We start from the raw sequence: 57671 nt of genomic DNA on the forward strand, positions 1-57671 counted from the left end.
AATCAAGGAGGTGAATTCTACATCAGAAATCTTATTGATTTCAAGAACTTACTTCCTTCTCATTTGAGGCTTCAGCGTTTCGCGAACCCTGTCGTCTCAAGCGAGGAGGCGTATTCTACGCATCCCCAGCGGGGAGTCAACGCCTTTCTGCAAAAAGTTTCAAAAAGGTTAAAAACGCAAACAGGCGCACCTTTTCTCAAAAGGGGCGCCTGTTTGTCAGTGCTCGTCTACCGGTATTAGCCCAGGTAGAACAGGTGGTGCTTCTTCTTGCCCAGTTTTACCAGGAAGTACTTGCCGAAGCGCGCCGCTTCCTTGGTGAACAGTGCCACCGCATTCATGTTCTGATCCAGACCGCAGGCCTGGTCGTTGATCACGACGGCATTACGCTGCAGGGCATCTTTCACCTGCTTACCGGATGTTGCCAGGCCCGCATCGGCAAAGAGCGTGGTCAGCGGCAGCTCTGCCAGCTCAGTTGGTACCTGAGTCGCCGGCAGACCATCCTGTTCCAGCTGAGCGTAATCTTCCAGGCTCAACTCGGACAGGTCGCCGGAGAACAGTGCTTCGGTAATACGGCGCGCCGCCTGCAGAGCTTCGTCACCATGCACCAGTGCGGTCATCTGTTCTGCCAGGATGCGCTGCGCTTCGGGACGCCCCGCACGCTCACGATCCGCCGCTTCGATCGCGTCGATCTCGCTGACCGGCAGGAAGGTGAAGAACTTCATGAAGCGGTATACATCCGCATCAGGGGTCTGCAGCCAGAACTGATAGAAGGCATAGGGGGATGTCTTCTTAGCATCCAGCCATACCGCACCACCCTCGGTCTTGCCGAACTTGGTACCGTCAGACTTGGTGATCAGCGGCAGGGTCAGGGCATGAGTAGCGGCGCCGTTGACGCGACGAGTCAGCTCGATACCACCGACAATGTTGCCCCACTGATCGGAACCACCGATCTGCATGGTGCAGCCAAACTTGCTGTTCAACTGCTGGAAGTCATAGGACTGCAGGATCTGGTAAGTAAACTCGGTAAAGGAGAGACCCGAACCTTCGCGCTCGATACGCTGCTTGACCGACTCCTTGGCAATCATCTTGTTGACGGTAAAGTGCTTGCCGATGTCGCGCAGGAAGCTCAGCACATCCACACCGGCGGTCCAGTCATAGTTGTTGGCCAGGATGGCGCCCTCTTCACCGTCGAAGTTGATGAAGCGGCTGATCTGTGACTTGAGACACTCACTCCACTGCTGCACCACTTCTTCGGAGTTCAGCTGACGTTCCTGATCCTTGAAGCTGGGATCGCCAATAAGACCGGTGGCACCGCCGACCAGGGCGATCGGGCGATGGCCAGCATCCTGGAAACGCTTCAGCATCAATAGAGGCACCAGGTGACCCAGGTGCAGACTGTCAGCAGTCGGATCGAAGCCACAATAAAGTGTCACCGGTCCCTGAGTCAGATGCTCAGCCAGTTCCTCTTCATTGGTCATCTGTGCGATGAGACCACGGGCCTTCAGATCATCGATCAAGCTGTTTGCGTTCATACCGCCGAAATCTCTCTATTGAATTAAAGTAAGCAGACGCAGCATTCTAAACCTTCACTGAAGACTGAACAAACATGCCCCCGATCATACCCCGTGATTGATGCCCCTCTGTCCACGGGAATTTTCGTTATACTGCGTTGTCGACTGATCCCTCACTTGCTGCCATAGGTATCTCCGTGACACCGTTAATGCACCATCTTCGCCGCCTGCCCCGATTTCACCTCGTCACCGCCGCGGCGACACTCACCGCCCTGGCCGCCATAGTGCTGCTCTGGCCCACTGAGCCGACTTCCTCCATAGAGCCTGATCGCGCAGCCCTCGCCACACCGGCGCCCGTGACCGCAGCTCCCATGGACATCCCTGAGGTTCAGGCTGAGCTTACAGACTCCGCGTCGCCCCAGCCTCAGCCAGTCGCGCCGACTCCACCTCCCCAACCAGTCCCGGCCAGAGTCGAAAACTGGGTCGAATACCCAGTCAAGAGTGGTGATAACCTGACGACCCTGTTCAAGCGCGCCGGACTGGGCCCCCGAGAGGTGTACCGGATATCCCAGGCGGTCAGTGGCAGCGATGCACTGAAGCGGCTGCGCCCGGGGCAGACCCTGGCTTTCCTGATCGAAGACGGCCTGCTGCGTAAACTCCGCCATGCCCAGGATCAACTCAACACCACGCTGATCGAGCTGACCGATACCGGCTATCAGGTACAGCAGCTGGAACGCACCCCTGAAGCGCGCACCGCCTATGCCGAGGGCAACATCAATCGTTCACTGTTTCTGGATGCGGCCGAAGCCGGGCTGTCGAACAAGACCATCATGCAGCTGGCCGAAATCTTCGGCTGGGATATCGACTTCGCGCTGGATATCCGCGACGGCGATCACTTCCGCGTACTCTACGAACAGGATTACCTCGACGACGAACCTCTGGATCAAAGCCGCATCCTGGCCGCTGAGTTCATCAACCAGGGCAAGACCTTCTCGGCTGTACGCTTTACCGACAGCGAGGGCAACAGCCAGTATTTCGCTCCGGATGGGCGCAGCATGCGCAAGGCCTTTCTGCGCTCGCCGGTGGACTTCAGCCGCATCAGCTCCCGCTTCAAGCCCGAGCGCTACCACCCGGTACTGGGCAAGAAGAGGCCCCACCGGGGCGTCGACTACGCCGCCGCAACCGGCACACCGATCAAGGCGGCCGGCGACGGCAAGATCATCTGGCGCGGCACCAAAGGTGGCTATGGCCGCACCATCATTCTGCAGCACGGCGGCAACATCACCACACTGTATGCGCACATGAGTCGCTACCAGAAAGGCCTCAGTAACGGTTCCCGGGTCAAGCAGGGGCAGGTCATCGGTTACGTCGGTGCTTCGGGGCTGGCAACCGGGCCGCATCTGCATTACGAGTTTCGCAGCAACGGCGTACACCGAAACCCGCTGACCGTCGCCCTGCCGGCGGCCAAACCGGTCGCTGACAAGGAGCGTGCCGCCTTCAAGACTGAATCCGAGCGTCTGCTGGCCGCCCTCAACCAACATGCGAGCCAACAGCTTGCCCTGAGTGACCCGGAGCGCGCCCAATGATCCCTGATTACTTCATTGGCCTGATGTCCGGCACCAGCCTGGACAGCATTGACGCCGTCATCGTCAGCTTCACGCCGGAGTTCCAACTGCATGCCAGCCACACCCATCTCCTGCCGGCGGACCTGCGCCAGCAGATTCTGACACTGAACCACAGCGGCCCGGATGAGATCGATCAGCTCGGCGCTCTGGATATTGCACTGGGCCGACTGTTTGCCGATGCCGTCAAAGAACTTCTGGCCAGCAGCGGTTTCAGCGCCAGCCAGATTCGCGCCATCGGCAGCCACGGCCAGACCATTCGCCACCGCCCCGAACTTCATTTCAGTCTGCAGATTGGCGACCCGGCCAACATCGCCGAACGAACCGGCATCACCACCGTGGCCGATTTCCGCCGTCGCGATCTGGCCGCCGGCGGCCAGGGAGCGCCACTGGTTCCCGCCTTTCATCAAGCCCTGTTTGGCCAGGTCGGGCAGGATCGGGTGGTGGTCAATCTGGGCGGCATGGCCAATATCACCCTGCTGCCAGGTAACGATGATCAAGCAGTGCTCGGCTACGACACCGGGCCGGGCAATGTACTGATGGATGCCTGGATCCGTCAGCACCAGGGGCGGGACTACGACAGGGACGGGGCCTGGGCGGCCAGCGGACAGGTACAGCCGGCCTTGCTGGAAGCAATGCTGAGCCACCCCTACTTTCAACGCCTGCCGCCGAAAAGCACCGGACGCGAAGCGTTCGACCTCCCCTGGCTGCAGCAAATACTGAACGCACCGGTTGTCCAGCCAGCCCCTGAGGACACTCAGGCCACCTTGCTGGAACTGACCGCTGCCTCACTGGCTCGGGCGATTGCCGGGCACAAACTGCGCCAGCCACAACTCTTCCTTTGTGGTGGAGGCAGCCACAACCGTGCCTTGCAACGACGCCTGCAGCATCATCTGCCAGAGGCCAGGATCAGCAGTACCGACGCGCTGGGGCTGGCGCCCGACTGGGTGGAAGCTGCCGCCTTCGCCTGGTTCGCCATGCGTACTCTGGAAGGACAGACCTCAAGCCTGGCAGCGGTTACCGGCGCCCGGGGCGACCGTATTCTGGGTGCCATCTACCCGGCCTGATCCAACGACACAGAAACGAAAACGCCGGCATGATGCCGGCGCTTTTTCTGCACGATCCCGAGACAGTCTCAGATCGAGAAAGAGGAACCACAGCCACAGGTCGTGGTGGCATTGGGGTTGTTGATCACGAACTGGGAGCCCTGCAGACCTTCCTTGTAGTCGACCTCAGACCCCGCCAGATACTGGTAGCTCATCGGATCAACCACCAGCATCACGCCGTCACGCTCAACCGCCGCATCATCGTCCGCCATGTTTTCATCGAACGTGAAACCGTAAGAGAAGCCCGCGCAGCCACCACCGGTGATGTACACCCGCAGTTTCAGCTTGTCGTTCTGCTCTTCTTCCAGCAGTGATTTGACCTTATTGGCTGCCGCATCGGTAAATACCAGATCGGCCGCTTGTGCAGTATCGCTCATAGTCACACTAAACCCTCTTTGATACAGCGCATTCTGCCTAAACCGACTAAATCAGTCAAGTATTGGCAGATCAGGGCATCAGTGCAACCTGTTGCAGACCGGCGGTTTCCGGCAGATCAAACATGATATTCATCACCTGTACCGCCTGACCGGACGCACCTTTCACCAGGTTATCGATGGCAGACAGCACCACGACGGTGTCCTCGCCCTGCGGTTGATGCACGCTAATACGGCACATGTTGGAACCCTTAACGCTGCGGGTTTCCGGATGCGAACCGGCCGGCATCACATCGACGAACGGCTCGTCACGGTAGAACTCCTCGAACAGACTCTGCAGATCCGGACCGACCGGATCCTTGAGTACCGAGTACAGGGAGGCATGGATACCACGGATCATCGGCATCAGGTGTGGCGCGAAGGTCAGGCCGACAGGACGACCGGCCATGCCGCTCAGGCCCTGCTTGATTTCCGGCAGATGACGATGCCCCGGCACACCGTAGGCCTTGACGCTCTCGCTGGACTCCGCCTGCAGCATGGCCACATTGGCGCCACGACCGGCACCGGTGACACCGGACTTGCAGTCGGCAATCAGGCGGCGATGGTCGATCAGGCCATTTTCAAGCAGCGGACGGAAGCCCAGCTGGACGGCGGTCGGGTAGCAGCCGGCGCAGCCAATCAGCTGGCCTTCTCGAATGGCTTCACGGTTGACTTCCGGCAGACCATAGACCGCCTTCTGCACCAGATCCGGACAGGTATGTTCCAGGTTGTACCATTTTTCCCAGAGCTCGATATCCTTGATACGGAAATCGGCCCCGAGATCGATGATGCGCACGCCACGGTCAACCAGCTCCGGCGCCATGCTCATGGCAACGCCGTGCGGGGTAGCAAAGAACACCACGTCGCAGGCCGACAGGCGATCGACGTCGGGCACAGTGAATGCGAGGTCATAGTGGCCACGCAGGTTGGGGAACATGTCCGCGACCTGGATCCCTTCCTCGGAACGGGAGGTAATCACCTCTACCTTAGCCTGGGGATGGTTTGCCAGAAGACGCAACAACTCTACACCGGTGTAGCCGGTGCCGCCGACGATACCTACCTTAACCACATCAACCTCTCATCAGTGCGTAAAAACTGTTAGGGTATAATACTTAGCTGCTCAGCAGATGACCATGATCCCCTGAACTCGCCATCATGCCACATCGACCGCTTTCTCTGGAACATTTTCGCCAACGCCTGGCCCATGCCGATGCCCTGCCACAGCTGGTCATACTGGGTGTACTCGCCGGACTGGCCGCGGGTGGCCTGATCAGCCTGTTTCGCTCGGCCGATACATTGCTGCAGGCCTGGTTGCTGCCGGGCGGCGCTGAGCGCTTCGAAGAACTGGACGATCTCCAGCGCTTGCTGCTGCCGCTTGGCGGCAGCCTGTTGCTGATACTGCTGTTCGCTGCCGTGCCGGCCCATGCCCGCACGGTCGGCATCGTGCACATGCTCGAGCGCCTGACCAACTACGAAGGCCGCCTGCCGATCTTCAACCTGTTTATTCAGGGGCTGGCCGCACTGATCGCCCTGGCCAGCGGCCATTCCGTAGGACGTGAAGGACCCGCCGTGCACCTGGGGGCCGGCGCGGGCAGCCTGCTGGGACAGAGACTCTACCTGCCCAACAACTCCATGCGAGTACTGGTGGGCTGCGGTGCCGCCGCCGGTATTGCCGCCACCTTCAACACGCCGCTGGCAGCGGTGATCTTCTCCATGGAGGTGGTGCTGCTGGAATATACCCTGATCGGTTTTCTGCCGGTCATGGTGGCCGCCCTGGTCGGCGACATCGTGTCCCGCGCATTAGTGGGCGAAGCGTTGGTCTTTACCGCCCCCAGCCTGTCGATCGCGGAACTGACCCAGCTCCCCCTGATCGCCGTGCTCGGCCTGGCCTGCGGCCTGCTGGCCACCGGCTTCCACCTGCTGCAGATGCAGGTATTCAAGCTCAAGCACTGGCCCTTCCCGGTCCGTTTTTTGCTCGCCGGGTTACTGACCGGCCTAGTAGCACTGCAGTGGCCGGAAGTGATGGGCGGCGGCTATGACACCATCGAATCCCTGTTCAACACCCCCGAGCCGATCCTGTTTCTGGCCGGCCTGCTGCTGGCCAAGTGCCTGCTGACCCCGGTGGTGATCGGCCTCGGCATCCCGGCCGGCCTGATCGGCCCCACTCTGTTCATTGGTGTCGTCGCCGGCGCCCTGGTCGGCGCCATCGGTTCACTGCTTATCGGCACACCCCACAGCGGCCTCTACGCCATGCTGGGCATGGGTGCAATGATGGCCGCCCTGCTCAATGCGCCGCTGGCGGCACTGCTGGCCATGCTGGAGCTGACCCAGAATACCGGTATCATTCTGCCCGGCATGCTGGCCATTCTGGTCGCCAACCTGACCACCCGCTTCGGTTTTGGGCTACCCTCGATCTTTCATGCGTCCCTGCAACGACAGGGAATGGATCTGCGCCAGGCGCCGCTGGCCCAGATTCTGTCCCGAGCGGCCGTAGGCAGCCTGATGCAGCGCGATTTCAGTGCCACGCCAGCACAGCTCAGCGTGGCCGAGGCGCAAAGCCTGCTTGAGTCGGCACCGCACTGGCTGCTGGTCAGCACGGAATCACGCTCGGTGCTCATGCCACCGGCGGATCTGCGCCAGCACCTGGAAACCCTGAGCGAAGATACCGATGACAGCACTCCCATCGACCTGCTCAGCATTCCGGCCCAGCGCGCCGATATTGAACCTTTGCTCTACCGCGCCACTCTGAAGGAGGCACTCGACCGCATGCAGTTAAAACAGCTAAGTCATCTGCTGGTGGTCAGCAATCGGGAAGAACCCCTGGGCCTGATCAGCCGCCAGCAGATAGAAGAGTATTACAACCGGAAACAGACCCTGTCATGACCCGACTGCACGGCCTTTACGGCCTGACCGATGCCAAGCTGATGCCCAGCGACAATGCCATGCTGGAACAGGTGGAAGCAGCCCTGCGCGGCGGCATGCGCCTGCTGCAATACCGCGACAAGTCCAGCGACGCTGAAAAACGACTGCGCCAGGCCCGCGCCCTGCGTGATCTCTGCCGCCAGTTTGACTGCCCCCTACTGATCAATGATGACGTTGTACTGGCACACGCCTGTGGCGCCGATGGTGTCCACCTAGGCCAGGAGGATGGCAGCGTAGCCGCGGCACGGACGTACCTGGGCACCCGCGCGCTGATCGGCCAGACCTGCCACGACAGCCTGGAGCTGGCCCACCGGGCCATACAGCAGGGAGCCGACCATGTCGCCTTTGGTGCCTTTTTCCCGTCCCAGACCAAGCCCGGCGCCACATCCGCCCCGCTGAGTCTGCTGCAAGCAGCAAAGGAACAGCTGAATGTTCCGGTGGTAGCGATTGGCGGAATCAGTGTGGATAATGCGCCCCAGGTGATCGAAGCCGGCGCCGATCTGGTGGCCGTGGTACACGCGCTCTTCGCAGCCCAGGAGATTCAGCAGCAGGCCGAGCGCTTCAGCCAACAGTTTCAACATTCGTAACCAACCCTTTTTCAAGCCAAAGGAAGTGTCCAATGTCACGTTCAGAATCCCTGTTCCAGGCCGCACAGGCCCACATCCCGGGCGGCGTCAACTCACCGGTACGTGCCTTCAAGGGCGTCGGTGGCACGCCTGTGTTCTTCAAGCGTGGTGAAGGTCCCTTCCTGTTCGATGAAGATGACCGTCAGTACATCGACTACGTCGGTTCCTGGGGCCCGATGCTGCTGGGTCACGCCTATCCGCCGGTGATCAATGCCGTACGCGCGGCACTGGACAACGGTCTGGGCTTTGGTGCACCGACCGCCATCGAGACCGAGATGGCCGACCTGGTCTGTGAACTGGTGCCGTCGATGGAAATGGTGCGCATGGTCAGCTCCGGCACCGAAGCCACCATGAGCGCCATCCGCCTGGCCCGAGGTTTCACCGGCCGCGACAAGATCGTCAAGTTCGAGGGCTGCTACCACGGCCACTCCGACTCCCTGCTGGTCAAGGCCGGTTCAGGCGCCCTGACGCTGGGCGAGCCCAACTCACCTGGGGTTCCGGCCGCACTGGCGGAGCACACCATCACGCTGACCTACAACGACATCGACAATGTGCGTGAAGCCTTTGCCGAAATCGGTGACCAGATCGCCTGCATCATTGTCGAACCGGTAGCCGGCAACATGAACTGCATCCTGCCGAAGGAAGGTTTCCTCGAAGGTCTGCGTGAAGTCTGCGACCAGTATGGCAGCGTGCTGATTTTCGATGAGGTGATGACCGGTTTCCGTGTCGCCCTGGGTGGCGCCCAGGAGTACTTCAACATCAAACCGGACCTGACCACGCTGGGCAAGGTGATCGGCGGCGGCCTGCCGGTCGGTGCCTTCGGCGGCAAGCGTGAGATCATGGAACATATCGCACCGCTGGGTCCGGTGTATCAGGCTGGCACCCTGTCCGGCAACCCGCTGGCAATGTCTGCGGGTCTGGCGATGCTGACCGCCTTGAAGGAAGAAGGCATCCACGAAGCGCTGAGCGCCAAGGCCGAATACCTGACCCTGGGACTGGAAGCGATGGCCGCCCGCCATGGCATCCCGTTCACCACCAGTTGCGTCGGAGGCATGTTCGGCCTGTTCTTCACCGATCAGGAAGAGGTCACCAGCTTCACCGAAGCGACGGCCTGCGATGCCGAGCTGTTCGGCAAGTTCTTCCACGGCATGCTGGATGAGGGCATCTACCTGGCCCCGTCTGCCTTCGAGGCCGGCTTCGTCTCCAACGCCCATACCGAAGCGGAACTTGACGCGACCCTGGCGGCTGCGGATCGCGTCTTCGCCAAGCTCGCGAGCTGATCGACCATGTTGGCTAACAGTCTGCTGTTGTTGGCCGCCCTGGCCGGTGCCGTCCTGCTGTTTCGCCGCAGTGAGGCACTGGCCGAAGCGCCTCGATCGCAGCTTCAGGTCGGCAGCCTGAGCCTGGTGTTCGTGGCGCTGTCTGCGATGGGGCAGCTGCTGCTGACGCCAACCAGCCAGGATATCGCGACCCTGCAGCGCCTGCTGGACAATCTGGCGGTATACGCCGGACTGCCACTGCTGGCAACCGCAACCCTGGCACTGGCGATGGGCTGGTACTGGTCAAAGGCAGGCTGGGGGCGCTGGCTGCTGGCACTCTTTGCCCTGTTCGAGCTGTGCCGACGCATGGGGTTGGGTGAGGACTACACGCTCTGGCTCAGTCTGGCTCTGGCCGCCGCCCTGCTGGTCGCCGCCTGGCGCCTGCAGGGCCTGCTGTCACAGCTGACCTGCGCCCTGGCGGCACCGCTGCTGCTGATCAGCCTCAGCGCGCCGGCGCTGATGACTGCCGAACTGTCCGACACGGTACGCCTGTTGGCTAAGGCGGTCGGCCTGCTGCTGCTCAGCGGGTCACTGCTGCAACAGACCTCAAGGGAAACAGCGGCTCAGTAAGCCGCTGCCTTCTGGCGGGCCTCTCGAGCGCCCGCCGCATTCCCCGCTTCCTGGCGAATATCCGCAATCAGCGTCCACAGCCGGCGCAAGGGGCTACGCTGCCCTGAGGCTACACTCACGCCTTTCAACGCCACCTGTTCAGCCTGCAGAAACTGTCCCTGGCGACGCTGCACGTCGGCCAGCTGGATATAGACCTCGGGGTCACGCGGTGCAATGCGCAACGCCCGCTCCAGACGGCTCTGCGCCGTGCGCAGGTTGCCGTTACTGCTGTCCTGTCGTGCCGTTTCCAGCAGTGCAACCACCGCCGGGCTTTGCGGCTGACTGACAACCTGTTCGACCGGCTGTTGCACCTGAACCGGCTTATCCAGCGTTTCACGCTGCGCCCGGATCACCGGGGTCTGACCGATCGGCGTCACCGTCACACCCGGCGCCGGCTCCGCCGGCACCACCGTACCCGGCTCACTGCTCTGGGGGGTGCTGCGGCTGCGATCCTCGACCGGCGCCTTGTAAACATAGGGGTTGGGACCAGCACAGCCGGTCACCACCAGCGCCATGCCCAGCATCAGATAAACCTTTTTCATAGCGTCCTTCTAAATTCAGTTAAACCAGTTACGGAACCAGTCCAGCGAACGCCTGACCGGGCCATCCAGGCCACAGTCGACCTTTTTCTCCGGCGCCGTACCGGTCAGGAAGGGCAACTGGCGTGACCCTTCACAGCGTTCGTCGGAGCGCAGCCCCGTGGCCTCATCGACCCAGACATATTCAATCCCAGCCGGCCGAGTGGCGATAAAGGGCTCGGGCCGTTCGCGGCGCATGAACTCGGTCCACACCCGCAGCGCGCCACCGGAACCGGTAAACGGCAGCTGCGAATTGTCATCACGCCCCAGCCAGACCACGGCCAGCCGATCGCCGGTAAAACCGGCGAACCAGCTGTCACGCTGATCGTTCGAGGTACCGGTCTTGCCGGCCAGATTCAGATTCTGCGGCAGTACACCGTAGGCGCTGCGCGCCGTACCCTCGCGCCCCACTTCCTGCAGCGCATACTGTAACAGATGCACCACCTCAGGTTTGACCTGCTGCTTCAGGGTAAAGGGATAACGTGACAGTTCCTCGCCCTCGGCATCGGTTACCCGCCGGATAACCCGCAACGGCATGCGGAAGCCGTTGGCCGCGATGGTCTGGTAGATGCTGGCCAGCTCCAGCGGCGACAGTGCCTGGGCACCCAGCAACAGCGATGGATAGGCCTTGAGTTCACGCTCGGCACCTAGACGCTCAAGCATGTCGATCACCCGCTCCAGCCCCACCTCCATACCCAGACGGGCAGTGGACTGATTGTAGGACAGCGCCAGCGAGCGGTGCAGCGGCACCAGGCCGTGGCTGCGCCGGTCGAAGTTCTGCGGTTGCCACAGCGACCCATCCGGCAATTTGACGCTGAACGGTTCGTCTTCCAGCAGGGAGTTCAGGGTGTAGCCCTTTTCCAGAGCGGCCAGATAGACCGCCGGCTTGACCAGTGAGCCGATGGGGCGCAGCGCATCCAGCGCCCGGTTGAAGCCCTGATAGCGGGTTTCACGCCCGCCGATCAGCGCCAGCACCTCGCCGGTCTGCGGGTCGGTCACGACCATGCTGGCTTCCAGCCCCCGGGCCTTGCTGCCATAGCGTTTTTCCAGTCCCTTGACGCTGGTATCCAGTGCCGCCTCGGCACGGGTCTGCACCAGCGGATCCAGCGCGGTGAACACTCTCAGTCCTTCAGTACTCAGATCTTCGTCACGGTACTCCTCGCGCAGCTTACGCTTGACCAAATCCAGGTAAGCCGGGAAGGCGCCCTTGTGCAGACTGCGCTGCTTGACCACGCCCAGCGTACGCTGGCGGGCGGCATCATACTCAGCCTGGTCGATCTGACCCTGATCGCGCAACATTTTCAGTACCAGGTTGCGTCGTTCCAGCGCACGCTCGGGATGTCGGCGCGGATCATACCAGGACGGTCCCTTGACCATGCCGGCCAGCAGCGCCACCTGGTGCAACTCCAGTTCCTGCACCGGACGGGCGAAATAATACTGACTGGCCAGACCAAAACCATGAATGGCGCGGTTGCCGGACTGCCCCAGATAAACCTCGTTGAGGTAGGCCTCCAGAATCTCGTCCTTGTCGTAATGCAGCTCGAGCAGCATTGCCATCGGCAGCTCCATCAGCTTGCGGCTCAGGGTACGGTCGGAGGTCAGGTAGAAATTCTTGATCAGCTGCTGCGTCAGGGTACTGCCGCCCTGCACGAAACGCCCGGCACGGATGTTGACCCACATGGCACGGGCAATGCCCTTGAAGGAGACGCCCCAGTGCTCATAGAAGCGCCGGTCTTCCACCGCCACCAGTGCCTGTGCCAAATGAGGAGGCGCCTCATCGAGCTTGATCAGATCGCGGTCCTCATTGGACTTGGGGTAGATGCCACCAACCAGCATCGGCTCCAGCCGCACCAGCGGCAGGCGGCGCCCCTCGGCATCACGGATGTCGCTCAGGGTGTTACCGGAAAAGGTCAACAGCATGTTGCGCGCCGGTTCGGCACCATCGGGGAAATTGAACCCTCGTGTGCGGATACGGGCACGACTGCTGGCCCACTCAACGGCACCGGGCTGATCAGCACTGCGCACGAAGCGGTAGTGCAGCCCCTTCAGCTCCTGCTTGAGTTCATCCCGGCTCAGGCTCTGACCGGGGTACAACTCCAGCGGGCGGGCATAGACCTTGGCCGGCACGGCCCAGCGTTTGCCCTCGAACTTGCTGCGCACCTGGGCATCCAGGTAGATCAGACCAACTGCGGCCACAACAGCCAGCACCAGCCCCAGCTTGAGCAGCCAGCGGAACAATCGAGCCATCAGGGAAGGTTGTTTGGATCGGCGCTTCCTGCGCCCTTTGGCGGGGGGAGTTCTCTTTTTACTCATCGGGTCAGTATAATCTCATGCCATCGCTGACAACAGCTGGAGCCTCATGTTACCCAAACTGATCGAATCATTGCGCGATCCCGCCCGCTATCCACACGCGGTGGACAAGGTCGAGGTGATCGAAACCCACATATCCTGGTTACTGCTCACCGGGGAGTACGCCTACAAGATCAAGAAGCCGGTCAACTTCGGGTTTCTGGACTTTACCACGCTGGAACAGCGTCGCCACTGCTGCGAAGAAGAGGTGCGGCTGAACCAGCGACTGGCACCGGACATCTATATCGGGCTGGTCACCATCGGCGGCAGCGACGAAGCTCCAGAGCTGGGGGCGGACGAGGGCATCATCGAATATGCGGTGCAAATGTACCAGTTCGATCCTGAACTGAGGCTTGATCGCCTGCTGCAGCGCCACCTGTTCGAAACCCACTGGATCGACCTGCTGGCCGAACAGATCGCCGCCTTCCACCAGCGTATCCCCATCGTCGCTCAGGACAGCCCCTGGGGCGAGCCGGAAACCCTGTGGGAGGTGGTGGCCGACAACTACCGCCATATTCCGCCGGACCACCTCGACGTTGAAGACTGGGCACTGCTGCAGCAGCTGTCGGCACGCACGGCGGAAAACTTCCGTGCGCTCGAGGGATTGATGCGCCAGCGCAAGCGCCAGGGGCATGTACGCGAGTGCCACGGCGACCTGCACCTGGCCAACATCAACCTGTTCCACGACGAGCTGCGCCTGTTCGACTGCATCGAGTTCAACCTGGAGTTCCGCTGGATCGATACCATCTCCGACCTGGCGTTCCTGCTGATGGACCTGGAGGCCAACCAGCAGTTCCGCTGGGCCAACCGTTGCCTCAACCTCTACCTGGAGCTGACCGGCGACTACGCGGCGCTGCCGCTGCTGAACTTCTACAAATCCTACCGTTCCATGGTCCGTGCCAAGGTGGCGATGCTCGGCACTCAGCCTGACGTACCGACCTGTCGTCATTACCTCAAGCTGACCGAACACTACTGCCGCAAACGCTCACCGGCCATATTCGTGATGCACGGTGTCAGCGGCAGTGGCAAGAGCTATCTCAGCGAGCGTCTGGCCGAAGCGGTCGGCGTCATCCGTATCCGCTCAGACGTGGAGCGCAAGCGCCTCTACCGGGAGCTGAGTCTGCAGGGGCTGTCACTGGACCTGTACGGCGCGGAGATGAACAGCCGCACCTTCCAGCACCTGCTCGAAACCACGACCCTGATGGTCAAGGCCGGCTACTCGGTGGTGGTCGACGCCACCTTCATCCAACAGCGCACCCGCAACGCCTACGTGGAACTGGCCGGCGCGCTTGATCTGCCGGTCCGTATCATCAGCTGCCACTGCGAGCAGAACCTGATTGAGGCCCGCCTCAAACGACGTCAGGAAACCGGCCTGGATCCGTCCGATGCCGATGTGGACGTGATGCGTGAACAGATGAGCGTGATGCAGCCGCTGAGCAGCGAGGAACAGCTGATTACCCTGCCGGTGGACACCCGCGATGACGAGGCGATCGAACAGCTGATGGCCCAGCTGCGTGCCCAGCGCCTGATCGGAGACTGAGATGAGCGAAATCTATCTGTGCCGGATCGATGAACTGGACCCGGTGGAAGGACGCGGGTTCGAGTTGGACGACGGCACCGCCCTGTTGCTGTTTCGCCGTGGCGAACGCGTACTGGCGTGGAAAAACAGCTGCCCGCACCGCGGTATCCGCCTGGAATGGCAGCCGAACCAGTTCCTGGACTATGAAAAGCAGTTCATCCAGTGTGCCACCCACGGCGCCCTGTTCGGCATCGAGGATGGCGTTTGTGTGGCCGGCCCCTGTCCGGGCGAAGAACTGGAACCCCTGACCTGCTCGGTCAGGGAGGGCGAGGTCTACCTCAGCCGCGACTGATCCGCTGTTTCAGGCGCTCCAGCGCCAGCTCGATACGGTCCAGCCCGGTGGTGTAGGAGAAACGGATATAGCGTTCCGGGTGGTTGCAGCCGAAGTCGGCCCCCGGCGTCACCGCCAGATGATCCTCCTCCAGCAGCGACCAGCAGTAAGCATAGCTGTCATCGGTCAGGTGGGAGGCATCGGCGTAGACGTAAAAGGCGCCCTCCGGCATCAGCGGAATGCCGAATCCCAATTCACGCAACCCGGCGACCAGACGGTCCCTACGTTCGGCAAAGGCGGCCCGGCGCTGTTCGAAAATGGCCAGCGTCTGCGGCTCGAACGCGGCCAGAGCCGCATGCTGCGACAGCGTGGCCGGTGAGATAAACAGGTTCTGGGCGATCTTCTCCATCTCGGCGACTGCCGCCTCTTCCGCCACCAGCCAGCCCAGGCGCCAACCGGTCATGCCAAAGTATTTGGAAAAACTATTCAGCACCACGGAACTTGGCGCCACGCTGAGCACCGTCTCGGCATCGAAGCCATAGGTCAGGCCGTGGTAGATCTCATCCACGATCAGCGCACCACCCAGACGTTCCACTGTCGTAGCGATGGCGGCCAACTGATCGGTCGGCACCACTGAGCCGGTCGGATTGGACGGTGACGCCAGCAACACACCGGCCGTGTCCGCCTGCCAGTGCTGCTCGATCAGCTCCGGCGTGAGCTGGTAGTTGGTCTCCGGTCCTACCGGCACCAGCTGGCCACGAGCTTCCAGCAGGCGCAGGAATTGGCGGTTGCATGGATAGCCCGGATCGGCCAGCAGGAAACGGCTGCCCGGCGCTGCCAGCAGGGCAAAGGCCAGCAGCAACGCGCCAGAGGCACCGGCGGTCACCAGCACCTGTTGCGGCGTGATACTGACGCCGTAGCGCTGCTGGTAGAAGGCGGCGATAGACTCACGCAACTGGGGAATACCGCCAGCCGGGGTATAGCGGGTATGTCCAGCGACAAGCGCTGCCTGCGCTGCCGCGACGATCGGCTCGGCAGTCGGAAAGTCGGGTTCGCCGGCCTCCATATGCACCACATCATGCCCGGCCGCATCCAGCTCGGCCGCACGCTTGAGCAGATCCATCACCTTGAACGAGTCGATCTCGCGCGCCCGTTCGGTCCAGCCTTTATTCATCGCTTTTCTCTCCGTTCAACACCCGCCGCAGTATATCGACATTCATCGTAGCTGTATGCCGCTGAACTTCTGTCTGATATCAACGGGATGGCAAAAACCCTAAAGGGGTCTAGCCTAAAGACTGGGCTTCTGGTACTTTCACCGGCTTTTAAAGCACCATAGTGTTCCCATATCAGGGGCGCCGGGCCGGAGCAATAGCGCTCTGATGGAGTCTGAGCCCCCAATGACGTGAGGCTGCGCCAATGCCGAAAACAAACGATACTCAGTTCATGCATTTCGAGCCCTATCCGCTGGATACCGGTGAGGAGTACATGAGTGATGCGCAGAAAGATCACTTCCGCAAGATCCTGCTTGGCTGGAAACGCGAGCTTATGGAAGAGGTCGACAGCACCATCACCCACCTGAAAGAAGAAGCCTCCAACTTCGCTGACCCGAGCGACCGTGCCAGTCAGGAAGAGGAGTTCAGCCTGGAGTTGCGCACCCGCGACCGTGAGCGCAAGTTGATCCGCAAGATTGATGAAGCACTCGACAGCATCGACGACGATGACTACGGTTTCTGCGAGGCCTGCGGCGTCGAGATCGGTATCCGCCGCCTGGAAGCCCGCCCGACCGCGACCCTCTGCATCGACTGCAAGACCCTTGCCGAAATCAAGGAAAAGCAGATCGGCCGCTGATTCCCGACCCTGAGGTGCCTCCGGCGCCTCAGGCAGCTGGTTTGAGAGCTAACCGTGCCCTGTACCGGACGTTTCGCCCCCTCCCCTACCGGCCCGCTTCATTTCGGCTCCCTGCTGGCCGCCCTGGCCAGTTACCTGGATATCCGTGCTCGCAACGGCCGCTGGCTGGTGCGCATCGAGGATATCGACCCACCCCGCGAACAGCCAGGTGCCGCTGACGCCATTCTGCAGACTTTGGATGCCTTTGGTCTGCACTGGGACGGCGAGGTGGTCTACCAGAGCCAGCGTTACACATTCTATGAAGAGGCCCTGCAACAGCTGATCCGCCTCGACACGGCTTACCGCTGCCGCTGCAGCCGCAAGCAACTGCGCACCCGTGGCGTGTTGGGATATGACGGCCACTGCCTGCAACATCCGCCGGAGATCACCACGGATGTCGCCTGGCGGCTGAAACACACGCAAGCGGAGCAGCAATTCGAGGACCGCATTCAGGGCCTGCGTCACTATCACTGGGCCGGACATGAAGGGGATTGCGTAATCTACCGCCGCGACGGTCTCTTTGCCTATCAGTTGGCGGTCGTTGTCGATGATGCCGAGCAGGGCATCACCGAAGTGCTGCGTGGCAGCGACCTGATCGATGAGACCCCGCATCAGATGGAGCTGCAGGACCAGCTCGGCTACCGGCGCCCGCGTTACGCCCATATCCCGGTGATTACCAACCGCGAAGGCCAGAAACTGAGCAAGCAAAACCTGGCCCCGGCGATTGATGCCCGGCAGCGCCAGACACTGCTGCTGCAGGCACTGAAACTGCTCGGTCAGCAACCCGCGAACGAGCTGGCCGATGCCAGCCTGGAGGAGCTGCTACTCTGGGGCTGCCAACACTGGCGACTGGAGGCCGTACCCGCCGTATTGCAACTGGCGCCCGATGGCACCCCCTTGGGCGCCCCCGTGCTGGATAATATCCAGCCTGACGGCAGCGCACCGCGATGATCCGCCAGCGCCTGTTGCTGCTGCTGACCTTCGCCGCCCTGTTACTGGTGCCGGAACTGATCGACTGGTGGCTGTTCAGCGACCACCACTGGCTCACCCCTTTCCTGATCTGGGCGCTGCTGATCCTGATCACAGCGGCCGCCGAATGGCGTCAACGACATCATGAACTTTGACCTCTCCACCCTGCTGCTGTTTGGCTGCGGCTATCTGCTGCTGCTGTTCGGTGCCGCTTGGCTCACTGAACGCAAACACCTGCCTGAACGTCTGGTGCGCCACCCGCTGGTGCATGTACTGGCCCTCGGCGTGTTCGCCAGCGCCTGGACCTTCTACGGTATCTTCGGCGTGGCTTACCACTCGGGCAATCTCTACCTGGTGTCCTACCTGGGCGGCTCAGCCGCGTTTCTGTTGGCTCCGCTGATCCTGGTCCCGATTCTGCGTATCACCCGGCGCCACCAGCTCAGCTCCCTCGCCGATCTCTTCGCGTTCCGCTTTCGCAGCGGCCGCGTCGGTACCCTGACCACCCTGTTGATGCTGTTTACCAGCCTGCCGCTGATCTCGATCCAGATCCAGGCACTGGCTGATTCTTTGCCGATGCTGAACCCGCAGATATCCTCAAACCAGGCAGCGATCGGCTTCTGCGCCGTGATCGCCCTGTTTACCATTCTGTTCGGCGCACGCCACGCCTCCCTGCGCAACAGCCACAACGGTCTGATCTTCGCCATCGCCACCGAGTCGCTGGTCAAGCTGGTCGCCCTGCTGGGTATTGCCGGTTACGCCCTTTTTGCCATCCTCGACGGCCCCGGCGGTCTGGCCGACTGGCTGGCGGCCAACCCCGAACAGCTGCAGCATCTGCGCCAGCCACCGGCCGACCATTGGCAGGTACTGCTACTGGCCTTTTTTGCCTGCGCCTTCGTCATGCCCCACATGTTCCATGTTGCTTTCACCGAGAACCTGCCCACCGAGAGCCTTTACCGGGCCAGCTGGGGACTCCCCCTGTTCCTGCTGCTGCTGGCGCTGGCGGCCCCCCCCATCCTCTGGGCCGCGATCAAAAGCAACGCGATCGACAATCCCGAATATCTGGTCATGCAGCTGGGACAGACCCTGCAACTGCCCTGGCTGAGCCTGCTGGCCTTCATCGGCGGGTTATCCGCCGCCAGCGGCATCATCATTGTCGCCACCGTTGCGCTCGCTTCAATGCTGCAAAACCATGTGGTGCTGCCGCTGGTACGGGTCCCGGACAACGTCCGTTTTTATGCCTGGCTGCTGTGGGTCCGTCGACTGATCATCCTGGCAGTGGTACTGGGCAGCTACCTGTTCTTCCACTTCATTGGCCATCGCTTTGCACTGAACCAGTTGGGGCTACTGGCTTTTACGGCCTTCCTGCAGTTCCTGCCGGGTGTGCTGGTAACACTGTACTGGCCCAGCGCCAGCCGCAACGGGTTTCTGGCCGGTATCGCAGCAGGTTTTGCCATCTGGGCTCTGGGTTTGCTGCTGCCGATGATGGGGCTGTTTGAAACCGGCATGGACCCATTGCGACCGGCCGAGCCGGGGTACCAGGTCGCGCTCATTGCACTGCTGACCAACTGCCTGGTGCTGGTGGCGGCTTCTTTGCTATTCCCCGGACGCAGAGAAGAGCGCCAGGCCGCCGATGCCTGTCTGCTCAACGCCTTGCCCCGCCCCTCCGATCAGGGCATACAGGTGCAAAGCGATGCCGATTTCATCAAGCGCCTGACCCCCCGCCTGGGCGAAAAGACGGCCGTACGTGAGGTACGCCGTGCCTTGCAAGAACTCCAGCTGCCCAGCGGGCGACTGACGCCGCTGGACAGCCTGCGCCTGCGTGCCCAGCTGGAGCAGAACCTGTCGGGACTGCTGGGGCCAGTGGAAGCGGCTGCGCTGCTGCAGCCACTGGATACGCCGGCCAGCAATGGTGGCTTCAAGGCACGCAATGTCCACCTGCTTGAGCAACAGTTGGAAGCCTATGATCAGCGTCTGTCCGGTCTGGCAGCCGAGCTGGACCAGCTCCGCCGCTATCACCGCGCCACCCTGCAACGACTGCCAATCGGCGTCTGTACCCTGGATGCCGATCAGCGTGTACTCTTCTGGAACGCCGAGCTCGAAACCTATACCGGACTGACATCGGACAGCACCCTGGGCACCCGGCTCGACCACCTGCCACAACCCTGGTCGGACCTGCTGGCCAGATTTGCCGCTACCGATGCACTGCACCAGGTTGCCGAATGTATCGAACTGGAGAATGCCCAGCGCTGGTTCAGCCTGCATAAGGCCAGGCTTGACGACACCCCGGCACAGGGAATGGTGCTGCTGATCGAAGAGGAAACCCAGCACCAGCTGATGGCGCGAAAACTGGCCCACAGTGAGCGCCTGGCCTCGATTGGCCGTTTCGCCGCTGGCGTCGCCCACGAGATCGGCAACCCGGTGACCGGCATCGCCTGCCTGGCCCAGAACTTGAAACTGGAAACCGAACAACCGGAAGTACTGGAAACCGGAGACCAGATCGTCGATCAGACCCGGCGCATCAACCGCATCGTGCAGTCACTGGTCCGCTTCGCCCATACCGGCCGCCAGGAAGGCCCCGGCCACATGGAACCGGTCAACCTGCATGACTGCATCGACGAAGCAATTCATCTGGTCACGTTGGACCGTCACGGACGCCAGCAGCATTTCATTAATGACGTCGACGCAAGCCTGCTGATCCAGGGCGATCTGCAGCTGTTGTTGCAGGTGTTCGTCAACCTGCTCAACAACGCCAGCGATGCCTCACCCGCCGAGAGCGGCATCCGGATCGAATCGGACGTCAACGAACACAGCAGCCGCATCCTGATCACCGACGAAGGCAGTGGTATCCCCGAAGAACACCTGGAGCAGCTGTTCGAACCCTTCTTCACCACCAAGGAGCCGGGCAAGGGAACGGGGCTGGGTCTGCCTTTGGTCTACAACATCATCACCCAGCACTATGGTAGTATCGAGATCGTGAGTCCGGCCAACAAGAAACAGAACAACGGCACTCGGGTCATTATCACCTTACCTCGGCTGCAGTACCCTGTTACCCCAGAACGGCCGGAGGCAGATGGAGAAGGTTTGTCTGGATGAGTCGAATTCTGATAGTTGAGGATGAGAGTATCATCCGCTCCGCACTGAAACGCCTGCTGGAAAAGAACGGTTACGATATCAGCGATGTCGAATCGGTGGCCGATGCCACCACCCATCACAGCCTGGACAGTTTCGACCTGATCATTTCGGACCTGCGCCTGCCCGGCGCACCGGGAACCGACCTGATCGAACTGGCCGGCTCGGTGCCGGTGCTGATCATGACCAGTTATGCCAGTCTGCGTTCGGCCGTGGATGCGATGAAACTCGGCGCTGTCGATTACATCGCCAAGCCATTCGACCATGATGAGATGCTCAACACCGTTGCGGGCATTTTGCAGCAGCGCTCGGCCCCGGCCAGCCAACCCGAGGCGGCACCCGCCGAGAGCGGCAGCCAGACCAGCATCATCGGCTCCTGCCAGGCGATGCAGGAGCTGTACCGTCGCATCGCCAAGGTTGCCCGCACCGATGCCACGGTGCTGATCCTCGGCGAATCCGGTACCGGCAAGGAGCTGGCGGCCCGGGCCATTCATGAACAGAGCGACCGGTCCGGCAAGCCGATGATCTGCGTCAACTGCGCCGCCATCCCGGAAACGCTGATTGAATCCGAACTTTTCGGCCATGAGAAGGGCGCCTTCACCGGCGCCACCAGCAGCCGCAGCGGTCTGATCGAGGCCGCCGATGGCGGCACCCTGTTCCTCGACGAGATCGGTGAACTGCCGCTGGAAGCTCAGGCCCGCCTGCTGCGCTTCCTGCAGGAAGGCGAGATCCGTCGGGTCGGTGCTGTACAGCCCCTGACCGTGGATGTACGCCTGATCGCCGCAACCCACCGAGACCTTAAAAACCGCGCCCGTTCCGGCCAGTTCCGTGAAGACCTCTACTATCGTCTGTATGTCATGGAACTGCGCATGCCTCCGCTGCGCGAACGTGACAATGACATCATCGAGCTGGCCGAGGCCTTTCTGGACAAGCAGAGTCAGAAGCTTGGCTGCGAACACCTCAACTTCACCCCCGAAGCGCGCCAGCTGCTGCGCAGCTATCACTGGCCCGGCAACGTGCGTGAGCTGGAAAACGCCATCGAGCGCGCCGTCATTCTGGCAGACGGACACCAGATCACTCCGGACCTTCTTGGCCTGGAGGTGGAACCACAGAGTCTGAGCGAGCTGGAAAGCCAGTATCAACAGTCACAAGCGGAGCCCTCGCGGAGTGAACGCCCGCGTACCGACCTGTCACTGGATGATTATTTCCAGCGTTTCGTACTGGAAAATCAGGATCAGATGAGTGAAACCGAACTGGCCAAGACCCTGGGCATCAGTCGCAAGAGTCTCTGGGAGCGCCGCCAGAAACTGGGCATCCCGCGTAAGCCCAAAGGGTAACATCAGGTAACACTTCCGGGTGTTACCTAACTACCCAGACACCACGGACAACGTATATTTGGGTAACATTCTGTTGTAAATTTAATACCAAAAAATGACCACAAAAAAACAAATCCATTAAATAACAACATGTTACGATTTATGGCACGCCGCCTGCATTATATTTAGCAGAACAACAACAACGCACACACTGAAGCCTGACCAGCAATAAAAATAAAAACAGGTCATGTGGATGAGTGACCTGCCTCGAATAAAAATAACAATGAGGCTTAGTCGGTCGTTAAAGTGGCACTGCAGCGCTCCCCAATCAGTGCTCTTAGGAACAACAACAACAAGCTAAGTTTTCTGTTGCCACTTTACGACCGACACCCCACCCCCTCTTATATACCCGATGTTCCCCCGCTTGCTGCACCGATGCCTGTCATCAAAGTCTGTCTGCTGCCCCAACTGAATGTCCGTACCTTCGCTGGCCTCGACACCCCGATAATTGCTGCTGACTCGCTGCTCTGACATGGTGTCAGACTCAAACTGCACATCAGATTCCACATGCCCCACCCGGCCCTTCAGCAACCGCACCCGCGCAGCCATACCCATATGTAACCAAGGGTTACCGAACTACCCATACTGGAAACACCCTGCGTTTATTAAGGTAACACTCTGTTGTCTAAATAGACCTAAAGAACTAGTCCAAAAAAACTTATCACATACAAAACAATAGCTTACAAAAACTGGCACACACCATGCTTTATCATAAGCAGAACAACAACAACGACGCTCAGATGCTTGGCCAGCAATAAAAATAAAAACGGCCCTGCTGATGAGTGACCTGCCTCGAATAAAAATAACAATGAGGCTTAGTCGGTCGCTAAAGTGGCACTGCAGCGCTCCCCAATCAGTGCTCTTAGGAACAAAAACAACAAGCTAAGTTTTCTGTTGCCACTTTACGACCGACACCCCCCAACCTCCACTCCCCCCCGCCTGCTCGGCACCCCAGCTCCATCGATTCAACGACTGATAACGCCCATTCTTATGCCCAAAGGGTAACCAGGTGTTATGATGCGCCATCCGTGATGACGTTACAGACAGGGACACAGCTCAACCCATGCCGACCACTCTACTTGTAGTTATTGCAGTGCTCGCTGCCGCCTTGATTGCCTGGATCCTGATCCGCAAGCGCTCCAGCAGTACTGAGACTGAGACCGATACAGCAACTTCATCCGCTGCCACCGAGAGCGGTTACCGCCGCATTTCCGAAGCAGACCATCAGATCCCGCGTCGCTATCTGGACGACAATGCAATGAAGGTGGTGTACCGCCTGGAAGATGCCGGCCATGAAGGCTATCTGGTAGGCGGTTGCATTCGCGACCTGCTGCGCGGCCTGAAGCCCAAGGACTTCGATATCGCCACCTCGGCCCATCCGGAAGAGGCCGTCGAGCTATTCCGTCGCGGCCGCCTGATCGGCCGTCGTTTCAAGTTGCTGCATGTCCGCTTTGGCCGCGAAGTGATCGAGGTTGCCACCTTCCGCGCCTCCCATGATCAGGACGAGGTTAGCCGCGACCAGGCCCGCACCGCCGAAACCGGCATGATCCTGCGCGACAATGTTTACGGCACCATTGAAGAAGATGCACTGCGCCGCGATTTCACCGTCAACGCTCTCTACTACGACGTCAAGGATCACAGCATCCTCGACTTCGCCGGCGGCTACGACGACCTGAAAAACAACCGCCTGCGCATGATCGGGGATGCCAACGCCCGCTACCGTGAAGACCCGGTGCGGATGCTGCGCGCGGCTCGCTTTGCCGCCAAACTGGGCTTCGATATCGAGTCGGAAACAGCCAACCCGATCCGCGAACTGGCCCCCTTGATGCGTAACGTATCGCCGGCACGCCTGTTCGACGAGGTACTCAAGCTGCTGCAGAGCGGCCACGGTGAAGCCTCCTACCGCCAGCTGCAGCGCTTCGGCCTGTTTCAGTATCTGTTCCCGTTGGCCGATCAGGCGCTGGAAAGCGACGAATTCCCGGTGGAAACCCTGATCGTCAATGCACTGTGCAACACCGACCGCCGCCTGGCCCAGGGCAAGAGTGTGACCCCGGCGTTCCTGTTCGCCGCCCTGCTCTGGTATCCGCTGCAGCAGCGCATCCGCGAACTGGAACCCACGTCCGACCTGCCACCACTGCCGCTGTTGCATGAAGCGGCCAACCAGGTACTGGGCGATCAGGTCAGATGTACCGCCATCCCGCGCCGCTTCTCCACCCCGGTACGCGAAATCTGGGAACTGCAGCTGCGCCTGCCGCGCCGTCAAGGCAAGCGTGCAGACCAGCTGATGGAACACCCACGCTTCCGCGCCGCTTACGACCTGCTGCTGCTGCGTGAAAACAGCGGCGAAGATCTGGGCGGACTGAGCCAGTGGTGGACCGACTATCAGGTCGCCAACCCGGTTAACCGCCGCGAAATGATGCCGTCCGACCTTGACGACAAGCCCAAGCGCAAGCGTCGTCGCCGTCCGCGCAAACGTCCGGCGAACGACCAGAGTCAGAGCCAGGGAGAATAAGGGTGAATCGCGCCTACATCGGCCTGGGCAGTAATCTGGAAGATCCGCTGCATCAGGTCACTGACGCCCTTCAGGAGCTTGAAGAGATCGCGCAGAGCCGCGTGATCACTCGCTCCTCCCTGTATCGCTCCGACCCGGTCGGGCCTCCCGGTCAGCCGGACTACATCAATGCCGTTGCCGCACTGGACACCGAGCTGACGCCCGAACAGCTGCTCGATGCCCTGCAGGCGATCGAGCAGGCACACCAGCGCGTGCGCAAGATTCACTGGGGCCCCAGAACCCTGGATCTGGACATCCTGCTGTTTGGCGGCCAGGTAATCACGACCGAACGCCTGACCGTGCCCCACGCCTGGATGCTGGAACGCAATTTCGTGCTCTGGCCCCTGGCCGAAATCGCCCCCGAACTGCATCTGCCGGACGGCTCAGCGCTGTCCGACCACCTCAGCCATTGCCCACTGGGCACGCTGGAAAGGATATCGCTATAATCCGCTCAAGGCCGAACTGGATCGGCGTCTCATTGATAACAAAGAGAATGCTATGAGTAACATTACGCTGCATACCCTAAGCGCCCGGAAACAGGCGGGCGAGAAGTTTGCCGTACTGACCGCCTACGATGCCACCTTTGCACATCTGGTCAGCAGTGCCGGTATCGAGATGATCCTCGTCGGCGACTCACTCGGCATGGTATTGCAGGGACAGGACAGCACCCTGCCCGTCACCGTTGAAGAGATGGCCTATCACACCGCCAGCGTTGCCCGTGGCAACCAGGGCGCGATGATCATGGCCGACCTGCCGTTCATGAGCTATGCCACGCCGGAACAGGCGATGGACAGTGCCGCCGTGCTGATGCAGGCTGGCGCCCAGATCGTCAAGCTGGAAGGTGGCGACTGGCTGTGCGAAAGCGTCAGCCTACTAGCCGAGCGTGGCGTCCCGGTATGTGCCCATCTGGGCCTGACCCCGCAGGCGGTCAACAAACTGGGCGGCTACCGTGTCCAGGGCCGTGACAAGCAGTCAGCGCTGAAAATGCTCGAAGATGCCAAGCGCCTGGAAGAAGCCGGCGCCAGCATGTTGCTGCTGGAGTGCGTTCCCTCCCTGCTGGCCGACGAGATCACGCGCAACGTCGATATCCCGGTGATCGGCATTGGCGCCGGACATCACACCGACGCCCAGGTGCTGGTGATGCACGACATGCTCGGCATTACGCCCGGACGCACACCAAAATTCGTCAAGAACTTCATGCCCGAAGCCGAAAGCATCCAGGATGCCTTCCGTCTCTACGGCGAGCAGGTACGTAACGGCCAGTTCCCGGCCGAAGAACATGGATTCGAGTAACGATGCAAACGCTTCATACCATCGCTGAGCTGCGTGCTGCGGTGCGCCAGCACCGTCAGGCCGGCAAGCGGATCGCCCTGGTCCCGACCATGGGCAACCTGCACCGGGGCCACCTGCGCCTGGTCGAAACGGCACTGCAGCAGGCCGATGTAGTTATCACCAGCATCTTCGTCAACCCGCTGCAGTTCGGTGCCAACGAGGACCTCGACAGCTACCCGCGCACCCTGGCCGAAGACCAGAAGCAACTGGCGGCAGCCGGCTGCCATCTGGTGTTCGCCCCCTCGGTGGCCGAAGTCTACCCTGAAGGACAGGCACTACAGACCCTGGTCGAAGTACCGGGCCTGTCCGACCTGCATTGCGGTGCCAGCCGCCCGGGCCATTTCCGCGGCGTCACCACCGTGGTGTGCAAGCTGTTCAACATGGTGCAGCCGGACATCGCCGTGTTCGGACTCAAGGACTATCAGCAGGTAGCCGTGATCCGCAAGATGGTGCGCGATCTCTGCATTCCGGTGGACATCATCGGTGTACCGACCGAACGTGCCGCCAGCGGCCTGGCACTCAGCTCCCGCAACGGTTACCTGACCGCAGAGGAGCTGGCTTCAGCGGCACAGCTGCAGCAGACGCTGCAACGGACCGCCGATGCCGTGCGTAATGGCAACCTGGACTTTCCCGCCCTGGAAGAAGCGGCCAGCGAGGCACTGGAGGCCGCCGGCTTCCGTCGTGATTACTACTGCATTGTCAACCGTGACACCCTGCAACCGGCCCGACCGGAAGATGACAAGGTCATTCTGGCTGCCGCCTTCCTCGGCCGTGCCCGCCTGATCGACAACCTCGAAATCTGACCTCTTTCCGCACCGCACAACCAATAAAGACCGGATATCCTTGATACAAGGCCGGTCTTTGTTGTGCATCGCAACAAATTAGTCTCTTGGTCTACTTGACACTGCCTTCCTGCATCGCGCAGACTCGAAGGACCTCGTGGCTGCACGCCTGAGCGTGGGCCAAACCTGTGCTGTACCAGGATGCAATATCCCGGTCACCTCACTGCATTAGCATGGTCACAGGATCAATAATGATATGAATGAAAGAGGCACACTTACTATGCGCGATGTTGTTATCGTTGCCGCCGGTCGTACGGCGGTTGGTGCGTTCAATGGTTCTCTCTCCTCCCTCTCCGCGACATCCCTGGGTACGACTGTTCTCAAAGGGCTCATCGAACAGACCGGCCTCAACCCGGCTGAAGTGGACGAGGTGATCCTGGGCCAGGTACTGACCGCCGGTTGCGGCCAGAACCCGGCTCGTCAGGCGATGATCAACGCCGGCATCCCGCAGGAAGTGCCTGCCCTGACCATCAACAAGGTGTGCGGCTCCGGCCTCAAGGCCCTGCAGCTGGCGACCCAGGCAATCCGTTGCGGCGATGCCGACGTAATCATCGCGGGCGGTCAGGAAAGCATGTCTCAGTCTCCGCATGTCCTGCCGAACTCGCGCAACGGCGCACGCATGGGCGACTGGAAAATGGTCGACACCATGATCAACGATGGCCTCTGGGATGCCTTCAACAACTACCACATGGGCATCACCACTGAGAACATCGTCGAGAAGTACGGCTTCAGCCGCGAAGAGCAGGATGCCTTTGCCACGGCCTCTCAGAACAAGGCCGAAGCTGCCGTGACGTCCGGCCGCTTCAAGGACGAAATCATCCCGGTCAGCATTCCGCAGCGCAAGGGTGATCCGGTGGTGTTCGACACCGACGAACAGCCGCGTTTCGGCTGCACCGCTGAAGCACTGGGCAAGCTGCGCCCGGCGTTCAAGAAGGACGGTACTGTTACCGCCGGTAACAGCTCCACCATCAACGACGGCGCTGCCGCCGTGATCCTCTGCTCTGCCGAGAAAGCCGAAGCCCTGGGGCTGAAGCCGCTGGCTCGCATCAAGGCCTATGCCTCTGCCGGTGTCGATCCGGCCATCATGGGCACTGGCCCGATCTGCGCCACCACCAAGGCACTGGAAAAAGCCGGCTGGGGCATCAATGATCTGGAGCTGGTCGAAGCCAACGAAGCCTTCGCAGCCCAGGCCATGTCTGTCAATCAGGACCTGGGCTGGAACACCGACATCGTCAACGTCAACGGTGGTGCCATCGCTCTGGGTCACCCGATCGGCGCGTCCGGCTGCCGTATTCTGGTCAGCCTGGTACACGAAATGATCAAGCGTGATGCCAAGAAAGGCCTGGCTACCCTGTGCATCGGTGGCGGCATGGGTACTGCTCTGGCAATCGAGCGCGACTGATTCCACCCGCTCCCGGCGGCGTGCCCCAGAGGAACGCCGCCTTGCCTCCTTTCTCGCCAGACTCCCTGCTTTCCCCCGCCCACCAAGTTGCTGACTCGCTCAGCTCGGCTAATACTTAAGCAAGACGTTTCCAGACAGAGCCCTCAACTCAGGCCGTGGAGAAACGATGAATTTGCGCCGCTCCTTGCTCTTACTGCTCTTTTTCTTACTGCTCGGTGGTGGACTATGGTTGCAACTACCCGCCGACGGAGCCATGCAGAAGCGCTACGGCGACATGCCGCGGGTGCTGTCGATGCCACCCGAAACGCGCCAGCCCCTGCCATCCTATAAAGGCCCTCATCCCCGCGAGTGGACACGTCCGCAGGATCCATTCCCCTATCCGATCGCACCCGGGCAGGTTGGTCCCCACCAGCCGCTGTATGCCAGCTCTTTGCGCTACCCTTTCGCTTGCGACGGGGAGGCCTCGGGGCTCGGACAGCCACTGGTGGATAACCAGCAGGGCTATGGGATTGCCGTCTACGCCGATGACAAGGATACGGAGAACGCCGGAAAACTGATCGGCTACAGCAAGGACTGCCTCTACCCCACCCGGATCGCCTACTATTACAACCGCGCCGGCAGCGAAGATTTCTACCCGCTGGCGGAGGCTGATAACGATATCGCCCAGCTGAAGCTCAATGGTGAAACGATCGACTTCATCGTCCGGGTCGAAACCGGCACCATCAACCGCTTTCTCTACAGCATCACCATGCTGCGCGGCCCGACTGACCAGCCGCAGGTACCGGACCTTAGCTACTGGAATGGCGACCTTATCTATCAGTTCAAGGGGGGAGTCGGTATCGGTTTTCGCCAGGGGCGTATGCGTCCCACCGATATGGCGGAGCGCCGTTTCGACCTGTTGCGCCAGGGCTTTGCCATTGCAAGTTCCACCGGCAACCATACCAGCAATCACTACAACATCTGGCTCGCCGAGGAGACCGCGTTACGGGTCAAGCGACAATTCATCGCCCGTTACGGCCAGCCGCGTTTTACCCTTGGGATCGGCGGCTCTGGCGGTGCCATCCAGCAGTACCTGATCGGCCAGAACGGCAGCGACCTGCTCGACGCCGGAGTGGCGCTCTACGCCTATCCGGATATGTTGACCCAGACCATCTACGCCCTGGACTGTGAGCTGCTGGAGTATTATTTCGACCTGCAGGCCGAGTCCACCTGGCCTTGGTCCAAGCGGCAACGGGTGAGTGGGCTGAACAGCCGTGCCGGTGTCCGGGATGAGCGCGGCTGGATGTACGAACTTGCCATGCTGGTCCACGGTCGGTTGCCACGCTGGCCACTGGGCAGCAGCGAATGCAGCCGCAGCTGGCGTGGCCTGACGCCGCTGGTGAACAATCCCCGTTTTATCCATTTCGCCCCCCGCTTCGCCTCGGCACTTCAGGGCCAGGTACACTGGAGCTACTGGGAGCACCTGCGCCATATCTTCGGCACCCGCGCCGATGGGTACGCAGCCCAAACCTGGGACAACCAGGGGGTGCAGTACGGCCTGCGCGCCCTGCGCCGGGGCGAGTTGAGTCCGCGCGCCTTTCTAGACCTAAACGCCAAGGTAGGCGGCTGGAAGCCACCGCCCCAGCTCAAGCCCGAACGCTACTGGAAACTCAACGGCGGCGCCCTGGACGACTTCAGCCCCTGGAGCCACCATAATATGCTGCATACCCCTGATGATGGTCGCACGCCGGCACAGCGCTCGATCGCCGACCCAGAGGCAATAGCTGCGGCCCACCGTGCCGGGCTGGTTTTCACCGGCGAGCTGGGCATCCCACTGATCGACCTGCGCCACTACCTGGAGCCTGAGCTGGACATGCACCACCTGAGCGCCGCCTTCAGTACCCGCCTGCGACTGCAGGATGCCGGCCGTGCCGAGCAACAGCTGATATGGGTAACCCAAAAACCACATGCTCCGATCCCGGAAGCGATCGCCTTACTGCAGCAGTGGCTTAGCCAGGGCCAGCGGCCGGCACAGGCGCAGGACCGTTGTTACCACGCAGATGGCAACCTGATCGCCAGTGGCCCTGATGTATGGAATGGGGAGTGGAATCAACACCCGACGGGTACTTGCCTGAAACAGTACCCGGCCTTTGGCACCTCCAGGGTCGCCGCGGGCGAGGACCTGCGTGGCAATCTGTTCAAGTGCCCGCTGATCGCCGTGGAGCAGGCACTGGCCCGCGGGGATTACACGCCGATCGATATGCGCCCGCACTTGGCGCGGCTGCGCCAGGTATTTCCGGACGGAGTATGCGACTACCGACCGGCCCAGCTGGTCCAGCGCCCCTGAACGCGGGTCAGGATGACGAGTTTCAGGCGGCCGCGATGGCACCCTTGCCTATACCTTCAAAGGCACGCACGACAATTTCGTCTCGCGGGTGCTCCGTCTTGATTTCAGCCGCCAGATGCATGGCAATCTGCTCCACCGTGGTTTCGGTGTCGATCAGGTAGCAGCAGCGGCCCGGCAGAATCAGCTCGAAATCCCCCTGGGGCGCCGTGTAGGCATAGTGGTGTTCGCTATCGGTCTGCGCACGCAAGTGAGCACGGGTGCCGATATAGATATCGCGGAAACGCTCCGCCCAGATGCCCTCCAGCGCTTCATCACGCACGCCATTACGGTAGATCTCGATCTTCGAGCGGTGGCCATGGGCGATACGCTGACAGTTGCCGTCATGTTGCTGCAGACCATGGCTGTAGTGGTAGAAATGGCCGTTGATCGACTCGGGTACGAACGCCAGCTCGACACCCTGTACCTGATCCGGAAACAGCGCCAGCAGCTGATCACGGCACCAGTGTGCCAGACCCAGCTCATCGATGGCCGGCAGAGGCACCTCGGCGATCGCCTGCTGCGGCCCCCTACAGATGAAACGTTCGCCCTGGGGATAGCGCCAGTCTACCTCGGTACGGCCGTTTTCGTGGCGTAGCTGCAGACTCTGCATCTGCACCGGTACCACCAGGCAATGATCCACCCGCTCGTCGAGCCACTGCTTGACACGGCGTTTGACCACGCCAAAGTCGCAGATCATCCCCTGTTCATCCAGACTGCCATCCAGCACCAGCTGCACTGCCCAGGATTCGCCGAGCAGTCCTCGCTCAGGGTGCAGATAGGAAAAGTCCACATGGGTCAGGTTATCGACAAAAAGCTTCACAGCCACCTCAACAATCAGATTAAGAGCGCCATTCTAGCGGATTCGGTTCAGGCTTTCACAACGCCCTGTGGTCGCTCAGGCCGCTACTATATACTAGACGTTTTGAATGACGCTCAGGTTCACATGCGACTCGATAAATATATTACCCAGGTGACCGATTTCTCTCGCAAGGAGGTCAAGCGTCTGCTGCATGCCGACGAAGTGACCGTCAACGGCGTGCCAGAACGCGACCCCGGACGCAAAGTCGACGAGAACGACGATATCAGCCTGCAGGGCATGCCGCTCGAAGCTCCACGCACCCGCTACCTGATGCTCAACAAGCCGGAAGGGGTCGTGTGCTCCACCGATGACCCCACCCATCCGACGGTACTGACCCTGCTGGAACTGCCAAGAGTCGAACGGCTCAATATCTGTGGCCGCCTGGATATAGACACTACCGGTCTGGTGCTGCTCACCGACGATGGCCAGTGGGCACATAGGGTTGCATCCCCCAACCACAAGACCGGCAAGGTGTACCTTGTCACCACCGCCGACCCTATCCCCGAGGATGCGGTACGCAAGTTTGCCGACGGACTGATGCTCAACGGTGAAAAGCAGCGCACCAAACCGGCCGAGCTGGAGATTCTGTCCGAGCATGAAGCCCGGGTCTGCCTGCACGAAGGGCGCTACCACCAGGTCAAGCGCATGTTTGCCGCCATCGGCAACCACGTTGAGGCACTGCACCGTGAGCAGATCGGCGACATCCTGCTCGACGAAATGCTGGAACCGGGCGAATACCGTGAACTGACCGACGAAGAGATTGCCAGTATCTGACATGGACCAGCTGACCACCGAACTCAACCGCCTGCTGCGCAACGCCTCGGGCACCACCCTCTGGCTGGTGGACGAGAACATCCAGCTGGATGTGCCAGCCAATCCATGCGTTCAGGTCGTGGGCAATCGGCTCGATGTCATCGAGCGCCTGCAGCAGCGCGGCTGGCAAGCCAGCTTCAGCGACTTCGACCTCTCCGCCGCTCAGGACGCCAGTTTCGAGCTTATCCTCTACCGGGTCTCCAAGGAAAAGCCGGTAGTGCACTACCTGATCGGTGAGGCCCAGCGTCTGCTCCGCTCCGGCGGCACCCTCATCCTGCTCGGCGACAAGGGTGAAGGCATACGTACGTACGCTAAAAAGGCAGAAGCCTGCCTGGCTGGAGGCCGCCAGGAACAGAAGCTGGGCAAGGACAGCTGGTGTGCCGAGATCAGTCGCGGCCAGGCAGCTGGCGATTGCCCCGAGCATCAGGACTACACGCAATTACGTCCGGTGTGCGAGGATGCTCAACGGCAGTACTGGTCCAAGCCAGGGCTGTTCGGCTGGAACAAGATCGATCGCGGCAGTGCGCTGCTGATCGAGCACCTGTCGGACATGCTCGACACTGAACTGCCGTTACAAGGCTCAGTCCTGGACCTGGGCTGCGGCTTCGGTTATCTCGCCCTGAACGCGGCCGACACCTCGACAGCTCGGCTGGTCTGCAGTGATAACAATGCGGCAGCCCTGCGCGCCTGCCGCTACAATCTGGATAAGGCGGGTCTGGAACGGGCCGAAGTGGTCGCAGCCAACGCCGGCGATCGGTTGCAGCCGGGATTCGACCTGTTGATCTGCAATCCGCCGTTCCACAGCGGCTTCTCGGTCGACGGCGATCTCACCGACCGTTTCCTCGAGGCCGCCCGACGCCTGCTGACGGGGAACGGAACCGCCTGCTTCGTGGTCAACCAGCACATTCCGCTGGAGCGCAAGGCCGCAGGCCTGTTCGCCGATATCCACACGCATCTGGATAGCGGGCAGTTCAAGCTGGTACGACTGCGCCAACCGATCAACATTCAGTCTCAGGGACGCTCATGACCTTCGACTATCTTCGCCAAAGCCTGTTTTTCTTCCGCAGCCATCTCAACCGACTGGCCCTGATCCAGATCCCCTTTCTGGCCGTGCTGGCCTTCGTACAGTTCCAGCTGATCCAGCAGCTACCCGGCAACGGCGAAGATCTGCAGATGGAGCTGGTACAGCGCAACATGTTCATCAGTTCATCACTGGATCTGGCGTTGATGCCGATCTACTGGGGCGCAACCCTGTTCTACCTGCAATCGGTACTCCAGGGGCAACCGCTGGCAGTGGGCCGTGCGCTGACCCTGAGCCTGACCTGCTGGGGCCGGCTGCTGGTGACCTACATCCTGTCCGTACTGGCCATTTCCTTCGGCCTGGTTCTGCTGATCGTGCCGGGGATCTACATCGGCATACGCCTGGCCTTTGCCGAGTTCTACTGCGTTATGGAAGGCATGGGGCCGGTGGAATCACTGAAGGCCAGCTGGGAAAAGACCGCAGACTTCTTCTGGCCCCTGTTCCAGGGCCTGGCGCTGATCTTTGGCGCGCTGCTGCTGGCAGAAACCCTGATCGGCGAAGCCTTGCGTGACCAGAAAGGCGCCATGATGCTGGTATCCCTGGGCATCCAGTTCCTCGGCGTGCTGCCGACGATCTACGCCTACCGTATCTACTGCGTGATGAAGGCTGACGACCAGCCGGCCTGATCGATCCTTAGCGCCGCTGCCCAAGGTAGCGGCGCTCCCTCCCCGCTCTGTTTCTACGCTCCAGCCAAAAAAACAGCCATCAGGTGCTCTGTACAGCGCCTCCCCTGCGCAGGGTCGGCCCCATGAGCACAGCGAATGCTGCGCGCCTCCATGTGTGTGTGCGGCATAAGTCCACTGCTACACCCGAACACATCGCTCCTGCGTCCATGCACACGCAGCATAAGTACATCCATGTACAAAAAAGCCCCTGGCGGCGAACCGGCAGGGGCTGGGTATTACAGCGAAGCTGTCAGTGGAACTCAGGAAACGGCGTCGTCCGCTTCCAGGTCCTTCATGGACAGCTTGATACGGCCACGCATATCCACGTCGAGGACTTTAACCTTGATCACGTCGTCCATGTTGACGAAATCGGTGACCTTATTGACACGCTCTTTGGCGATCTGGGAGATGTGGACCAGACCGTCCTTGCCCGGCAGGATGTTGACGAACGCACCGAATTCTTCGATACGCACAACCTTGCCTTCGTAGATCTTGCCGATCTCGGCTTCAGCAGTGATCGCATTAACACGATCCAGAGCCGCCTTGCCCTTGGCCTTGTCATCAGCGTAGATGCGGACAGTACCGTCATCTTCGATGTCGATCATGGCACCGGTTTCTTCGGTCAGCGCACGGATGGTAGCACCGCCCTTGCCGATCAGATCACGGATCTTCTCCGGATTGATCTTGATCAGCTGCATCGCCGGCGCATTATCCGGCAGCTCAGGACGCGCGTAACCGATGACCTTGGCCATCTCTTTCAGGATGTGCTTGCGCGCTTCGTGTGCCTGCTCCAGCGCGATTTCCATGATCTCTTCGGTGATACCGGTGATCTTGATATCCATCTGCAGCGCAGTTACACCTGCTTCGGTACCGGCAACCTTGAAGTCCATGTCGCCCAGGTGGTCTTCGTCACCCAGGATGTCGGTCAGGACGGCAAAGCGATCGTTCTCTTTCACCAGACCCATGGCGATACCGGCAACCGGTGCTTTCAGCGGTACACCCGCGTCCATCATGGACAGGGAGGCACCACAGACAGACGCCATGGAGCTGGAACCGTTGGACTCGGTGATCTCGGACACGATACGGATGGTGTACGGGAACTCTTCCTGTGTCGGCAGCACCGCAGCAACACCGCGACGCGCCAGACGGCCGTGACCGATCTCACGACGACCGGTCGCACCCATACGACCCGCTTCACCGACGGAGTACGGCGGGAAGTTGTAGTGCAGCATGAACGGATCTTTGCGCTCGCCTTCCAGCGCATCAATGATCTGCTGATCGCGGCTGGTACCCAAGGTACAGGTGGCGATGGACTGGGTTTCACCACGGGTGAACAGGGCAGAACCGTGAACACCTTTCAGGATGTCGATTTCGACGTCAATCGCACGAACAGTCTTGTTGTCACGGCCGTCGATACGCGGCTGACCGTCGATGATGCGGTTACGGACGATCTCTTTTTCCAGGGAGCTGAAGATACCGGCCACTTCCTTATCGGACGGCTGGCCTTCTTCATTGCCGGACAGGGCTTCAACGGCCTTGCTGCGCAGGTCAGACAGAGCGCCCTGACGCTGCATTTTGTCAGCCACCTGGTAAGCCGCTGCAATGCCTTCGCCCACCAGCTCACGCACCTGAGCGATCAGGGCTTCGTTCTTGGCAGCCGGAGCCCATTCCCACTTCGGCTTGCCTGCTTCAGCAACCAGTTCGTTGATGGCGTTGATGGCCACCTGCATTTCCTGGTGCGCGAACAGCACGGCGCCCAGCATCTCGTCTTCGGTCAGTTCCTGTGCTTCGGACTCAACCATCAGCACGGCATCGTTGGTACCGGCTACAACCATGTCCAGTTCGGACGCCGCCAGCTCTTCGAAGGTCGGGTTAAGGATGTAGCCCTGGTCTTCGGTGAAACCGACACGAGCCGCACCGATCGGACCGAGGAACGGGATACCGGAGATGGCCAGCGCGGCAGAAGTACCGATCATCGCCGCGATATCCGGATCGTTCACCTTGTCAGCGGACATGACGGTACAGATCACCTGTACTTCGTTCATGTAACCTTTCGGGAACAGCGGACGGATCGGACGGTCGATCAGGCGAGAGGTCAGGGTTTCCTTCTCGGACGGACGCGCTTCACGCTTGAAGAAACCACCCGGGATACGGCCAACGGCGTAGTATTTTTCCTGGTAGTGAACGGACAGCGGGAAGAAGTCCTGGCCTTCGCGGGCTTCCTTGGCACCAACAACGGTACACAGCACCTGAACGCCAGCCATGGTAACCATGACAGCGCCGGTCGCCTGACGGGCGACCTTACCGGTTTCAATAGTGACTTCGTGTTTACCAAACTGGAATGTCTTGCTAATCGCTTGCACGATAAAACTCCTTGTTTTGAGTCTATCCCGCCTGCTGACCAATCATTCCTCTTTTCAAGCCAGTACTCAGTTATTCACTGCATCAGTGGATAAGTGAGTACAGGCTGGATGATTGTATCGGCTTCCGCGGGGTTTGAATAAAGAGCTGATAAAACTGAGGCCATACAATGTATGGCCTCAGTAGGGTACTGCTTAGCGACGCAGTCCGAGACGGCCGATCAGGGCCAGGTAACGGTCAGCATCTTTGCCTTTCAGGTAGTCCAGCAGCTTACGACGCTGGTTAACCATGCGGATCAGACCACGACGAGAGTGGTGATCCTGCTTGTGCGATTTGAAGTGACCCTGCAGGCCTTCGATGTTCGCAGTCAGCAGCGCAACCTGAACTTCGGTAGAACCGGTGTCGCCAGCGCCACGACCGAATTCAGCAACGATTTCCGCTTTTTTCTCGTTAGAAAGAGCCATTATTTCTCTCCTGTTTAATATGCACACAGTGACCAGCACTGCGGGTTGATAGTCGCGCCCTACCGAGCATATTTTCAGTACGGCGTCAGTCAGCCCTGCGGCCGAACAGTTCAGGCAGTACTCACCAGACGCTTGGCCCGGAGTACTCCGTCGGCACCGATCTCGCCGATGCCCATGAAAATCTCTTGCCCTTCGGCAAACAAACGCAGCTCACCACTGAGCGAGCCGGCGTTGGCTGCCCGGAATCGCTGGCCCACACGCATGCGGTCCACCTCTTCTTCGGTCAGCTCCAGAGCCGGCAGTTGTGCCACCGGACTCCAAGCGGGTAATAATAGCGCATCCAGGCGCTGATGTATGCTGTTTTCCGTCTCTTCACCACGCGGTTCGGCCAGGCTCTGCAGCTGCTCCAGCGTCATCATCTGCGAAGCATCAAAGGGGCCGGTTTGCAGCCGCCTGAGTACCGTCACATGGGCACCACAGCCCAGCAGCAGCCCCAGATCCTCGACGATGCTGCGGATGTAGGTACCCTTGGAACAGAACACCTCCAGATCCACTTCATCCTCACGCAGCGCCAGCAGCTTGATCTCGTGAATCCGTACCTGACGCGGTTTCACTTCAACCTCTACGCCCTGGCGTGCCAGCTTGTATAACGGCTGGCCGTTGAGCTTGAGTGCCGAATACACCGGTGGCACCTGCTCGATCTCACCACTGAAGTGTTCCACCAATAGCGCTTCGATCTGCTCAAGGGTCAGATCCCGTGGTACCGGCTTTTCTTCGGTGATCTCGCCCTCGGCATCACAGGTATCGGTACGCTGTCCCAGCTTGGCCGTGGTCAGATAACGCTTGTCCGAGTCCAGCAGGTACTGGGAAAACTTGGTCGCCTCGCCCAGGCAGATCGGCAGCAGGCCGGTTGCCAGGGGATCCAGTGCACCGGTGTGACCCGCCTTGGCCGCGCCATAAAGACGCTTGACCCGCTGCAGGGCGGAGTTGGAAGACAGGCCCTGGGGCTTGTCCAACAGAAAAAGGCCGCTTATCGGGCGGCCTTTAGGTTTACGGGCCATAGCAATCAGTTCCCGTCAGTATCTTCGTCATCCGAACGCTGAGCTTCCTGCTGCCAGGCCTTCTCGATCAGGCCATGCAGGTATCGGCCACGTTCCACACTTTCATCGAAGTGGAACCGCAGCTGCGGCATCACCCGCAGCTTGATGCCGCGGGCCAGCTCGGTGCGCAGGAAACCGGCCGCGTTGTTCAGGACCTGAGTGGCGCTTTTGATCGCCTCCACCTGCGCCTCATCGGTCTGCTCACCAAAGGCCATCACGGTGAAGTAGACATCGGCATAACCGAGATCCTTGCTCACCTTGACGTGGCTGATGGTGACCATCCCCAGACGCGGATCCTTGATCTCGCGTTGAATCAGGGAGGCCAGATCACGCTGGATCTGGTCCCCTACCCGGTCAGTTCGTTTGAAATCGCGTGCCATAGTGCTCCGATTACAGCGTACGCTGTACTTCAACAGTGTCGAACACTTCGATCTGGTCGCCGACCTTCACGTCGTTGTAGTTCTTCACGCCGATACCACACTCCATGCCCTGGCGGACTTCGGCCACGGCATCCTTGAAGCGACGCAGGGATTCCAGTTCGCCTTCGTAGATGACCACGTTGTCACGCAGTACACGAATGCGCTTGTTGCGGTATACGGTACCGTCGGTAACCATACAACCGGCAATCGCGCCCAGCTTTGGCGAACGGAACACATCACGCACTTCGGCAACACCGACGATCTCTTCACGGTATTCCGGTGACAACAGACCGGTCATCGCCTGCTTGACGTCATCAATGATGTCATAGATAACGCTGTAGTAACGCAGTTCCAGCTCCTCGCGCTCAACCACGGCCTTGGCCTGGTTGTCGGCACGAACGTTGAAGCCGATCAGGATGGCGGAAGATGCCAGTGCCAGGTTGGCATCGGTTTCGGCGATACCGCCCACACCGCTGGAGACGATGTTCACCTTCACTTCGTCGGTGGACAGGTCTTCCAGTGACTGGATGATCGCCTCCAGAGAACCGCGCACGTCCGCTTTCAGGACGATATTCAGCGACTTCACATCGCCGGCCTGCATGTTCTCGAACAGGTTCTCCAGCTTGGCCTTCTGCTGACGCGCCAGCTTCACTTCGCGGTACTTGCCCTGACGGAAGAGCGCCACTTCACGGGCCTTCTTCTCGCTGGATACAACAGTGAACTCGTCACCGGCATCCGGGGTACCGTCCAGACCGAGGATCTCGACCGGAATCGCCGGACCGGCTTCTTCGATCGGCTGACCGTTCTCGTCAAGCATGGCACGTACACGGCCGTAGTGCAGACCCGCCAGCACGATATCGCCCTTGCGCAGCGTACCGTTCTGAACCAGCAGGGTGGATACGGAACCGCGACCCTTGTCGACACGGGACTCAACCACTACACCCTGGCCCGGCGCGTCTTTCACCGCGGTCAGCTCCAGCAGTTCGGCCTGCAGCAGGATCGCATCCAGCAGGGCATCAATGCCTTCACCGCTCTTGGCAGAGACGTGAGCAAACTGAACGTCACCGCCCCAGTCTTCCGGCAGAACATCACGCTGTGCCAGTTCGTTCTTGACGCGGTCCGGATCAGCTTCTTCCTTATCGATCTTGTTGACCGCCACAACCAGAGGTACGCCAGCAGCCTTGGCATGCTGAATCGCCTCTTCGGTCTGCGGCATCACGCCATCGTCAGCCGCAACCACCAGTACCACGATATCGGTCAGCTGGGCACCGCGTGCACGCATGGCTGTAAAGGCCGCGTGTCCAGGGGTATCCAGGAAGGTCACCATGCCGTTGTCGGTTTCGACGTGGTAGGCACCAATGTGCTGGGTAATGCCACCGGCCTCGCCAGTTGCCACCTTGGTGCGACGGATGTAGTCAAGCAGGGATGTCTTACCGTGGTCAACGTGACCCATGACGGTCACGACCGGTGCACGACCTTCCTGCTCGCCCTGCGCTGCAGCTACGCTTTCGATCAGTGCATCCTCGATCGCGTTTTCCTGCATCGGCTTGGCCTTGTGACCCATCTCTTCAACCACCAGTACGGCGGTATCCTGGTCCAGCACCTGGTTGATGGTCGCCATGGCGCCCATCTTGAACATCACCTTGATCACCTCGGCCGCTTTCACGGACATTTTCTTGGCCAGCTCGGCCACAGTGATGCTTTCCGGGATGCTGACTTCATGAACAACCGGGGCGGTCGGCTTTTCGAAACCATGCTGGTTCTGGCTGCTGCCACCGCGACCACGGCCAGCGGCCGCACCACGTTTCCCACCCTTGCCACGGCGAGCACGGTTGTCCTGGTCCTGACGACCACCTTTGGCACCCTTGCCACGACGCGGACGATCATCATCGTCATTGCGGCGGGATTTTTCCTTGTCCTTGCGGCGCGGGTTTTCATGCACCGGCTCAGCGGCGGGCGCTTCGGCAGCCGGAGCGGCCGGAGCAGCAGCAGGCTTGGCAGCGGCTTCCGGCTGCTGAGCTACTTCAGCAGTTGGTTCCACGGCCGGCTTCTGAGGCGCTTCAGCTACAGTTTCTACAACCGGAGCTTCCTGCACCTGAGCCTCGACCGGTGCTTCGACCGGTGCCGCTTCTTCAGCCGGCTTGGTCTCTTCTTCCAGGACTGCACGCTTCACGTAGGTACGCTTCTTACGCACTTCAACGCTAACGGTCTTGCGCTGACCAGAGGCACTGGAAATTTTCAGTTGTGACTTGGTCTTGCGTTTCAGGGTGATCTTGCTCGGCTCGGCGGCATCCGCCTGTTCGCCGTGGCTGCGTTTCAGGTGGCTGAGCAGCGCCAGGCGCTCATCTTCCGAAACACTGGAGTCAACCTTCTTGCCTTTGATGCCGGCTTCCTGCATTTGCGTCAGCAGACGCTCAGCGGATACACCAACCACATCGGCAAGTTTCTTGACGGTTAATTCTGCCATATATGTGTTCTCCTCTTCCGCTGGCGTTTACTGCTCTTGTGCAAACCAGGGCGCACGAGCGGTCATGATCAGCTCGGCCGCCTTCTCTTCGGTCAGCCCTTCAATTTCCAGCAGGTCCTCGACAGATTGCTCTGCCAGGTCTTCCATGGTGACAATGCCACGGGACGCCATCTGGAATGCCAGCGGTCGTTCCATACCATCCATTGTCAGCAGGTCTTCTGCCGGTTCCGCGTCGCCCAGCTGCTCTTCACTGGCGATTGCCAGATTGATCAGGGCATCCTTGGCGCGCGCACGCAGTGCTTCGATCAGCTCTTCGTCAAAATCTTCGATATCGAGCATTTCATCGACCGGCACGTAGGCCACCTCTTCCAGAGAGGTGAAGCCTTCACCGACCAGGATTTCTGCCAGCTCTTCATCTACATCAAGGTGCTTGACGAACATGTCGACAACAGCACCCACCTCAGACTGCTGCTTGTCGGCCGCTTCTTCTTCCGACATCACATTCAGATCCCAGCCGGTCAACTCACTGGCCAGGCGTACATTCTGACCACTGCGACCGATCGCCATTGCCAGTGCTTCTTCGGCAACGGCCACGTCCATGGAATGGCTCTCCTCATCAATCACGATGGAAGCCACTTCTGCCGGGGCCATGGCGTTGATCACCAACTGGGCCGGATTGTCATCCCAGAGGATGATATCGACACGCTCGCCGCCCAGCTCGTTTGAAACAGCCTGAACGCGGGAGCCGCGCATACCAACGCAAGCACCAACCGGGTCGATACGACCGTCATTGGTTTTCACTGCAATCTTGGCGCGCGCACCCGGATCGCGTGCAGCTGCGCGGATTTCGATCACCTCTTCGGAGATCTCCGGCACTTCAATGCTGAACAGCTCAATCAACATGGCGTTGGAGGTGCGGCTCAGAATCAGCTGAGGACCGCGGCCTTCGCTGCGCACTTCCTGCAGCACCGCACGGACACGATCGCCCATGCGGAAGCTTTCACGCGGAATCAGGTTCTCACGCGGCAGCAGCGCTTCAGCGTTGTTGCCCAGGTCAACGATAATATTATCGCGAGTCACTTTCTTGACGGTGCCGGCAACCAGCTCGCCCTTGCGGTCCTGGTACTGCTCCACCACTTTCGCGCGCTCGGCTTCACGTACCTTCTGCACGATTACCTGCTTGGCGGTCTGGGCAGCAATACGACCGAAGGCAACGGACTCGACCTTCTCCTCGTGAATGTCGCCCGGCTGCAGGTTGGTATCGATCTCGAGCGCTTCTTCCAGCGTCAGCTCGGTACCCAGTGCAGGCACTTCTTCGTTGCTGACCACCAGCCAGCGACGCCAGGTCTCATAGTCGCCGGTTGTACGATCAATTTCGACGCGGATATCCGCCTCTTCGTCATAGCGTTTCTTTGTAGCCGTGGCCAGAGCAACTTCTATTGCTTCAAAAATGACGCCTTTGGGCACGTCCTTTTCATTAGAAACAGCTTCTGCAACCAGTAGAATCTCTTTATTCATACGACTGCCTCGCCAAACCTCAAACCGGTATTAAAACTGGGGAATCACGTTTGCACGATCGATATAGTCGATCGGCAACAGGTATTCTTCATCATCTACAACCAGCAGAACCTCGTCACCTTCGACGCCGTTCAGCAGGCCCTTGAATTTACGTCGCCCCTCAAAGGGCACCCGCAGACGCAGCTGCACCATATGGCCTGCGTATGCCTTGTATTGCTCCAACGTGAACAACGGCCGATCCATGCCCGGAGAGGACACTTCCAGCATGTACTGTTCCTGAATCGGGTCCTCGACATCCAGAATGCCGCTCACCTGATGACTGACACGCGCACAGTCATCAACGCTGACGCCTTCTGGCCCTTCAATGAAGATACGCAGTGAGCTGTGGCGACCGGCAGAGTTGAACTCCAGCCCCCAAAGCTCAAGACCCAGCGCGGTAACGGCCGGCTCGATCAATTCCTGCAAGGCATTAAGTTTGGCTGACACTGACGAAGACCTCGTTCTGGAGATGCCTGAAACAAAAAATGGGCCGCTTAGGACCCATTTCTGACGCGGCACCTGGTGCCTGTTGATCACCTACGAAAAAGCCCCTAACAAGGGGCTTTTTCGTAAAAAAAGTGGTAGCGGGGGCTGGATTTGAACCAACGACCTTCGGGTTATGAGCCCGACGAGCTACCAGACTGCTCCACCCCGCATCAGAAACAGGTGCACATTATACACAACACCTGCCGAACTTACAAATGGTGCCGAAGGCCGGACTCGAACCGGCACGAGCATAGCTCACCACCCCCTCAAGATGGCGTGTCTACCAATTTCACCACTTCGGCTTGAAACTTATTCAGCAACCGGGATATCAGTTTCCGGCTGCGCTGCCTTTTCGCTTTCCAGCGCCGGCAGCTCCTGCTGAACTTCCGCTGCAGATTCAATCACTTCTGCGGCCGGAATACCAGCATCATTTACACTTTCCGCTTTCTGCTTGGCATACACAGCCAGAGCAAAGCTGGTCGCGAATACACCTGCAGCCATAACAGCGGTCATGCGACCCAGAAAGCTGGTTGATCCCTGACTACCGAATACTGTCTGCGAAGCGCCTCCGCCAAAGGAAGCACCTGCTTCAGCACCCTTGCCCTGCTGCAGCAACACCAGAGCAACAATCGCGGCAGCCAGCAGCACATGAACGATCAGAATAACATTTTCCATCATCGATACCGTTTAGCCGGCGACTGCCGCCGCACGGCAGATCGCGATAAAATCTTCAGCCTTCAACGATGCGCCACCAATGAGGCCACCATCAATATCCGGCTGTGCGAACAGTGCATCGGCATTTGCCGCATTGACACTGCCACCATAAAGAATGCGCATCTTATCAGCTGCTTCAGCAGAAAGGCCATTCAGCACCTTCCGCAAAGCCCGATGAATCTCTTGCGCCTGTTCAGGTGACGCCGTCAGACCTGTACCTATTGCCCATACCGGCTCATAGGCCACAACAACCTGCTCCAGCGCTTCTGCACCCAGACCCGCCAAGGCTTGCAGCAACTGTTCGGAGACAACCGACTCGGCATCTCCCGCCTCACGCTGCTGCAGAGTTTCTCCCACGCATACAACGGGTGTCAACTGCGCAGCCAGAGCCGCGTTAACCTTGCCTGCGACGTCTGCGTCGGTCTCGGCGAACAGAGAACGCCGTTCCGAGTGCCCCAGAATAACCAGGCGACAACCGGCATCTACCAGCATTTCGGCAGACACCTCTCCCGTATAGGCACCGCTGGCATGCTGACTCATATTCTGAGCCCCTACAGCAATAGCTGTATCATCCAACTGCTGCGCCACCGCCTGAAGATAGATAAACGGAGGACAGACGCCAACATCAACACGTGCAAAAGTTTCATCTGCGACACCAGAAGCTACTGCAGCCACAAGCTCCGCATTGCGCGCCTGAAGACCGTTCATCTTCCAGTTTCCGATTACCAGTGCTTTACGCATCGATATCCCCTTACGAAAGAGGCGCATATAGTATCCGAGGCCCAATCAGCTGGCAAGTGTCCGCAGTGATTTTTCAACACTCTGTGCCAGCTCACTGCAAAGGCGTTTCACTTCGCCCTCATCCTCACCTTCAACCATGACGCGCACGACCGGCTCGGTACCCGATGGTCGCAGCAAGACCCGTCCACGCTGCCCCAGCTCAGCCTCCACCTCTCGCACCGCAGCCACCACTTCATCCTGCTGCATGGGGTCGAGCTTGCGTGGCATGGCCACATTGATCATGGTCTGCGGCATCTTGTACATCCCCGATTTCAGGGTATGCAGATCCTGTTCACGGTCAACCATCGCCTTGAGCACCTGCAGCGCCGCCACCAGGCCGTCACCGGTGGTAGTCAGTTGGCCACAGACGATATGGCCGGAACTTTCGCCACCCAATACCCAGCCGTGCTGTTGCAGCTGTTCAATCACATAACGGTCGCCAACCTTGGCGCGCACAAACGGAATATCCCGTCGCTTGAGGGCCTGCTCCAGACCGAAGTTGGACATCAGAGTACCGACAACGCCGCCTTCAAATTCTCCCAGTTGCTGTTGGGCCGTTGCGATGATGAACAGAATTTCGTCACCGTCGACCACTTCCCCCTGATGATCGACCATCATGATGCGATCGCCGTCACCATCCAGCGCCACGCCCAGGTCAGCGTTTTCCGCCAGTACGACCTTCTGCAGCCGCACCGGGTCAGTGGCACCGCAGGCATCATTGATATTGACCCCATCCGGCGAGGATGCGATTTCGATCACATCAGCACCCAGCTCACGCAGCACCTTGGGGGCTACATGGTAGGTCGCCCCATTGGCACAATCGAGCACGATACGCATGCCCTTGAGGCTGAAGCGGTTGTGCAGGGTACCCTTGCAGAACTCGATATAACGCCCGGCCGCATCGTCGATGCGACGCGCCTTGCCAAGTTCGGCAGAAGGTACCGTCGTCATCGCCAGATCCATTTGCGCTTCGATCGCCTGCTCAACGCTGTCCGGCAGCTTGGTACCATCACCGGAGAAAAACTTGATGCCGTTGTCAGAATAGACGTTGTGCGATGCGCTGATCACGATACCGGCATTGGCCCTGAAAGTGCGCGTCAAGTAAGCAATGGCGGGCGTCGGCATGGGACCGGTCAGCAGCACATCGACACCGGCCGCCGACAACCCGGCTTCCAGTGCCGACTCGAACATGTAACCGGAGATACGGGTATCCTTGCCGATCAGGATCTTGCTGCGACCTTCTCGCGCAAAGACACAACCGGCCGCCCAACCCAGTTTGAGCACGAAATCAGGCGTGATCGGAAACTGACCGACCTCACCACGAATACCATCGGTTCCAAAATACTTCCTGCTCACCCGTTACTCTCCTGCTGTTTCGTTGTTGACCGCTTCGGTCATGCGCACCACATCTACGGTCGGTGCCACATCATGTACACGGATAATTTTTGCCCCCTTGCTGACCGCCAGCGCTACAGTCGCCAGGCTGCCATAAAGGCGCTGATCGACCGGTTTGTTCAGCGTCAGGCCAATCATCGACTTGCGTGAGGTTCCCACCAAAAGGGGAGTTCCCAGCTTCTCGAGGCGTTCCATTCGGTTCAATAATTCCAGATTATGCTGCAGGGTTTTGCCAAAACCAAACCCCGGATCCAGTAGCAGGCGATCATCGGCGATGCCTGCTTCACGGCAGCGCTGCTGCTGGAACTGGAGAAAGTGCTCCACCTCTTCGGTCACATCCTCATAGTGCGGCCTGAGCTGCATCGTCGCAGGGCTGCTGCCTTGCATGTGCATGACACAAAGTGCCAGATCAGTTGCGGCGGCCACTTCGAACGCACCGGGACGGGAGAAAGAGCGTACGTCATTGAGCAGCCCGGCACCCGCCTCGGCAGCGGCTTTCATCACTTCCGGTGCGCTGGTGTCGATCGACAACACCACATCCAGCTCCTGGCTCAACCGCTCAACCACCGGTATCACTCGCTCCAGCTCCTCCTCAACCGGCACCGGATCGGCCCCCGGGCGGGTTGACTCTCCGCCGATGTCGATCAGGGTCGCACCCTCACCGACCATCTTTACCGCCTTGCGCAGCGCCATCTCAACAGACAGCTGACGCTCTGAGTAGACACTACCGCCATCGGAGAAGGAGTCCGGTGTGACATTGAGAATACCCATTACCTGCGCTGTCGATAGATCGAGCTTGCGCCCTGCACACTGCAATACCGTCATTGTTTCTGCCCACTTCCGCATTTAGATCATCCCGCCCAACGCCGGACACAAAAAAGCCGGCCCAAAGGCCGGCTTAATGATATCAGATCAACGCTTAGCTGCGGTCACCCGGACGGTGCCAGGGGTTGTGATCATCATCACTGCTGTCATCGTCACGGTCATCATCGGAACCGGAGGCGCGATCATCGTCCGCGACGTCATCATTCGATTCATCGGGCTGCGGATCTTCAGATGCGCCCTGCTTCCTTTCCTGCATATCACGCTCAGCCTTATCGGCACGTTCCTGAGCTTCCTCCCAGCCATCCGGCGGCGTCACGTCGGTACGCGCCATCAACTGATCGAGCTGATCGGCGCCGATGGTTTCGTACTTCATCAGTGCCTCTGCCATGGCATCGAGGATATCGCGGTTGTCATGCAGGATCTGCGACGCCTTCTGGTAGCAGTCGTCGATGATACGCTTTACTTCGGCATCAATGCGCTTCTGCGTCTCTTCGGACATCGGCTTGCTGCCTTGCCCCATGCCGCGACCGAAGGGATCATCATCCTCTTCACCATACAGCAGCGGCCCCAGATCTTCACTCAGGCCCCACTTGGTGACCATGTTGCGCGCCAGCGATGTCGCTTTCTGGATATCGTTGGAGGCACCAGTGGTCACACCCTCCTTGCCCAGCGTCATCTCTTCCGCCAGACGGCCGCCATACAGCGAGCAGATCTGGGAGATGATCCACTGACGGCTGTGACTGTAACGGTCCTCTTCCGGCAGGAACATGGTCACACCCAGCGCACGGCCACGCGGAATGATCGATACCTTGTATACCGGGTCATGCTCCGGCATAACGCGACCGATAATCGCGTGACCGGCTTCGTGGTAGGCCGTATTCAGGCGCTCCTTGTAGGACATCACCATGGACTTGCGCTCGGCGCCCATCATGATCTTGTCCTTAGCCTGCTCGAACTGTTCCATACCCACGGTGCGACGGTTGTTACGTGCCGCAAACAGGGCCGCTTCGTTGACCAGGTTGGCCAGGTCGGCACCGGAGAAGCCCGGGGTACCACGCGCGATCAGTTCCGGCTTGACGTCATCGCCCAGCGGCACCTTGCGCATGTGAACTTTCAAAATCTGTTCACGACCGCGGATATCCGGCAGACCGACATGTACCTGACGGTCAAAACGACCAGGACGCAGCAATGCCGGGTCGAGTACGTCTGGACGGTTGGTTGCCGCAATCACGATGATGCCTTCGGTACCTTCGAAACCATCCATCTCAACCAGCAGCTGGTTCAACGTCTGCTCGCGCTCGTCATTGCCGCCTCCCATGCCAACACCACGGTGGCGCCCCACGGCATCGATCTCGTCGATAAAGATGATGCAGGGCGCATGTTTTTTCGCCTGGTCGAACATGTCACGGACACGGGACGCACCCACACCGACGAACATCTCAACAAAGTCAGAACCGGAAATGCTGAAGAAAGGCACTCGTGCTTCGCCCGCAATCGCCTTCGCCAGCAAGGTTTTACCGGTACCCGGTGAACCCGCCATCAGCACACCGCGGGGGATATGTCCCCCCAGACGCTGAAACTTGCCAGGATCACGCAGGTAATCGACCAGCTCTTTAACCTCTTCCTTGGCCTCTTCAACACCGGCCACATCATCAAAGGTGGTCTTGATCTGGTCTTCGGCCATCATGCGCGCCTTGGACTTGCCGAACGACATCGGGCCACCCTTGCCGCCACCGCCGCCCTGCATCTGGCGCATGAAGAACATGAATACGGCGATGATCACCAGAATCGGAAAGGATGCCACCAACAGCTGGGTCCAGATACTCTGGCGCTCGGGCTGCTTGCCTTCAATCACTACGTTGTGCTGCAGCAGGTCATCAATCAGTTTGGGGTCCTGAACAGCCGGGCGCACGGTTTCAAAACGTTCGCCATTACTGCGCTGACCGACAATGGTGAAACCATCGATGGTCACTTTTTCCACTCGATCCGCCTGTACCTCGGCCACAAAGTCGGAGTAGCTCAACTTGCCACTCTCGTTTTCGGCACTGAAATTGTTGAAGACAGTGAGCAGCACCGCTGCGATCACCAGCCACAACACCAGATTTTTTGCCATATCGTTCAATGGAGCACCCTCTGTTCTCTCAATTCTGTCGGCCGCTTGTGATTGCCACTGTTACTGAATCAGCACCGCTTCGCAACCTGTTTTATCGTTGTACGCACTCTTCTGCACATCCGAGCAGGCACCTGATAGCGGCCCGTGCGCTGAATTTGATCGGCATGAGGCAAAAATGTTCCTTGCAGCACACACCCGTTGAACTGACAAACCGCCTGTCGACGGTCTCGAAGCCGTCAATGCTACTCAGTCCCGCAGGACTCAGGTAAAATAGCTGTTTATTTGATCAACGGGGCTACTCCCCCAATCAAGAGGCACCATATTCTAGTATGAGCTTGACGCCTGAGCAAAAGAAGCATTTCCGCACCCTCGGCCATAACCTGAACCCGATCGTCATGGTGGCCGGCAACGGACTGTCCGAAAACATCCAGCTGGAAGTGGACCGTGCGCTCGAAGACCATGAGCTGATCAAGGTTAAGTTTTCGGTTGGCGACCGCGAGGTGAAAAAGCAGATGATCCGCGAGCTCTGCGCCATCGTGGAAGCCACCCTGGTACAGGAGATCGGCAACATCGCGCTGCTCTACCGCGCGGCACAGCAGCCCAACCCCAAACTGTCCAATCTCATGCGCTGAGTTGCAGACATAAAAAAACCGCCGATCGCTCGGCGGTTTTTTTTGCCTAAAGGGCGGCTCAGAGATGAGCCACCTCGGCAATTTCATACTCGGTCATACCAGACGGCGTCTGTACCGCGGCAATATCACCCTCTTCCTTACCCACCAGCGCGCGCGCGATTGGTGAGTTGACGGAGATCTTGCCCTTTTTGATATCTGCTTCATCGTCACCGACGATCTGGTAACGCACCTCTTCGTCGGTATCGATGTTGATCAGATCGACCGTGGTACCGAAGATCACCTTGCCCGTATGCGGAATCTCGGTGACATCAATAACCTGAGCCTGAGAGAGCTTGTATTCCAGTTCACGGATGCGACCTTCAATAAAGCCCTGCTGTTCACGAGCCGCATGGTACTCGGCGTTCTCCTTGAGATCACCGTGTTCACGTGCTTCAGCGATCGCAGCGATCACCGTGGGACGCTGAACCGACTTGAGGTCGGCCAGCTCTTCCCGCAGCATTTTTTCACCGGCAACGGTCATCGGAACGCGTTTCATTCTGCTACTCCTGCATGCAGGTCCTGCAGACGACGGACCATCTTCTCTTCACCATACTTCAGCGCTTCGGCAGTTGCCGCTGCACCAGCCAGCGTAGTGGTATAAGGCACCTTGTGCTGCAGCGCCGAACGACGGATCTCGGCGGAGTCAGCAATTGCCTTGCGACCCTCGGTAGTGTTGATCACGTAGCTGATCTCACCGTTCTTGATCATGTCGACGATGTTCGGACGACCTTCAGCCACCTTGTTGACGCGAGTAACCGCCAGACCTGCCTCTTCCAGCAGCGTTGCCGTACCAGCAGTCGCAACCAGAGAGAAGCCCAGCTCAGCCAGATCCTTGGCAACCGGAACGACCGCCGCCTTATCAACGTCACGTACAGAGATAAACGCCTTGCCAGTGACTGACGGCATCTTCTCGCCGGCACCGATCTGCGCCTTCATGAACGCCTCGCCGAAAGTGGCGCCCGTACCCATGACCTCACCGGTAGATTTCATTTCCGGGCCAAGAATCGGGTCAACACCCTGGAACTTGTTGAACGGGAACACCGCTTCCTTGACATTGAAGAACGTAGGCACGATTTCTTCGGTGAAGCCCAGCTCCTGCAGGGTCTTGCCAGTCATGACACGCGCCGCGATTGCAGCCAGAGAGGTGCCGATGCACTTGGAAACGAACGGCACGGTACGGGAGGCACGCGGGTTCACTTCGATGACGTAGATTTCGCCATCCTGGTAGGCCAGCTGCACGTTCATCAGACCGATAACGCCCAGTTCCAGCGCCATCTTGCGCACCATTCCACGCATTTCGTCCTGCACGTCAGCCGCCAGGCTGTACGGCGGGAAGGAGCACGCCGAGTCACCGGAGTGAACCCCAGCCTGCTCGATATGCTGCATGATGGCACCGATGACTACGGTCTTACCGTCGCTGACCGCATCGATATCAACTTCAACGGCAGCATTCAGGAAGTGATCCAGCAGCACCGGCGCGTCGTTGGAAACCTGAACTGCCGTAGTCATGTAACGACGCAGTTCGTCTTCCTTGTACACGATCTCCATGGCTCGACCACCCAGCACGTAGGACGGACGCACGACCAGCGGGTAACCGATCTTGCCGGCTTCGACGATCGCTTCTTCCAGGCTGCGCACGGTCGCGTTTTCCGGCTGCTTCAGACCCAGACGCTTCAGCATCTGCTGGAACTGCTCACGGTCTTCGGCACGGTCGATCGCTTCCGGGCTGGTACCGATAATCGGCACCCCGGCTTCTTCCAGGGCAACCGCCAGTTTCAGCGGCGTCTGACCGCCGTACTGAACGATTACACCCTTCGGCTGCTCAACATTGACGATCTCCAGTACATCTTCCAGCGTGATCGGCTCGAAGAACAGACGATCGGAGGTGTCGTAGTCGGTGGATACGGTTTCCGGGTTACAGTTGACCATGATGGTCTCGTAACCGTCTTCGCGTGCCGCCAGCGCTGCATGTACGCAGCAGTAGTCGAATTCGATGCCCTGACCGATACGGTTCGGGCCACCGCCGATAACCATGATCTTGTCGCGGTCGGACGGATTAGCTTCACACTCTTCCTCATAGGAGGAGTACATGTAAGCAGTATCAGTAGCAAACTCAGCGGCACAGGTATCCACACGCTTAAATACCGGGCGCACGCCCTGCTTCTGGCGCTGCTTGCGGAACTGTTTCTCGCTCACACCCAGCAGTGTTGCCAGACGGGCATCAGAGAAGCCCTTGCGCTTGAGGCGGAAGATCTGATCCTTGTCCAGCTCGCCCAGAGCCGTTTCGGATACACGCTGCTCGTCCTTGATCAGATCTTCGATCTGCACCAGGAACCAGGGATCAACACCGCTCAGCTTGTAGATTTCATCGACACTCATGCCGAGGCGGAAAGCATCACCGATGTACCAGATACGCTCGGCACCCGGCTGAGTCAGCTCGGCAACGATAGTGTCACGCGCATCTTCAGCTTTCAGATCCACGATCGGATCAAAACCGGTAGCACCCACTTCCAGGCCACGCAGCGCTTTCTGCAGGGACTCCTGCTGAGAACGGCCGATGGCCATCACTTCGCCCACGGACTTCATCTGAGTGGTCAGACGGTCGTTGGCCTGCGGGAACTTCTCAAAGGTGAAACGCGGGATCTTGGTGACGACATAGTCGATGGACGGCTCGAAGGACGCCGGGGTACGACCACCGGTGATGTCGTTCTGCAGCTCGTCCAGGGTGTAGCCCACGGCCAGCTTGGCGGCGATTTTGGCGATCGGGAAACCGGTTGCCTTGGACGCCAGCGCTGAAGAACGGGATACGCGCGGGTTCATCTCGATCACCACGACGCGACCGGTCTTCGGATCGACACCGAACTGAACGTTGGAACCGCCAGTCTCGACACCGATCTCACGCAGTACCGCGATCGATGCGTTACGCATGATCTGGTACTCCTTGTCGGTCAGCGTCTGAGCCGGTGCAACGGTGATGGAGTCACCAGTGTGCACACCCATGGCATCGAAGTTTTCAATCGAGCAGACGATGATGCAGTTGTCGTTCTTGTCGCGAACTACTTCCATCTCGTACTCTTTCCAGCCGATCAGGGATTCATCGATCAACAGCTCGCTGGTCGGCGACAGGTCCAGACCACGCTCGCAGATTTCGATGAACTCTTCACGGTTGTAGGCGATACCACCACCGGTGCCGCCCATGGTGAAGGACGGACGGATGATCGCCGGGAAACCGATGGAATCCAGCACCTGCAGGGCTTCTTCCATGCTGTGGGCGATCGCCGCACGCGGGCACTCCAGGCCAATGTTTTTCATCGCCTTGTCGAAGCGCTCGCGGTCTTCCGCCTTGTCGATGGCATCCTGGCTCGCGCCGATCATTTCCACGCCGAATTCAGCCAGCACGCCTTCGCGATCCAGGTCCAGCGCACAGTTCAGCGCGGTCTGGCCACCCATGGTCGGCAGCAGCGCATCGGGGCGCTCTTTTTCAATGATCTTGGCAACGGTTTTCCAGTTGATCGGCTCGATGTAGGTCGCGTCCGCCATCGCCGGGTCGGTCATAATGGTCGCCGGGTTGGAGTTGACCAGGATAACGCGGTAACCCTCTTCACGCAGCGCCTTACACGCCTGGGCACCGGAATAGTCGAATTCGCAGGCCTGGCCGATCACGATCGGGCCCGCACCAAGGATGAGAATACTGTTAATGTCCGTACGTTTTGGCATCTGTCTTAACCGGTCGTCTCTGTTACTGTCACTGACTTGTCAGGGTGCTATCAGGCCTGACGGGCTTTCATCTGTTCAATGAAACGATCGAACAGCGGCGCCACATCATGCGGGCCTGGGCTGGCTTCCGGGTGTCCCTGGAAGCTGAACGCCGGAACATCCGTACGTTCGATCCCCTGCAGTGAACCGTCGAACAGGGATTTGTGGGTTGCACGCAGGTTCGCCGGCATGCTGTCCTCATCGACGGCGAAACCATGGTTCTGGCTGGTGATCATCACGTGCTTGCTGTCCAGATCCTGCACCGGATGGTTGGCACCGTGGTGACCAAACTTCATCTTGAGGGTCTGTGCACCGGAGGCCAGTGCCAGCAACTGGTGACCCAGACAGATACCGAATACCGGCGTGCCGGTCTCGAGGATCTCGCGGATCGCGGCAATGGCGTAATCACAGGGCTCGGGATCACCCGGGCCATTGGAGAGGAAAACACCGTCCGGGTTCAAGGCCAGCACGTCTGCAGCGGGGGTCTGGGCCGGCACCACGGTCAGGCGACAGCCACGCTCGACCAGCATCCGCAGGATGTTGTGCTTCACACCAAAGTCATAGGCAACCACATGGAACGGCAGATCTGCATCAGCCTTTTCCTCATGGCCTTCGCCCAGCTTCCAGGTGCTGGAGCGCCAGTCGTAACGTTCAGTCACGCTGACTTCTTTTGCCAGATCCATGCCTTTGAGGCCCGGGAAAGCGCGCGCAGCCGCCAGAGCCTTTTCCTCGTCCAGATTTTCGCCGGCCAGGATGCAACCGTTCTGCGAGCCTTTCTCACGCAGAATTCGGGTCAGGCGGCGGGTATCAATGTCCGCGATACCGACAATATTGTTGTCCTTCAGGTACTGATCCAGCGTTTTTTCGCTACGGAAGTTGCTGGCCAGTAATGGCAGGTCACGGATCACCAGGCCGGCGGCCCAGGTCTGGGTGGATTCTGCATCTTCGGCATTGACGCCGGTGTTGCCGATATGTGGATAGGTCAGGGTCACAATCTGGCGGCAGTAGGAAGGATCGGTCAGAATCTCCTGATATCCAGTCATGGAGGTGTTGAAAACCACCTCACCACTGGATTCACCATCGGCGCCAATTGCTATTCCCCTGAAAATGCTGCCGTCTTCAAGGGCTAGAATGGCTGGTCGCGTCAATTGAACCTCCCCGCGCGTGCGCTGCATAGTCTGGACAGTTGGATAGTATACGTGCAAAAAAGCGAGGCAAAACTGGACGCTTACCTCGCTTCTAGTAATCTGGCTGTTATCGACCTGCACTCGTAGCAGGCTAAACCCCGGTATTCTAGACGATCCACGCCTTCGAGTCCACGCACGATCTCGTTCAACCGCGTCACCGGACTGTCACAAAACTTTCATAGACTGTCGCGCGAAAACAACATTACAAGCAGGCACGTGATGAAGATTTCCACCCTGGCACGACTGTCGTCCCTGACCCTCCTTACAATGCTGGTTGCCCTGACCCTTTCAGTCATCTGGTCACTGAAGCAACTGGACGAGGCATTCCGCAACAATACCAATTACCAGGACTATACTCTGGAAATTCAGAACCGGATCGAACAGCCGGCGAACCGTTACCTGACTTCCGGCGATGCCAGCGAACTGACTGTCATCGAGAATGGTATAGAAGAAGCCCTTGCGACCAATGCCGATATGCTCTGGCTCGACGAACAGGCCCGCCAGCTCATCCAGACATCACTGTCTCACATGCAGGCACAAGCCCTGCCTGAACTTCGCGCTGCCGGCAAACTGGCCGCCCCTCAGGCCCTGCTGATCAATAACGAGCGAGAGCTGGCTTATAGCCTTAACAGTCTCAGTGAATACGCTCAAAAGGGTGCCGCTGAGATCGGACAGCAGGCAGCAGCACTTGAGTACCTGCAACTGAGCGCCCAACTCCTGGCCGAGCTCCACCATCTTACACTGCTGCGTCAGCACTACTTTGCCCAGCTGGATAACGATACGCTCAAGTCCATTGAGCAACACCTTGAGCAGATGCAAAAGACCGCCGCCAGCATCCAGGCACTTCCCGTGCTGGGCTTGTACAAGGTCAGCGAAGTCGACCCCATGGCCGAACTTATGGGCTGGGACACGACTCAAAACCGAATCGAGCTCGGTGAAGAACCCCGAGCCCAGATTCATGACCTGATCGGTCGCTACCCCAAGGAACTTCAGAACGCCGGCAAGTTCAGTCAGCTGAAGCTGCGCGGGCAAGCGACCGCCAGCAATGCCCTGCAGGCCCTCAAACAGGAACTTGAACAGGTTGAGCAGGCCCTTAATGCCTCCTACCGCGAAACCCTGAACAATACCTACTGGATTCTGGGTATCTCCGTCGCCCTGTTGCTGGTTACCGGCTCACTGATGGGTCTGCTGCTGAATCGTCTGGCAGCCTTGATCAGCGCTGGCTGTCGTTTCATTGCTCAACTCGCCGCCGGTGAACTGGCGGCATCGATCCATTTCGACAGTCGCTTCGAGGAAGCACGCAGCCTGGACAACGCTCTGAACAAGCTGCAAACCTATTTCAAGCAGTTGATCAACGAAATCAGCCAGCAAACCGGTCTGCTGTCAGCCCTTCAAGCCAGAGCAACCGACAGCTCGGCCCGCATTGAAAACGTTGTAAACCAGCAACAGCAGCAAACAGCTGATTCTGCTGAACAGATGCAGCAGCTCACCAATTCCTACCAGGATGTTGCCAGCAGTGCCGGTAATACCAGCACCGCCACCCATCGGGTACAGCAGCAGGTCCAGCAGGGCAGCGAACAGATCGTCAAGACCAGTGACTACGCCCTGCAATTAAGCCAGGAAGCCGAACGTACCGAGAACAGTATCGAGCAGTTGCGACAAGACACCCTGGCGATCGGCGAAGTGCTCAGCGTTATTCACGGCTTTGCCGACCAGACCAACCTGCTGGCCCTGAATGCTGCAATAGAAGCCGCGCGCGCCGGCAGTGCCGGCAGAGGCTTTGCTGTCGTGGCGGACGAGGTACGCAATCTTGCCAACAACACGGCGCAATCAGCTGAGCAGATCCAGTCCATCATCAATAAACTTAACGATGCATCTCGCACAGCCAGCGACTGTGTCGATACACAGAAGGGACTTGTTGACGCTACGGTCAAAGCCATCGAAGAGGCACGCGAATCCATTCATGAGATCGACTGCGCGATTGGGGATATTTCCGATATGAATGCGATGATTGCAGCGGCCACAGAACAGCAGTCTCAAACCACGACACAGATTCAGGAAACCATTAATCTGAGCGCTTCTCTGGCCACCGATGCCGCCACAGAAGCCAACAATAACCGAACACTCGCGTTGGAACTCGAAAGCATCAGTGGCTCGTTGACTCGCATGATCAGCCGCTTCGACCACAGTAGTCACAAGGAATCATAATTAAAATCAGCCACATACTTGACACCCAAGAGTGATAGTGGAAAAATGCGCCTTCCTTAGCCCAGATAGCTCAGTCGGTAGAGCAGGGGATTGAAAATCCCCGTGTCGGTGGTTCGATTCCGCCTCTGGGCACCAAAATTCTTCAAAAGAGCCTCGCGAAAGCGGGGCTTTTTTGTTTCTGCTGTCCCGCACAAGTGATAGCCAGCGAGGCTCTGAAGCCTAAGCGCCCCCGACCCGAAGGGGTTAGGCCGGGAGCCACTTAAACAGGTTAAAACTTGACCTGCATGCCTGCCAGGAAGCCTGGATCGGTATTCTCGGCATCGGTATCACCGACTTCCGCAAAGACGCTGACGTTTCTCTGGGCCGGGAACTTGTAGGTTGCGTTGGCATACCAGCCGGTCACCTCATCTCCTGCGTCCTCATCCCTGTTCTGGATACCCAGTGCCACTTTTGTCGTTTCCGCTACTGGAAAAGCCGCCACCAGGTTGTACACATCAGCCGTACCGTCCATAGACCCATAATCGGCACCGAAAGTCGCAAAGCCGGCATCGTACTCAACGCCAATGCCCCATGATGTTACTGCTGCAGCCCCAGGAGCCTGATAGTCCTGATATGCCACCATCATGCTCAGGTCAGCGACAGAGGTCGAAACAAACAAGTCAGTGGAGGAGTTGCCATCACTATTTGAATTACCTTCAGCTTCCAGATCTGTGGATACGGATACAAAGACGTTTTCGAACTGAGCATCGATACGCACAACATCATCACCGGCATCATCATTCAGGTCGAAGATGTCATCCTCAACGACGGTTTCATACGCTTGCTCAACACTGAACTCATCAGTGGAGTAGTTCTGTTTACCAAAGCGCAGATCAATGTTGTCGAAGCGTAGCCCCAGGTAAGCTTCTTCCAGCTTGCCACTACCTTCAGCTGATGGATCATTGGCTTTTTTGTCGAAGCTGTAGTCCAACTGGCCAAAGGCTGCCATATTG

47 protein-coding genes and 3 tRNA genes (1 of these 50 running past the window's edge) are annotated in these 57671 nt (G+C 59.4%); 25 read left to right on the plus strand and 25 right to left on the minus strand.

What is annotated here, in order from left to right:
* Window positions 1-236 precede the first annotated feature (236 nt).
* A complete protein-coding gene (gene tyrS, locus ABD013_RS18175; RefSeq protein ID WP_343809090.1) occupies window positions 237-1532 on the minus strand; it encodes a tyrosine--tRNA ligase in 1296 nt (431 codons plus the stop codon).
* Window positions 1533-1720: 188 nt separating this feature from the next.
* Between tyrS and ABD013_RS18180 the strand changes: the two genes are divergently transcribed.
* Window positions 1721-3097, plus strand: coding sequence for an OapA family protein (locus tag ABD013_RS18180; RefSeq protein WP_343809091.1), 1377 nt, complete (start codon window positions 1721-1723; stop codon window positions 3095-3097).
* Window positions 3094-4200, plus strand: a complete 1107-nt coding sequence (locus ABD013_RS18185; protein ID WP_343809092.1) for an anhydro-N-acetylmuramic acid kinase — start codon at window positions 3094-3096, stop codon at window positions 4198-4200. The genes ABD013_RS18180 and ABD013_RS18185 overlap by 4 nt, the downstream gene beginning before the upstream one ends.
* A gap of 68 nt (window positions 4201-4268) precedes the next feature.
* Here ABD013_RS18185 and erpA read toward each other — a convergent pair whose 3' ends face one another.
* Together erpA and argC are read right to left on the minus strand one after the other, a co-directional pair.
* The gene (gene erpA, locus ABD013_RS18190) at window positions 4269-4616 is read right to left on the minus strand and encodes an iron-sulfur cluster insertion protein ErpA (protein WP_343809093.1); all 348 of its coding nucleotides are present in this window, start codon (window positions 4614-4616) and stop codon (window positions 4269-4271) included.
* A gap of 70 nt (window positions 4617-4686) precedes the next feature.
* Window positions 4687-5721 (minus strand): N-acetyl-gamma-glutamyl-phosphate reductase, encoded by a 1035-nt coding sequence (gene argC / locus ABD013_RS18195; protein WP_343809094.1) that lies wholly within the window; start codon window positions 5719-5721, stop codon window positions 4687-4689.
* A gap of 86 nt (window positions 5722-5807) precedes the next feature.
* Here argC and ABD013_RS18200 point away from each other — a divergent pair, with 86 nt between their 5' ends.
* The 4 genes from ABD013_RS18200 to ABD013_RS18215 are packed head-to-tail and all read left to right on the plus strand — an operon-like array spanning window position 5808 to window position 10089.
* Complete coding sequence (locus ABD013_RS18200) at window positions 5808-7535, plus strand: chloride channel protein (RefSeq protein WP_343809095.1); 1728 nt, start codon at window positions 5808-5810, stop codon at window positions 7533-7535.
* Window positions 7532-8161, plus strand: coding sequence for a thiamine phosphate synthase (gene thiE, locus ABD013_RS18205; RefSeq protein ID WP_343809096.1), 630 nt, complete (start codon window positions 7532-7534; stop codon window positions 8159-8161). Before ABD013_RS18200 ends, thiE begins: the two co-directional genes overlap by 4 nt.
* A gap of 32 nt (window positions 8162-8193) precedes the next feature.
* On the plus strand, window positions 8194-9480 hold the full coding sequence (gene hemL / locus ABD013_RS18210; RefSeq protein ID WP_343809097.1) for a glutamate-1-semialdehyde 2,1-aminomutase: 1287 nt from the start codon (window positions 8194-8196) through the stop codon (window positions 9478-9480).
* A 6-nt stretch (window positions 9481-9486) separates the two neighbouring features.
* Window positions 9487-10089 carry a hypothetical protein gene (locus ABD013_RS18215; RefSeq protein ID WP_343809098.1) on the plus strand — a complete coding sequence of 201 codons (603 nt, stop codon included), beginning with the start codon at window positions 9487-9489 and terminating at the stop codon, window positions 10087-10089.
* Here the strand turns inward: ABD013_RS18215 and ABD013_RS18220 are convergent.
* A complete protein-coding gene (locus tag ABD013_RS18220) occupies window positions 10083-10670 on the minus strand; it encodes a tetratricopeptide repeat protein (protein ID WP_343809099.1) in 588 nt (195 codons plus the stop codon). The genes ABD013_RS18215 and ABD013_RS18220 overlap by 7 nt on opposite strands.
* Before the next feature lie 15 nt (window positions 10671-10685).
* Window positions 10686-12953, minus strand: a complete 2268-nt coding sequence (gene mrcB, locus ABD013_RS18225) for a penicillin-binding protein 1B (protein WP_343809100.1) — start codon at window positions 12951-12953, stop codon at window positions 10686-10688.
* 112 nt (window positions 12954-13065) lie between these two features.
* Here mrcB and ABD013_RS18230 point away from each other — a divergent pair, with 112 nt between their 5' ends.
* Both ABD013_RS18230 and ABD013_RS18235 read left to right on the plus strand, forming a co-directional pair.
* On the plus strand, window positions 13066-14595 hold the full coding sequence (locus tag ABD013_RS18230; RefSeq protein WP_343809101.1) for a bifunctional aminoglycoside phosphotransferase/ATP-binding protein: 1530 nt from the start codon (window positions 13066-13068) through the stop codon (window positions 14593-14595).
* Window position 14596: 1 nt separating this feature from the next.
* Complete coding sequence (locus ABD013_RS18235; RefSeq protein WP_343809102.1) at window positions 14597-14926, plus strand: Rieske (2Fe-2S) protein; 330 nt, start codon at window positions 14597-14599, stop codon at window positions 14924-14926.
* On the opposite strand, the gene ABD013_RS18240 is transcribed toward ABD013_RS18235, so the two are convergent.
* Window positions 14913-16079 (minus strand): pyridoxal phosphate-dependent aminotransferase, encoded by a 1167-nt coding sequence (locus ABD013_RS18240; protein WP_343809103.1) that lies wholly within the window; start codon window positions 16077-16079, stop codon window positions 14913-14915. The genes ABD013_RS18235 and ABD013_RS18240 overlap by 14 nt on opposite strands.
* Before the next feature lie 242 nt (window positions 16080-16321).
* On the opposite strand from ABD013_RS18240, the gene dksA reads away from it, so the two are divergent.
* The 11 genes from dksA (at window position 16322) to ABD013_RS18295 (ending at window position 30719) form a co-directional block, all read left to right on the plus strand.
* Window positions 16322-16753, plus strand: coding sequence for an RNA polymerase-binding protein DksA (gene dksA, locus ABD013_RS18245; protein ID WP_343809104.1), 432 nt, complete (start codon window positions 16322-16324; stop codon window positions 16751-16753).
* Window positions 16754-16807: 54 nt separating this feature from the next.
* Window positions 16808-17743 carry a tRNA glutamyl-Q(34) synthetase GluQRS gene (gluQRS, locus tag ABD013_RS18250; RefSeq protein WP_343809105.1) on the plus strand — a complete coding sequence of 312 codons (936 nt, stop codon included), beginning with the start codon at window positions 16808-16810 and terminating at the stop codon, window positions 17741-17743.
* On the plus strand, window positions 17740-17916 hold the full coding sequence (locus ABD013_RS18255) for a hypothetical protein (protein WP_343809106.1): 177 nt from the start codon (window positions 17740-17742) through the stop codon (window positions 17914-17916). The genes gluQRS and ABD013_RS18255 overlap by 4 nt, the downstream gene beginning before the upstream one ends.
* Window positions 17906-20854: a sensor histidine kinase gene (locus ABD013_RS18260; protein ID WP_343809107.1), complete on the plus strand. Its 2949-nt coding sequence runs from the start codon at window positions 17906-17908 to the stop codon at window positions 20852-20854. The genes ABD013_RS18255 and ABD013_RS18260 overlap by 11 nt, the downstream gene beginning before the upstream one ends.
* Window positions 20851-22227 (plus strand): sigma-54-dependent transcriptional regulator, encoded by a 1377-nt coding sequence (locus tag ABD013_RS18265; protein ID WP_343809108.1) that lies wholly within the window; start codon window positions 20851-20853, stop codon window positions 22225-22227. The genes ABD013_RS18260 and ABD013_RS18265 overlap by 4 nt, the downstream gene beginning before the upstream one ends.
* Window positions 22228-23329: 1102 nt before the next feature.
* Window positions 23330-24778, plus strand: coding sequence for a polynucleotide adenylyltransferase PcnB (gene pcnB / locus ABD013_RS18270; RefSeq protein WP_343809109.1), 1449 nt, complete (start codon window positions 23330-23332; stop codon window positions 24776-24778).
* Window positions 24779-24780: 2 nt separating this feature from the next.
* Entirely contained in the window at window positions 24781-25263 is a 483-nt protein-coding gene (gene folK / locus ABD013_RS18275; protein WP_343809110.1) for a 2-amino-4-hydroxy-6-hydroxymethyldihydropteridine diphosphokinase, read from the plus strand.
* Window positions 25264-25315: 52 nt separating this feature from the next.
* On the plus strand, window positions 25316-26110 hold the full coding sequence (gene panB, locus ABD013_RS18280) for a 3-methyl-2-oxobutanoate hydroxymethyltransferase (RefSeq protein ID WP_343809111.1): 795 nt from the start codon (window positions 25316-25318) through the stop codon (window positions 26108-26110).
* Between the two features lie 2 nt (window positions 26111-26112).
* On the plus strand, window positions 26113-26952 hold the full coding sequence (gene panC / locus ABD013_RS18285; protein ID WP_343809112.1) for a pantoate--beta-alanine ligase: 840 nt from the start codon (window positions 26113-26115) through the stop codon (window positions 26950-26952).
* 259 nt (window positions 26953-27211) lie between these two features.
* Window positions 27212-28393, plus strand: a complete 1182-nt coding sequence (locus tag ABD013_RS18290; RefSeq protein ID WP_343809113.1) for an acetyl-CoA C-acetyltransferase — start codon at window positions 27212-27214, stop codon at window positions 28391-28393.
* Window positions 28394-28622: 229 nt separating this feature from the next.
* The gene (locus ABD013_RS18295; RefSeq protein WP_343809114.1) at window positions 28623-30719 is read left to right on the plus strand and encodes a DUF6351 family protein; all 2097 of its coding nucleotides are present in this window, start codon (window positions 28623-28625) and stop codon (window positions 30717-30719) included.
* A gap of 22 nt (window positions 30720-30741) precedes the next feature.
* Here the strand turns inward: ABD013_RS18295 and ABD013_RS18300 are convergent, their stop codons facing one another.
* Window positions 30742-31578, minus strand: coding sequence for a 6-carboxytetrahydropterin synthase (locus tag ABD013_RS18300; protein ID WP_343809116.1), 837 nt, complete (start codon window positions 31576-31578; stop codon window positions 30742-30744).
* A gap of 123 nt (window positions 31579-31701) precedes the next feature.
* On the opposite strand from ABD013_RS18300, the gene rsuA reads away from it, so the two are divergent.
* The 3 genes from rsuA to ABD013_RS18315 are packed head-to-tail and all read left to right on the plus strand — an operon-like array spanning window position 31702 to window position 34137.
* Window positions 31702-32391 (plus strand): 16S rRNA pseudouridine(516) synthase RsuA, encoded by a 690-nt coding sequence (gene rsuA / locus ABD013_RS18305; protein WP_343809117.1) that lies wholly within the window; start codon window positions 31702-31704, stop codon window positions 32389-32391.
* Window position 32392: 1 nt separating this feature from the next.
* A complete protein-coding gene (locus ABD013_RS18310) occupies window positions 32393-33457 on the plus strand; it encodes a class I SAM-dependent methyltransferase (RefSeq protein WP_343809118.1) in 1065 nt (354 codons plus the stop codon).
* A complete protein-coding gene (locus ABD013_RS18315) occupies window positions 33454-34137 on the plus strand; it encodes a YciC family protein (protein ID WP_343809119.1) in 684 nt (227 codons plus the stop codon). The genes ABD013_RS18310 and ABD013_RS18315 overlap by 4 nt, the downstream gene beginning before the upstream one ends.
* A 299-nt stretch (window positions 34138-34436) precedes the next feature.
* Here the strand turns inward: ABD013_RS18315 and pnp are convergent, their stop codons facing one another.
* The 14 genes from pnp to ftsH form a co-directional block, all read right to left on the minus strand.
* A complete protein-coding gene (gene pnp, locus ABD013_RS18320) occupies window positions 34437-36539 on the minus strand; it encodes a polyribonucleotide nucleotidyltransferase (protein WP_343809120.1) in 2103 nt (700 codons plus the stop codon).
* A gap of 192 nt (window positions 36540-36731) precedes the next feature.
* Window positions 36732-37001 carry a 30S ribosomal protein S15 gene (gene rpsO, locus ABD013_RS18325; RefSeq protein ID WP_091827653.1) on the minus strand — a complete coding sequence of 90 codons (270 nt, stop codon included), beginning with the start codon at window positions 36999-37001 and terminating at the stop codon, window positions 36732-36734.
* A 110-nt stretch (window positions 37002-37111) separates the two neighbouring features.
* Window positions 37112-38062, minus strand: coding sequence for a tRNA pseudouridine(55) synthase TruB (gene truB, locus ABD013_RS18330; protein WP_343809121.1), 951 nt, complete (start codon window positions 38060-38062; stop codon window positions 37112-37114).
* 5 nt (window positions 38063-38067) lie between these two features.
* Window positions 38068-38481 (minus strand): 30S ribosome-binding factor RbfA, encoded by a 414-nt coding sequence (gene rbfA / locus ABD013_RS18335; RefSeq protein WP_343809123.1) that lies wholly within the window; start codon window positions 38479-38481, stop codon window positions 38068-38070.
* Window positions 38482-38491: 10 nt separating this feature from the next.
* Window positions 38492-40987, minus strand: coding sequence for a translation initiation factor IF-2 (infB, locus tag ABD013_RS18340; protein ID WP_343809124.1), 2496 nt, complete (start codon window positions 40985-40987; stop codon window positions 38492-38494).
* Between the two features lie 27 nt (window positions 40988-41014).
* Window positions 41015-42505, minus strand: coding sequence for a transcription termination factor NusA (gene nusA, locus ABD013_RS18345; RefSeq protein WP_343809125.1), 1491 nt, complete (start codon window positions 42503-42505; stop codon window positions 41015-41017).
* A 30-nt stretch (window positions 42506-42535) separates the two neighbouring features.
* Window positions 42536-42991, minus strand: coding sequence for a ribosome maturation factor RimP (rimP, locus tag ABD013_RS18350; protein WP_343809126.1), 456 nt, complete (start codon window positions 42989-42991; stop codon window positions 42536-42538).
* A 132-nt stretch (window positions 42992-43123) separates the two neighbouring features.
* Window positions 43124-43200, minus strand: a tRNA-Met gene (locus ABD013_RS18355).
* A 46-nt stretch (window positions 43201-43246) separates the two neighbouring features.
* Window positions 43247-43332: transfer RNA gene (locus ABD013_RS18360), tRNA-Leu, on the minus strand.
* Window positions 43333-43339: 7 nt separating this feature from the next.
* Window positions 43340-43705 carry a preprotein translocase subunit SecG gene (secG, locus tag ABD013_RS18365; RefSeq protein ID WP_425543426.1) on the minus strand — a complete coding sequence of 122 codons (366 nt, stop codon included), beginning with the start codon at window positions 43703-43705 and terminating at the stop codon, window positions 43340-43342.
* 12 nt (window positions 43706-43717) lie between these two features.
* Complete coding sequence (tpiA, locus tag ABD013_RS18370; protein WP_343809128.1) at window positions 43718-44485, minus strand: triose-phosphate isomerase; 768 nt, start codon at window positions 44483-44485, stop codon at window positions 43718-43720.
* Window positions 44486-44530: 45 nt separating this feature from the next.
* Window positions 44531-45880, minus strand: a complete 1350-nt coding sequence (glmM, locus tag ABD013_RS18375; RefSeq protein WP_343809129.1) for a phosphoglucosamine mutase — start codon at window positions 45878-45880, stop codon at window positions 44531-44533.
* A gap of 3 nt (window positions 45881-45883) precedes the next feature.
* A complete protein-coding gene (folP, locus tag ABD013_RS18380; protein WP_343809130.1) occupies window positions 45884-46744 on the minus strand; it encodes a dihydropteroate synthase in 861 nt (286 codons plus the stop codon).
* Between the two features lie 94 nt (window positions 46745-46838).
* Window positions 46839-48857 (minus strand): ATP-dependent zinc metalloprotease FtsH, encoded by a 2019-nt coding sequence (ftsH, locus tag ABD013_RS18385; RefSeq protein WP_343809131.1) that lies wholly within the window; start codon window positions 48855-48857, stop codon window positions 46839-46841.
* A 329-nt stretch (window positions 48858-49186) separates the two neighbouring features.
* Between ftsH and ABD013_RS18390 the strand changes: the two genes are divergently transcribed.
* Window positions 49187-49489 (plus strand): YhbY family RNA-binding protein, encoded by a 303-nt coding sequence (locus ABD013_RS18390; protein WP_343809132.1) that lies wholly within the window; start codon window positions 49187-49189, stop codon window positions 49487-49489.
* Window positions 49490-49547: 58 nt separating this feature from the next.
* Here ABD013_RS18390 and greA read toward each other — a convergent pair whose 3' ends face one another.
* From greA to carA, 3 genes are read right to left on the minus strand one after another with little or no spacing between them, the layout of a single operon-like run.
* On the minus strand, window positions 49548-50024 hold the full coding sequence (gene greA, locus ABD013_RS18395) for a transcription elongation factor GreA (protein ID WP_343809133.1): 477 nt from the start codon (window positions 50022-50024) through the stop codon (window positions 49548-49550).
* The gene (carB, locus tag ABD013_RS18400) at window positions 50021-53245 is read right to left on the minus strand and encodes a carbamoyl-phosphate synthase large subunit (protein WP_343809134.1); all 3225 of its coding nucleotides are present in this window, start codon (window positions 53243-53245) and stop codon (window positions 50021-50023) included. The genes greA and carB overlap by 4 nt, the downstream gene beginning before the upstream one ends.
* A 50-nt stretch (window positions 53246-53295) precedes the next feature.
* A complete protein-coding gene (gene carA / locus ABD013_RS18405; protein ID WP_343809135.1) occupies window positions 53296-54432 on the minus strand; it encodes a glutamine-hydrolyzing carbamoyl-phosphate synthase small subunit in 1137 nt (378 codons plus the stop codon).
* 258 nt (window positions 54433-54690) lie between these two features.
* Here carA and ABD013_RS18410 point away from each other — a divergent pair, with 258 nt between their 5' ends.
* Together ABD013_RS18410 and ABD013_RS18415 are read left to right on the plus strand one after the other, a co-directional pair.
* The gene (locus ABD013_RS18410) at window positions 54691-56679 is read left to right on the plus strand and encodes a methyl-accepting chemotaxis protein (protein WP_343809136.1); all 1989 of its coding nucleotides are present in this window, start codon (window positions 54691-54693) and stop codon (window positions 56677-56679) included.
* Between the two features lie 59 nt (window positions 56680-56738).
* A tRNA-Phe gene (locus ABD013_RS18415) sits at window positions 56739-56814 on the plus strand.
* A 133-nt stretch (window positions 56815-56947) separates the two neighbouring features.
* Here ABD013_RS18415 and ABD013_RS18420 read toward each other — a convergent pair.
* Window positions 56948-57671, minus strand: partial view of a porin gene (locus tag ABD013_RS18420; protein ID WP_343809137.1) — the 3' portion only. 212 nt of this gene lie beyond the right edge of the window; only the last 724 of its 936 coding nucleotides appear in the window; its start codon lies beyond the right edge, outside the window; its stop codon occupies window positions 56948-56950.

It is taken from the genome of Marinobacterium maritimum (assembly GCF_039523155.1).
GTDB lineage: Bacteria > Pseudomonadota > Gammaproteobacteria > Pseudomonadales > Balneatricaceae > Marinobacterium > Marinobacterium maritimum.

Bases quoted from the DNA above. Each gene is read 5' to 3' on its own strand.
- tyrS (WP_343809090.1), bottom strand. From the start codon at position 1,532: ATGAACGCAAACAGCTTGATCGATGATCTGAAGGCCCGTGGTCTCATC.
- ABD013_RS18180 (WP_343809091.1), top strand. From the start codon at position 1,721: ATGCACCATCTTCGCCGCCTGCCCCGATTTCACCTCGTCACCGCCGCG.
- ABD013_RS18185 (WP_343809092.1), top strand. From the start codon at position 3,094: ATGATCCCTGATTACTTCATTGGCCTGATGTCCGGCACCAGCCTGGAC.
- erpA (WP_343809093.1), bottom strand. From the start codon at position 4,616: ATGAGCGATACTGCACAAGCGGCCGATCTGGTATTTACCGATGCGGCA.
- ABD013_RS18200 (WP_343809095.1), top strand. From the start codon at position 5,808: ATGCCACATCGACCGCTTTCTCTGGAACATTTTCGCCAACGCCTGGCC.
- thiE (WP_343809096.1), top strand. From the start codon at position 7,532: ATGACCCGACTGCACGGCCTTTACGGCCTGACCGATGCCAAGCTGATG.
- hemL (WP_343809097.1), top strand. From the start codon at position 8,194: ATGTCACGTTCAGAATCCCTGTTCCAGGCCGCACAGGCCCACATCCCG.
- ABD013_RS18215 (WP_343809098.1), top strand. From the start codon at position 9,487: ATGTTGGCTAACAGTCTGCTGTTGTTGGCCGCCCTGGCCGGTGCCGTC.
- ABD013_RS18220 (WP_343809099.1), bottom strand. From the start codon at position 10,670: ATGAAAAAGGTTTATCTGATGCTGGGCATGGCGCTGGTGGTGACCGGC.
- mrcB (WP_343809100.1), bottom strand. From the start codon at position 12,953: ATGGCTCGATTGTTCCGCTGGCTGCTCAAGCTGGGGCTGGTGCTGGCT.
- ABD013_RS18230 (WP_343809101.1), top strand. From the start codon at position 13,066: ATGTTACCCAAACTGATCGAATCATTGCGCGATCCCGCCCGCTATCCA.
- ABD013_RS18235 (WP_343809102.1), top strand. From the start codon at position 14,597: ATGAGCGAAATCTATCTGTGCCGGATCGATGAACTGGACCCGGTGGAA.
- ABD013_RS18240 (WP_343809103.1), bottom strand. From the start codon at position 16,079: ATGAATAAAGGCTGGACCGAACGGGCGCGCGAGATCGACTCGTTCAAG.
- dksA (WP_343809104.1), top strand. From the start codon at position 16,322: ATGCCGAAAACAAACGATACTCAGTTCATGCATTTCGAGCCCTATCCG.
- ABD013_RS18255 (WP_343809106.1), top strand. From the start codon at position 17,740: ATGATCCGCCAGCGCCTGTTGCTGCTGCTGACCTTCGCCGCCCTGTTA.
- ABD013_RS18260 (WP_343809107.1), top strand. From the start codon at position 17,906: ATGAACTTTGACCTCTCCACCCTGCTGCTGTTTGGCTGCGGCTATCTG.
- ABD013_RS18265 (WP_343809108.1), top strand. From the start codon at position 20,851: ATGAGTCGAATTCTGATAGTTGAGGATGAGAGTATCATCCGCTCCGCA.
- pcnB (WP_343809109.1), top strand. From the start codon at position 23,330: ATGCCGACCACTCTACTTGTAGTTATTGCAGTGCTCGCTGCCGCCTTG.
- panB (WP_343809111.1), top strand. From the start codon at position 25,316: ATGAGTAACATTACGCTGCATACCCTAAGCGCCCGGAAACAGGCGGGC.
- panC (WP_343809112.1), top strand. From the start codon at position 26,113: ATGCAAACGCTTCATACCATCGCTGAGCTGCGTGCTGCGGTGCGCCAG.
- ABD013_RS18290 (WP_343809113.1), top strand. From the start codon at position 27,212: ATGCGCGATGTTGTTATCGTTGCCGCCGGTCGTACGGCGGTTGGTGCG.
- rsuA (WP_343809117.1), top strand. From the start codon at position 31,702: ATGCGACTCGATAAATATATTACCCAGGTGACCGATTTCTCTCGCAAG.
- ABD013_RS18310 (WP_343809118.1), top strand. From the start codon at position 32,393: ATGGACCAGCTGACCACCGAACTCAACCGCCTGCTGCGCAACGCCTCG.
- ABD013_RS18315 (WP_343809119.1), top strand. From the start codon at position 33,454: ATGACCTTCGACTATCTTCGCCAAAGCCTGTTTTTCTTCCGCAGCCAT.
- rpsO (WP_091827653.1), bottom strand. From the start codon at position 37,001: ATGGCTCTTTCTAACGAGAAAAAAGCGGAAATCGTTGCTGAATTCGGT.
- truB (WP_343809121.1), bottom strand. From the start codon at position 38,062: ATGGCCCGTAAACCTAAAGGCCGCCCGATAAGCGGCCTTTTTCTGTTG.
- rbfA (WP_343809123.1), bottom strand. From the start codon at position 38,481: ATGGCACGCGATTTCAAACGAACTGACCGGGTAGGGGACCAGATCCAG.
- infB (WP_343809124.1), bottom strand. From the start codon at position 40,987: ATGGCAGAATTAACCGTCAAGAAACTTGCCGATGTGGTTGGTGTATCC.
- nusA (WP_343809125.1), bottom strand. From the start codon at position 42,505: ATGAATAAAGAGATTCTACTGGTTGCAGAAGCTGTTTCTAATGAAAAG.
- secG (WP_425543426.1), bottom strand. From the start codon at position 43,705: ATGGAAAATGTTATTCTGATCGTTCATGTGCTGCTGGCTGCCGCGATT.
- tpiA (WP_343809128.1), bottom strand. From the start codon at position 44,485: ATGCGTAAAGCACTGGTAATCGGAAACTGGAAGATGAACGGTCTTCAG.
- folP (WP_343809130.1), bottom strand. From the start codon at position 46,744: ATGACGGTATTGCAGTGTGCAGGGCGCAAGCTCGATCTATCGACAGCG.
- ftsH (WP_343809131.1), bottom strand. From the start codon at position 48,857: ATGGCAAAAAATCTGGTGTTGTGGCTGGTGATCGCAGCGGTGCTGCTC.
- ABD013_RS18390 (WP_343809132.1), top strand. From the start codon at position 49,187: ATGAGCTTGACGCCTGAGCAAAAGAAGCATTTCCGCACCCTCGGCCAT.
- greA (WP_343809133.1), bottom strand. From the start codon at position 50,024: ATGAAACGCGTTCCGATGACCGTTGCCGGTGAAAAAATGCTGCGGGAA.
- carB (WP_343809134.1), bottom strand. From the start codon at position 53,245: ATGCCAAAACGTACGGACATTAACAGTATTCTCATCCTTGGTGCGGGC.
- ABD013_RS18410 (WP_343809136.1), top strand. From the start codon at position 54,691: ATGAAGATTTCCACCCTGGCACGACTGTCGTCCCTGACCCTCCTTACA.